The organism is Methanofollis sp. UBA420 (assembly GCF_002498315.1).
In the GTDB taxonomy this organism is placed as follows: domain Archaea; phylum Halobacteriota; class Methanomicrobia; order Methanomicrobiales; family Methanofollaceae; genus Methanofollis.
In genome coordinates, this window is the sequence record NZ_DAGX01000006.1 from 1 (window position 1) to 56,219 (window position 56,219).

Consider the following 56,219-nt stretch of genomic DNA (forward strand, 5'->3'; position numbering starts at 1 on the left):
GAATCCATCTCCGGGCTCTTGCTCCCACAACCCGTACCGATTACAGGCTTGTTGGGCCGTTACCCCAACAACAACCTAATCGGCCGCAGACCCATCCTGAGGCGGCGGACCTTTTACCTACAAAGCATTCCAGCATTCATAGGCTATGGGGTATTATCTCCAGTTTTCCGGAGTTATCCCCCTCCTCAGGGCAGGTTGTCCACGTGTTACTGAGCAATGCGCCGAGGGCCGAACCCTCTCGACTCGCATGGCTTAATCGAACCCCGATAGCAGTGACCTCTGGCAGGATCAACCAGAATTTGAAGTATAGGCACACTATCAATTTTTCTTAAAGGGATTAGCGGTTACTAAACAGATTTCCGCATTGCCAATGCCAACGTCAGAATCAACACCGACCAATCGGTGATTTTGATTCTCCATCAAAACACAGAATCGAGTTCTGTGCCCCTTTTTGGGAGCGACTTTGAGTGTCGTTCCCGAGTGACTTCGTGGGATTACAGTATTGGACATCAAGGGATATAAACCTTTGTGGCCAACCTTCTGAACCAGAGAAACTGATTCAGAGTCACTGTGCGAGGTAACAATCTACGACTTTAGAGTATATAAGGCTTTGTACCCCGTGAAGAGTTACAAAGATCTCACCTCAGAAGTCGGAACCCCAGTGGCTGATTCCGGTCTTGCCGGAGTCATCAGCACCAGTCATCGTGCTCTACTATGTTGCACCTTGTAGGATATAAACCTTTGTTGCTCCCCTTGGAAGGGGCGAAAGGCAGACATCCAGACACACCATAACCGAGCGTGAGATAACAATCTTGGAGTTCGGGAGATATAAACCTTCGCAGTCGCCCCGGAGGGCGTTAAAGGAAGATCTACATCTTCGCTACCTCAGTTCCATGAGGGTCGATTCCGATCTCGTCGGATTCATCGACCCCAGTCATCTTGCGAGGTAACAATATTGGGAGCCCCACAATATAAACCTTCGCAGTCGCCCCGGAGGGCGTTAAAGGAAGATCTACATCCCAGAGCACCAATCCCCACAGATTGCAGAGCAACCCGCGGGAGCCACCTTGTGTGATAACAAATTTAGTCTTTGACGTATATATACCCTTTCTTTCCCGGAAGACCCGAGAAATGGATACATCCACAGGGGCATTCGCCCCTGTGGGTCGTCTCAGACACGACCTCAATATGTTGTCGTCTCTTCCATATAAACCTAATCTGTATCCAGGCGCTCCTGACCGCCCGCGAGATCGGCGGTCTTGAAGTAGCGTGAGAATTCCGGCGTCGTCTGGAGGACATAACTCCTCCCCTCGCGCTGGCGCGCTACCAGATTCCGCCCCACCAATTCGTCCACATGGGCGTACGCGCCGCTCCCCCGGATCTCCACCAGATCACTCTGCAGAATCGGCTGCCTATAGGCGACCACAGAAAGGGTGCGCAGCACCGCACGCGAGATCTCCGGGCGGACCAGAGGATAGACCAGATCGCTGAACTCCTCTTTCAGGACCATAAACACACCCTCCCCCGAGTCCAGTACCTCAAGAGGAGATGCGCGCTCCAGAAGGCGCCCGGAAAGTTCCGCCGCAAGCGCAGGCACATCCTCGTGCCGCACACCAAGCATACGCTCCAGATCCCGATACTCCACCGGCGCGTCGGCCACAAAAAGAACCGCCTCAAGCATCGCCACTCTGTCCATTCTCTTTCCTCCTCACATACACGTCGCCAAAATACTCTTCCTGCCAGATCTCGACCGTCCCCTCGAGCATGAGAAAGAGGAGCGGGATATAGACATCTATCGTCCCGCGCCCGAGAGAGGAGCAGAGGGAGCGCATCGTCACCGCAGAACCCTCAGGGGCCAGTCTGCCATAGCACGCCATCACCGCCGCCGCCGCCGCCCCATAGTCTTCATCATGGGCCACCGAGACGACATCTGAAGCGCGGATCAGGTCATCTCCCGGGGGACGGGGACTCTGACGCTGGCGTTGACGGCGACGCTCCTCTTTCTCAGCCGCCTTCAGTTCCGTGATCAGTTCATAAAGGGTGACAGGCCTGTGCCGCACCTTCTTCCGACCAATCCTGCGCCGGATTTCCCGTTCGAGGTGCTCGATCGGTTCCCCGATCTCAGGCCCACCAAAGTCGTCATCCTCCTCCCCCGCATCAACATCACCCTCCATCTGTTCCTCATCGGGATCAGCAGAAAGGTATTCTGACTTCATCCGCAGGAGAGTCGCCGCGTAGAAGAGAGTCCTCCCTGAAATAGCGAGGTCGAGTTCCTGGCACCGTTCCAGTTCGGATAGAAAGCGATCGGTCACCTCGACAATATCAATATTCCAGGGATCGATCTCCCCGCGCTCCGCGAGGCGCACCAGGATCTCAACAGGTTCCTCATGCATGATTCTCGACACCGGTGACGAGTGTACTCTTGTCCGGGCGGATCGTCACGCCCATGATCCTGTCCGCGCACTCGATCATCGGTTTGCGGAGGGAGACCGTGATGAATTGTGCATTCCGAGAAAGTTCCCGGATCATGGCAGCAACCTGCTCCACATTCGAACCGTCGAGGAACATGTCCACCTCATCGAACGCATAGAACGGAGCAGGGAGATATTTCTGGATCGAGAAGAGGAAAGCGAGAGTTGTCAGGGACTTCTCTCCTCCGGAGAGAGCGGAGAGAAGTTGCACCTTCTTCCCGCGCGGTTGGACTGCAAAGGTGAGACCGCCGGCGAAGGGATCCTCCTCATCATCCAGCGCAAGGTGACCGCTCCCGGCGGTGAGCCGCGCAAAGATCTCCCTGAAGTTCGCGTCTATCGCCCTGAAGGCCGTCATGAAAGAGTCGTATTTCATCTTGTCGAAGTGCTCGATCCGCTCGATGATGGAAGTCCTCTCGGCCGAGAGGACACCCTTTTTCCGGGTCCGTTCCTCGATCCTCTCCGCGACTTTCCCGTACTCCTCGATGGCGAGCATGTTCACCGCCCCGAGCGCGCGCAGGGATCGATCGGCCTCCGTGATCCCCTCCTCGATCTCGGCCAGGGAGAGGTCGGTCTCCTCCCCCCCATCCACCTGCAGGGACTCAATCTCGATCATAAGCGCATCGGCCTTCTCGGTGAGAGTCAGGACCAGAAGACGGATGCGGTCGGCCTGCGCGTTCAGTCCGGCACACCGCTTCTCTGCGGCGGCGATCTTTGCGGCGATATCATCGCGTTTTGTGCGCAGAGAGGTAATCTCGGCGGAGAAGGACTGCTGCCGTTCCTCAAGTTCCGCGATCTCGGTACGCGCCGATGCGATCTCCTCTCCGGCCGAGGCGACCTCGCCATCGATCCCACGGTTCTTCCCGGCCAGACGGTCGCGCTCGGCAGAGAGTTCCTGCACCCTCTTCTCGAAGTACTGCCTTTCGCGCTGGGCATCGGTGATGTCGGCCTCCTTGTTCCGCAGCCTCCGCTCGACACCCTCATACTCCCGCCGCGCCCGTTCCAGTTCCTCGGTAAGGCGCGGGATCTCGGTGTCGTCCAGTTTCTTCTTCAGTTCGTCGATCTGTCCATTCAGTGCCGCAAGGGCGTCTCCAACCCCGTCAAGCTCAGTCTCGACAGCCGCAAGGGCGGTGGCGCTCTCTTCCACCTCGCCCTTCAGGGTGGCAAGGTCTCTGCCGACCCTCTCCTCCTCAGCCTTCTGAGACGCCAGACGCCGGCCGTACTCCTCGATGACAAGGCCATAGCGCGCGAGGCCCTGCTCGATCCCGGCGCGCTTCTGCCGACCCTCGTCCACCTCCGCGGTGAGGCGGGAGATGGACTGTTCGAACCCGGCCGCCTCCTCCTGCTTTCCGGCAAGAGCATGGGAGACCTTCGCGATCTCGTCTTCGACCGCCGCGCCGAAGCCTCCTCCCTGCTTCTTCTTCAGGAAACCGCCAGTCATCGCCCCGGACTTCTCCAGGAGTTCGCCTTCGAGAGTGACCATCCTGTACTTCCCGAGGAGGCGGCGCGCATTCTCCAGGGTGTCCACCACCACGGTCGAGCCGAAGACCTGCTGGAAGGCAAGGTCATACCGGCGATCGAAGGAAAGAAGGTTGACCGCATAGTCGATCACGCCGGGATCGCGCGCAGGTGGGTACTCCCGCGGCTTCATCTTATTGAGGGGGAGGAAGGTGAGCCTGCCAAGCCTCCCTTCCTTGAGGTACTGGATCGCACCCGCGGCAATTGTGTCGTCCCCGGCCACGACATAGCGGAGCTTACCCCCGGCCGCCACATCGAGGGCGGTGGCGTACTCGGGAGGGGCACGGCCGAGCTGGGCGACTGTACCATAGATGCCGTCCATCGCAAGCACCGCCTCAAGGGCGGGGCCGCCGGCCCCGTCCCTCGACTGCTGCTGCGCTTCCAGCCGCATCATATCTCGTTCGTCTGTCTGGATCTCCTTTCTGAGACGTTCGAGGGACGACCGCCTGGCAAAGAGGGTGCTCTCCGTCTCGGAGAGCCGGCGGTCGAGGGCCGCCTTCTCCGCCGCAGCCACCTCAGTTGCCTTTCTTGCCTCCCCTATCCCGGTCTCCAGGGTGCCGTACCCCGCACGCGCCTCGGCAAGGCGCGCCTCCAGCCGCTCGATTTCCGAGGTCCGCATCCTGCTCTTCTCGATCAGCAGGTCCTGTTCGTGCAGGAGTTCGGAGCGCCGGGTCTTCTTCGCGCCGGCCGCCTCCATCAGGGAGAAGAGTTGCTGCTTCAGGCCCTCGGCCTCTTTCCCGCCCTGCGAGATCTCCGCTTCGAGGTTCTCGGTCTTCGCCTTCGCGGCGGCGCACTCCATCGCAAGGTTCGCCCTGTCGATGGAGAGGGCCCTGACCTGCTCGGTGCAGGCTGTCACCCGTTCGGAAGCACGCTTCTCATCGAGGAAGGCCCGGTTGATACCCTCCAGGTTCTCGTCCTTCTCCTTTTTCAGGCGGGCGATCGCCCCTTCTGCAACCTTGATCCGTCCTTTCGCCTCTTCAAGAGCAGCGATCAGTTTGAGATATTCGGTGCCGCTCTTCTCGTTGATCTCGGCATCGGCATCGGCAAGGTCGCCCCTCAGGTACGCCAGGTCGTTCTCCTCGATCCCGAGGTCGGCAAGGGCGCGCTCAAGGGCAAGGTTCTGGTCCGCGATCTGGGTGGTGAGGGAAGCGTGCTCGGCACGCATCTCGCGCACGCGTGCTACAGCCCGGCAGCGCTGGAAATGCTCAAGCCGCTCCTTCCAGTGCTGGTACGCCAGCGCCTGTTCCCGCTCCTGCTTCAACGCGTCCAGGCGGTCGTTGAGCTCGAAGAGCACCACCTCCTCGCGCTCGATCCGTTCGCGCACCACTTCGAGTTCGTCGAGGGCCCGGGCCTTCTTCCCTTCGAACTCGGAGACGCCAGCGATCTCGTCGATGATCCTGCGCCGATCGCCGTCGCTCATCTCCATGATCCTGGTGATGTCGCCCTGCATCACCACATTGTAGCCCTCGGGCCTGATCCCGATCTTTGCGAGGACCTCGATGATATCGTTCTGTTTGACGAGCCTGCCATTGAGATAATTATAGGAATAATAGTTGGAGGCCGTCCTCTTGATCCGCCGCCTGATCTCGGTGCCGTCAGAAAAGGTGATCGCCACCTCGGCGGTGTTTTTGCCTGAGTTGAGATTGATGAGATCGGTCAGTTTCTCGGCCCTCAGACCGCGGGCGCTCGCAAGGGCGAGGGCGAAGAGCAGGCTGTCGATGATATTGCTCTTTCCCGACCCATTCGGGCCAGACACAACGGTGAAACCCTCTAAAAACGGAATGGAGGTCTTTTTTGCAAAAGACTTGAAATTGTCGATCTCAATTCCGGTGATGTACACCAGGCAGCCCCTTATTTCCTGATACTCGTGTCGTCCTCTTCCTCTGCAAAGATGATGGCGCCGGCCCGTCTCTCCGTATTCCTGCGAGAGCCGGACCGCCGCTCAGAGGTGAGACAGGCAGGGGCCTGGTTTGTGGGGGCAACGATGTAATCGGAATGTTTTCGCCGTTCCTTCTTGAGTGTCCCGTCGGTCTGCATGATGAGGTCCATGCCGCTCTCGTCCTCCTCGGGGGCAGGGGCAGGGATGACAACCTTCTGCGGGGCAGGGGCGGCCGCGGGCCTGCGGACGACGTCTTCCTTCATTTCGGGGACCTCTTCGATAAAGACCTTCGGCTTCATACGTTCCGCCCGTTCAACCTCTGCCTTCGCCTCAAAGGCGCGGTTGAGCCGCATCGTCACCGTCTTGAGGTCGAGCACCTCATCGGTCAGTCCCTTGACGAGGGCCTCCATCTCCTTCAACCGCTGTTCAAGCCGGTAGATCCGCTCGTCTTCCGGCGACGCAAAAGTCTTCTCCGAGTCCCGCATCGACACAATCTCCCTCTCCCTCTCTTCAAGTTGATGCTCAAGGAATTTCACTTTGGCATCTTTATTGAGCATATTGTCCCTCAAGATTAAGATGATGCTATTGACCTATAATGATTGTGCTCTTATTCTCCGCCGATCCGGAGACAGAATAATAAAGGGCAGAATACCAGACTGACGCCCGGACACCCCGACAGGGAGGGCGAGACAGGGGAGTCTGACCCCGCGGGGGAAAGAGGACGAAAGAAAAATAACCGGGATCCTGCCGACCGGGAGAACAATCCCCGGAACATGGCGGCATTCTGCACTGACAACGGCCGAAGACATAATACTGATCACGGCGATGTTTTTGTACATGTCTAGTCTTGCCAGTACTGATCCAGAACTCACGGAAATTATCGAAAAAGAGCGCCTCAGGCAGATAAACGGCCTTGAACTTATCGCATCGGAAAATGTCGTATCGAAGGCCGTCATCGAAGCCGCAGGCTCGATCCTGACCAACAAGTACGCCGAAGGCTACCCCGGAAAGAGGTACTACGGCGGCTGTGAATACTATGACATAATCGAGAACCTCGCACGGGACCGTCTTTGCCAGCTCTTCGGCGCGGAGCATGCGAACGTCCAGCCCCACTCGGGCTCTGGCGCCAACATGGCCGTCTACTTCGCCACCATCAAGTACGGCGACAAGATCATGTCCATGAAGCTCTCCGAGGGCGGCCACCTCTCCCACGGTTCGCCGGTGAGCTTCTCCGGCAAGATGTACAACGTCGTCCAGTACGGCGTGGACCATGAGACCGAGGTCATCGACTACGCGGCCCTCGCCGACATGGCACGGAAGGAGAAGCCGCAGATGATCGTCTGCGGCGCCTCGGCCTACCCGCGCGAGATCGACTTCAAGGCCTTCGGCGAGATCGCCGAGGACGTCGGGGCCTCCTGTATGGCCGACATCGCCCACATCGCAGGCCTTGTCGCCACCGGCCTCCACAACTCCCCGCTGGACGTCCTCCCCTTCACCACGACGACCACTCACAAGACCCTCCGCGGCCCCCGCGGCGGCGCGATCATGTGCCGCAAAGAAGACGCACAGGCCATCGACAAGGCGGTCTTCCCCGGCCTGCAGGGCGGCCCCCTGATGCACATCATCGCTGCCAAGGCAGTCTGCTTCAAGGAAGCGCTCACCCCGGCCTACAAGGACTACTGCAAACAGGTCGTCAAGAACGCCAAGACCCTCGCCGCTACCCTCGACTCCGAAGGGCTGCGCCTTGTCTCTGGCGGCACCGACAACCACCTCATGCTCCTCGATCTCTCTGACAAGGGCCTGACCGGCCTGCAGGCCGAGAACGCCCTGCACGACGCCGGGATCACCGTGAACAAGAACACGATCCCGCGCGAGACCCTCTCCCCCTTCGTGACCAGCGGTCTGCGGATCGGCACCCCGGCCGTCACCTCCCGCGGCATGAAAGAAGAAGAGATGAAGCAGATCGGGCACTTAATCGCCACCATCCTCAACGACATCGAGAACAAGGAGAAGAACGCAGGGGTGAAGAAGGAAGTCGAGGCACTTGCGAGCAAATTCCCCATCTACGCGGTAATCGAATGATTCTCGACGGCAAGGTCCTATCGGAGAAGAGGCTCGAACTCCTCAGGGAAAAGATCGAGGAGTCGGGGCTCTACCCCCACCTCGCCACGGTTCTGGTGGGCAGCGACCCGGCCTCGCAGATGTATGTCCGGATGAAGCACCGGGCATGCGAACGGGTCGGCATCGGATCGGTCCGCATCGAACTCCCTGAGACGGCAACGACGCAGGAAGTCCTCCAGGCGGTCGAACGCCTCAACAACGACCCCGAGATCTCAGGGATCCTGGTACAGCTCCCCCTGCCGCGGCAGGTGGACACGGAGAGGGTGATCAACGCCGTCTTCCCGGAGAAGGACGTCGACGGCTTTCACCCGGCGAATGCCGGGAAACTCTTCGCCGGTCAGCCGCAGTTCGTGCCCTGCACACCGGGGGGCATCATGACGATGCTCTCCGAGTACGGGATCCCGATCGCCGGCAGGAACGCCGTCGTTGTCGGGCGGAGCGTGGACGTCGGGAGGCCAATGGCCGCCCTGCTCCTCAACGCCGACGCAACGGTGACGATCTGCCACTCGAAGACGGTGGATCTCCCCGCAATCGTGCAAAGAGCCGACATCCTGGTTTCCGCAATCGGCAGGGCCAGGTTCGTGAAGGCCGAGATGGTGAAAGAGGGAGCGGTTGTCATTGACGTCGGCATCAACCATGATGAAAACGGGAAACTCTGCGGCGATGTCGACTTCGATTCTGTCGCGGAGAAGGCTTCGGCCATCACCCCGGTGCCGGGCGGCGTCGGGCCCATGACCATTGCAACCCTCATGGAAAACACCTTCAAGGCCGAACAGGCGAGGTCATGCAATCCTGTACTGTAAAGGGCATGACAGTCGGCGGCGGGGCACCCGTCCGCATCATGGGAATCATCAATTGCAGCCCCGAATCTTTTTTTTCCGGATCTTATGTCCCGGGATGCGCCGTTCGTGACCATGCCTTCGCGATGATCGACGAGGGCGCGGATATCGTCGACGTGGGTGCGCGGTCAACCGCACCGGGATCGGTACCGATCACGGTTGCTGAAGAGATCGAGAGGATTGAAACAGCCCTTGCCGAACTCGACGGGAGCGGCGTCGCGGTTTCGGTAGACACGATGTACCCCGAGGTGCTTGATGCCTGCCTGCGCCACGACATCCATTTGATCAACGACATCAGCGGCCTCTCGAACCCGGCGTACGCACGCCTCGCGGCAGATTCCGACCTGCCGGTCGTGGCCATGGCAACCGGTCGCCTCCCCGGCGACCCGAAGGGAACAGAGGCGACTCGCGTCGTCCTCGGTCAGGTGATAGAGCGTGCTCGCGCCGCCGGGATCGAGGGCCTGATCCTCGACCCGGCGGTCGGTCGGTGGACACCGGAACGGACCTATGCCGACGACTGGGAACTCTGCCGCAACTTCGGCAGGTTTAAAGCAGCAGGGCACCCGATCCTCCTTGCGATCTCGCGCAAGTCCTTCATCGGCGACCTGATCGGCCGGCCATCGGAAGAGCGCCTCGCGGCCACCCTCGCCCTGACGGCGAGACTCCTCACGGACGCGGATATGGTGCGGACCCACGACGTGGCGGCGACGCGCGATGCAGTCCGTGTCATCGAACATATGGAGCAATCACTATGAGCGGATGGTTCAGTGTCTATGCCCTGCATACCGGGCTTATCCATGACGGCGACGACCTGACCGGAAAGGTTCTCGCGGCGGCCGACGCCGCCCCCTGCCAGGGAGTGCAGGACGGGGACATTCTCCTCCTCGCCGAATCGGCGGTGGCAACGGCCGAGGGAAGGGTCGTCAGCCTGGATTCTGTCACCCCCTCCGCGGAGGCACTCACCCTTGCAGAGCGCTACCACCTTGAGCCGAGGATCGCGGAGGTCGTCCTGCGCGAGTCAGACTGCGTGGTCGGCGGGATACCGGGCTACCTTCTCACCCTCAAGAACGGCACCCTCCTTCCGAATGCGGGTGTGGACCACTCAAATGCACCGGACGGCGCCGTCGTGCCCCTCCCGGCCGACCCGGACAGAAGCGCCGCACAGATGAGAACTGCGATCGGGGAGAGACTGGGGGCAGACATCGGCGTGCTTGTCATCGACTCCCGCACCCACGCCATGCGCCTCGGGTGCAGCGGTGTCGCCATCGGATGTGCCGGCATCCGCGCGGTTGTCGACGAGGCCGGAAGGCTCGACCTTTATGGCAGGGAACTCGAAGTAACGAAAAGGGCGGTCGGCGATTGTCTCGCCTCGGCGGCCGAACTTCTCATGGGGGAGGCCGACGAGTGCGTCCCGGCCGTGCTCTTCAGGGGCAGCGGCATCGGGATCACGGACGATGTCGGGATCCCGACGATCGACGCCTCAGACTGTCTCTTTATGGGTGCGGCGCTCCACGCCGACCCTGCCCTTTTCAATAGAAAGGGCAAAACCGAGTGACTCGAGGTACCTGCGGGCCGCCCCGGCCCCGTGGATCAGAACCTCGACCAGATCCTCTTTTTCGTCCACGTCAGTATGGAGCCTGAATGAATCGACGACTTCGCAGGAGAGGCCGGCATCGGCCGCAATCGCCGCGTGTTTCAGGAAACTCGCTCCATAATAGTCGACATGATACCGGGACGGTTCCCGCACGAAGATCGCGTTCGTCCCCCCGCCGCGGCCGGGCATGATGGCAATGTCGGCTGACGTCGCGATCATCCGCGCGATCGCCGCACCGTCGGCAAGGGGGAGGTCGGCCATGATGATGAGCAGGGGGCCCTCTGCCGAGGCAAGGGCACGGTTCAGGGACTCGTTGAGCCCGGCCGGATCGACAGTCACCGGGGCGTCGGGGTGCTCGAAGGGCGCGGTGCAGAGGAGGAGAGGGGCGCACCCCCCCATGCACACGGCACTGATAACATCGGAGAGCATCGCCCGTGCAAACGCTTCCCTCTCCTCCTGGTCCATCACGCAGGAGAGGCGGGTCTTAGGATTCTTCGGCTTGAAGGGGATGACAGCATCAACTGGCATTTCAAAAGACTTTGGCCTGATACCCCGAAAAAACAATCGGATTTGCCACGGCCGCGCATGTCGGCCCATGCAGTCGATCTCGCGCCTCGCCTCTCCGGACAGGCCCCCGGCAGAGTGATAGAAATCCCCTGCCGCCACCGACGCGAAGGTTAGATGAAGGTGGAAGGGGAATGGTACCTGCATGCACCGCCGGGTGATCACCTTTTCACGGAACATCTTCCTCCCGCTCACTACAGTCTGCGCGAACGCCTGCAGTTACTGCTGTTTCAGGAGAGACGTCGCCGAAGGGTGCGTCATGCCGCCCGGAGAGGTGCACCGGACGATCGACGGGGGAGCGCGACTCGGCTGTACCGAGGCACTTTTCACCTTCGGCGAGAGGCCGGGCGAGGTACCGGGCTTCAACGATCACCTCGCCGCGATCGGTTATGCCGATATCCTTGACTACTGCTATGACCTCTGCGCGTATGCGATCGGGGCCGGGGTTCTGCCGCACACCAATGCCGGCATCCTGACCTACGACGAACTCACACGCCTCCGCGACGTGAATGCCAGCATGGGGCTGATGCTTGAGACGACAGCCGATGTCCCTGCACACCGGAACTCACCCGGGAAGGATCCCCTCGTCAGGATCGAGATGATCGAAAATGCAGGGAGACTCAGGATACCCTTCACGACCGGTATTCTCGTCGGGATCGGGGAGGCGGCCGCGGACAGGGAGGAATCCCTCGAAGTGATCGCCGGGCTGCACCGGCGCTACGGTCATATCCAGGAGGTCATTGTCCAGAACTTCTGCCCGAAGGAGGGGACAGGGATGGCAAACATCGCCCCGGCGACGACCGAAGTGATGGCAGAGACGATCAGGCTCGCCCGCGAGATCCTGCCTGAGGAGGTCGCCGTCCAGATCCCGCCAAACCTCGCCGATGCCGCCTCGCTCCTTACATGCGGGGTCGACGACCTCGGCGGGGTCTCCCCCCTGACCATCGACTATGTCAACCCCGAGCACCCCTGGCCGCAGATCCAGGAGCTCAAGAACCTCGTCGGGGACGCAACGTTGCAGGAGCGCCTCTGCATCTACCGCCGCTTCATCGAGAAGGGATGGTATGCGGAGAGGCTGGCGCCGTTGATCCACAAACTCCAGAAAAATATTGAGGAGAGGTCTTTGTGACTGAACAGGAACCTATCTACCGCGGAAAGGCAAAGTCCGTATTCCGCTCTGACAACCCTGACGAACTGATCGTGAAGTTCAGGGATGATATCACCGCCTTTGACGGTGCGAAGAAGGACGAACTCGCACAGAAGGGCGCATACAATGCCCGGGTCTCGGCGTATCTCTTCAGGTACCTGGAGGAGAACGGCGTTTCGACGCACTTCGTCCGGATGGAGGACGAAACGACGATGATCGTGCGGCCCCTGAAGATGATCCCGGTCGAAGTGATCGTCAGGAACATCGCTGCGGGCTCCATTGTCAGGAACTACCCCTTCGAGGAGGGCGCACCCCTGAACCCGCCGGTGATCGTCCTCGACTATAAGGACGACGCCCGCCACGACCCCATGATCAACGACGAGATCATCGTCGCCCTCGGTTTCATGACCACCGAGGAGATCGCAGAGGTCAAAATGGCCGCCCTGAAGATCAACGACCTTCTCAAGGAGAAGATCGACAAAATCGGCCTCGACCTTGTCGATTTCAAGCTGGAGTTCGGCCGCCACGGCGACAGGATCCTCCTCGGCGACGAGATCTCCATGGACTCGATGCGCCTGTGGGACAAGAAGAGCCATGCTTCGATGGACAAAGACGTCTACCGCTTCGACAAGGGGGACGTCATGGCCACCTATGCCGAGGTCGTACGGCGCCTCACCGGAGAGTGAAATAATGAAGTACACTGCCAAGATCACGATTGCCCTGAAAGACGGGATGCTCAACCCCGAGGCGCGTGCGATCCAGCACGCCCTCGCGAACCTCGGATTCACGACTGAGTCCCTCTCCACCGCGAGGGTCTTCTTCGTCACCCTCGATGCCGCAAGCGCCGACGCCGCACAGGCCGAGGCCGAGAAGATGTGCGAGCGCCTGCTCGCGAACCCGGTCATCCACCGCTACGAGGTCGAGGTCGCAGCATGAAGTTCGCGGTGGTCCAGTTTGGAGGGAGCAACTGCGACCGCGATGTCCAGTATGTCCTTGCCGATGTCTGCGGCGTGGACTGCGACCTCGTCTGGTACAAGGACGGGCTGAAGCAGGACTATGACGCGATCGTCATTCCGGGCGGCTTCAGTTACGGCGACTATCTGAGGGCCGGGGCGATTGCCGCACGGACGCCGGTTATGGACGCGATCCGCCGCCATGCAGATGCAGGCAGGCTTGTCCTCGGGATCTGCAACGGCGCCCAGATAGGGGCGGAGAGCGGGATGGTGCCCGGCACCTTCACGACCAATGCCACGCCGAAGTTCATCTGCAGACCGGTCTGCCTGCGGGTCGAGACCGCCGACTCGCCCTTCACCCGCCTGTATAAGAAGGGCGAGGTGGTCAGGATCCCGATCGCCCACAAGGAGGGGCGGTATGTCGCGGCCCCGGAGACTCTCGCGGCGCTCAACGCGGAGGACAGGGTGGCGTTCAGGTTCTGCGACGAGGCCGGGAATGTCACACCGGCGGTGAACCCGAACGGTGCCGCGGAGAATATCACCGGCATCATCGGTGGCAATGCGAGGAACGTCCTCTGCATGATGCCGCACCCGGAGCGCGCCTCAGAAGAGGTGCTCGGCTCTGCCGACGGGAAGAAGATCTTCCTTTCCATGATCAAGACGATCGAGGAAGGGAACTGATCCCTTTTTTTCACGCGGGGCCGCCCCGCGAAAGAATTTATCTCCTCCGGCCGATAGTCTCGCGATGACAGATATCGCACAGGAAGAACTCGAAGAGCAGATCCTGAAGTGGGCAAAAGACTACGCCCAAAAAAACGGCTGGACACTCAACCCGGATGACAAACAGTTGCAGACCGTCATCAGGGGGCTTGCACGAAACACGATCCGGTTCGGCGAGCAGTACTGCCCCTGCCGCCTCAGGAGCGGCGATGCCGGGGAGGACAAGAAGATCGTCTGCCCCTGCATCTACCATCGGGACGAGGTGGAGAACGAAGGGCAGTGCCACTGCCGTCTCTATTTCCAGAAGACGGACGCATAAAAGACCGGATCACGGAACAAAGAGGTAGTTTGGAGGGCCGCCTCTCTTTTTTTGGGTAATCCTGGTTTTCTGAGATTTCGACCCTGAAAAATTCCAGTTCTGGTGTGCCTACGCCGGGGGACTACGCCCCCGCCCTCGAAGACCTATGGTCTTCTCGAACTCGCTGACGCTCGTTCCCCGCTCAGGATTGGGGGTGGATGACAGTCTCGCGTTTCAGGATCTCTGCTCAATCTTCCCGGGACCAATCGCAAGGGGGGGTCCGGAGGAACGACCGAAGGGAGTCGAGAAGACGAAGTCTTCGCTGTGCGAGCGTCAGCGAGCTTGAGAAAGCCAGAGGCTTTCGAAAAGCCCCCGGCTTATATTGTGGGGAAGGCGGTGGATCAGTCTCCTCCATCGCAGGGGACTCCGGTATCCCACCCAAAGTGGAGAACGGGGAACGCCACTTATCCCCGTCCGCCCGACCCCCTTCTCCCTGCCAGCGCTTTCCAGGGGTACGGGACAGCGAAGACGAGGAGGAGGGCCGCGACGACCGGGAGGGGGAGGGTGGCAAGGGCGGTCCCGAGGGAGGAGGCGTCGGCTATCGCACCGGAGACGGCGACGCCAATCCCGCCCGCACCAACGGCAAGGCCGAGCATCAGTCCTGAGGCGAGCCCGACATTGCCGGGCATCACCTCCTGCGCCATCGCCACCGTGACCGAGAAGGTGGACCAGAGGAAGAAGCCGAAGATGAGGAGTGCGACGTACGAGAAGGCGCCCGACGAAGTGAGGAAGAGGACGAAAAAAGGGACAGAGGCGGCAAAGCCGAAGACAGTCCACTCCTTCCTTCCGTAGGTGTCGGAGAGGACGCCGCCGACATACTGCCCGACAACGCCGGCGACGAGCATCAGGGAGACGAGGGTGTTGGCAGTGAGGAGGCCGACGCCGAGGTGGACGTGGAAGTACGTCGGCAGGTAGGCGATGGCCGAGAAGATCACCCAGGAGCGCAGCGCCCCCACGGCGACGATGAGAGCGATGGGTCGATATGAGGAGGGGGCCTCATGCACCATCGGCCTGACCGCATGTTCGGTTTCGGCACCCTCGCGGGGGAAGATCAGCGGCGAAAAGAGGGCGGTGACGATACCGATGACGGCGAGGACGAGGATGCCGGGGAGGCCGAGGGCGCTCACCGCAAGCCCGGCGAGGACCGGACCGAGGGCGAAGCCGAGGTTGCCGCCGATGACGAAGATGGAGGTGAGCCTCCCCCGGTTCTCGTTCCGGCTCGCCCTGTTCACTGCCGAGAGGGCAAGGGGGTGGAAGGTCGCGGCGCCGAAGGCAGCGAGAGCGGCGCAGATGAGGAGAAGGGAGTAGTCGCCGACAAGTCCGAAGGCCCCGATGCAGAGGGAGGCGATGAGGAAGGGGACGGCAAAAGGAACGGAAAAGCCCCGCCTATCCGAGAGGTAGCCGACAGCAGGCTGGAGGAGAGAGGAGGTGATGTTGAACGCGGCGACGAGGAGACCGGCAAGGAAGTACGACCAGCCGTGCGTCGCGATGAGGAGGGGGAGGACGGCCGGGATGACCGGCGAGTAGATGTCGATGACGAGGTGGCCAAAGGAGAGGGAGAGAACCGACTTCAGTTCCTTGAGCACCTCAACACCTCTCGATCCGCAGGATTTCGACCGGGATATCGAGGCGGTCGCGCCGGTGGAAGGCGAAGGTGCGTGGGATGGTGAAGGAGCCCCCGACGGCGGCGGTGATCCGGCCGCGGCCGGAGATATAGGTCTCGATAAAGGGGCGTGACCCGGCGTTGAAGATGCCGTAGACGACGTCGGCCGAGGCGAGGGCGCAGTCGACGAAGGGGCGGTCAGCGTGCTTTTTCTGGGCGCCGAAAGGGGGGTTCATGACGACGGTGTCGAAGGTCCGCGGCCGGATCGGGAAGGTCGGGCCGATCTCCCCGCAGACGAGGTCGACCTCCGCCCCAACAAGGGCGGCATTTGCCTGCGCGGTCCGCAAGGCCGCCCTGTCGACGTCGACCCCGACGACCTCTCCGGCCCCGATGAGGGAGGCGCCGCAGGCGAGCATCCCTGTACCGCAGCCGAGGTCGAGGACGCGTTTCCCCTCGATCGCACCCTCCCCCGAGGCATGGTGGAGGAGGCGAGCGGCGACAGTCGCCGGCGTGGCGTACTGTTCGAGCGCCGGCTTTGGCGCAGGAAATCCGGAGAGTTTCTGGAGTGTCATCTCAAGATGCCGCAGGCGCATATCTGTATAATACTTGGAAAAGGAGGGGGATGAACGTGCCGGAGGGGGTCAGCCCTGGGAGGGTGCCAGACGGTAATAGGTCCCATTGTACTCGATAACCGCAGAGACCACAGTGCCGTTCACCGAGCGCGCCTGCATATAGTCCCACGAGAGAGCCAGGTCCTCATCTCTGTTGAGGACGATTGCACTCCAGTCGTTTTCGGGCGGCGGGAGGAAGAAGAGAGGGGTGGGACGCCGCACCTTCTTCCCCTCGACGATAAGGTCGTACAGGGCGGGGTGGGCGGCGAAGTCCTCTTCGGTGAGATGGATGACGACGGAGGAACTCACGGACGGAGGGGAGCAGGGAGCGGCGATCACATGCTCCGGCGTCCCTGCGACCATTGGGAGGAAGAAGAGGGTAGAGAAGAGAGCGAAGGCAACGAGAAAGAGGAGGGCGTACCTGAGGGCCGTGCGCATGGCAGACCCTCTCCCCGGGAAAAGAAATATCTGCCGGTCCGAGTCGGGAAAATTCCGGTTTGGGTGCCTGTTCCAGGGGGTTTCACTCGAAAATCAGAGATTTTCTCAAGGTCGCTATCGCTCGTTGCCCCCTAACCCCCCATCTTAGGATAGGGGGTGGAGGGCAATCTCTCTCCTCAGGAATCCTGTTCGCTCTTCCCGGGGCCAATCCTAAATCGGGGGTCCGGGGGAACGACCGAAGGGAGTCAAGAAAACCGAAGGTTTTCGAGGTGCGAGCGTCAGCGAGCTTGAGAAGACCGTCAGGTCTTCGATGAGCCCCCGGCAAACAGTGAGGGGAAGGCAGTGGATCCGCGTTCTTCTCCGGGGGACTACGCCGAAAATCAAAGATTTTCTCGACTCCCTTCGGTCGTCCCCGACTCAGGAGTGAACCCGGAAGGAAAGATGATATCATCAAAGAGGAGATTACCAGTATTTTCTATCCTAAAAATGGGGGAGCGGGAGGCTTATTCCCCGGCATAGAAACGTGGGAACAGGAATACTTCAGAGTCCAAAAAATAGGAAATATTCCCCTCTTCAGATCTCGTCGATGACGTAGTCCTCCCACGCACGCACCCCGACCAGGATCTCAAACTCCTGGGGGGTGAGGAGGGGGACAGGGAAGCGGACCTGATCATCATACGCGAGGCGGGGGCAGGCGGTGTTCACATAGGCGCCGCACCCGAAATTGGTCATCTCCGCGGCCGAGACCTCGCGCATCGTGATCACGACCGCCTTCTCCGAGAGGGCGGCGAGGCGGGCGGCGAGCGCGGGCCGCGCCTGCCCGCTCTTTGTCGAGAGAAGGATGCCGATATTCTCCGCAGACCGCGCCTTCTCGATGAGGGCGAAGCGCCGCCGGAGAAGACGGTCGGCCGAGACCTCCTGTAACTCCCCGGTATAGGGATCGAGGGCGACGACCCTCTTCCCTGTCGCCATCTGGACGCCGATCGCATGGAAGACCCCTGTCCCCACAAAGAGGATCTCAGGGGCCGCAAGGGCGCGGGCATTCGCATAACTGCAGCCGAGCACCTGGCCGGGCAGGGGGGTGCGCCCGCCGCCGGGTGCAACCTCGGCCGCAATGCCGTGCGCGGCGAGGGCGGCGGCGATGCCCGGCAGGAGGTGGACGTGCTGGACCGTCGTGACGAGCCCCACCTCCTGTCCGGAGAGGAGGGGAGTCGCTGCGGCGACGACCTCTGGGTCGAAGTCGAAGGGGAGATATTCGTAGACGACGCCCGGCCGCTCCTCCACAGGGGCGTGGCCGATATGGACGAGGAGGTCGGCGCCTGTCAGGGCGACGGCGTCAAGGGCAAGGTCGCACGCGCCATAGCAGGGGTCGCCAGCTACCGCCGTCACCTCTATACCTTCGGCCGCGAGGGCCCGAGCGAGGGGAGCCGCATGGCGTTTCAGCCCGTCAGGGAGCTGGAGGACGACACGCCGCGCGTCCTCGGCCTTCACCCGCGCCGCAATATCAGCGGCACGAATCGGTGACATGAACCCCGTGTTCGTCGACGTCGATGGTGACGAGCGTGGTGAATGGGCGGTCGAGAGAGGGGTTCCCGCGGCGGATCACGACACAGATATCCTCGATCTCCGCACCGGCACTCTCCAGGGCGGCAATGACCGCCTTGAGCGTGCCGCCCGTGGAGATCACGTCGTCGATGATGACGACGCGGTCGCCCTTCTCGATCCCGTTCAGGTAGAGTTGCCCGCTCGAGTAGCCGGTCGACTGGTGGACGGCAACCTCGCCGGGGAGGCTGTACTGCCGCTTCCGGATGATATTCAGGGGTATATCGGTCACCAGGGAGAGAGCGGTACCGATGTGAATGCCCATCGCCTCGGCGGTGACGATCTTGTCGACGCCGCGGAGGTCCATGACGCTGACCATCGCGCACGCCACCTCGCGGAGGAGGCAGGGGTCGAGGAGGGGCACGCCGTCTGTGATCGGGTGGATGAAGTAGTTGTATTCTCCCCGCCGCACGATGGGGCAGGACTCAAGCGATGATTTCAGCCTTTCAAGCATCCATTTCACCTACATCTCTGAGAAATTCTTCGATCACGTCCCTGTGGACATGGGGCATCATGACCGTACGCATGTGCCCGCGCCGGGTCCAGGAGACCCGCCAGCCGGGCGGCACGGCGCCGGCCTCGAAGGTCGCCACATTCAGGTCGGGAGTGACCGCCCGGCGGTACCCGAGGGTCTCCATCCCCTCGATGAGCCGCGCGGTGTTCTTCATGCACCCCTCGACAACCGCCCTCATACCGCTCATGCCAAGGTGTTCGAGAACGGCGAAGGCCCCGACGACTGCACCGCCCGAACGCGTCCCGGCAAGGGTGCACTCCTGCTTCACGGTAAGATAGGGCGTCTCCACGTTGAGGAGGTTGAACCATGCAGGGTCCCTGACGACAAGGCAGCCGCACGGGATCGTGCTCATCCCCATCTTGTGAGGGTCGACGGCGATGCTCGCTACGCCTGGAAGGGCAAAGTCGAAGGGCATGGGTTTCTTCAGGAAGGGGATGACAAGGCCGCCAAAGGCCGCGTCCACATGAAGGGGAACGCCCTTATCATGGGCGATGCCCGCGATCTCCTGGATCGGATCGACGACGCCGTATTCGGTCGTCCCGGCGATCCCGACGATGCAGCAGGTGTTCCCGTCGATACGTTCCTGCATGGCCCCGGTGTCCATCCTGAAGGTCTCGTCGCAGGGCACGGTCCGCATCTCGAGGTGGAGGATGTCGCAGGCCTTCTCAAAGGAGAAATGCGCCGACTCAGGGACGATCACATTCGGGCGGCGCGACTCCTTCATCTTTGCATAGATCCTGAGAGCCTGGAGGTTCGACTCGGTCCCCCCCGAGGTCGCATAGCCTCCGGCACCGGCGTGGTGGAAGAGAGCGCCGATACGTTCCACCAGGAGTTCCTCGATGGAAGCCGTCCCCCGGAAAAGACCGGGGTCGCCGAGGTTTGCCTCGATGAACATCTGGTGCGCACGCACCGCTACCGGATGGGGGACCGTGCACATCGAGCTGAGTACATGGTGATAATTGGAATCCTCTCTCTTCTTTAAAGAGAGGAAGGAAAAGAGTTCTTCCTCTGATATACCTGTTTCATGCATTCTTGAGTCTCACAGAGTCGAGGATCATCCGCTTCTCGGTCCGCGCTGCAGTCTCGCGGATCTTCGGGACAGCGTCGATATTTGCCGAAACGCTCGTGATACCGTTCTCGATGAGCCACTGGACCATTGCGGGTTCAGAACCGGCCTGACCACAGATGGAGCACTCGACACCATACTGCCGGCAGACGGCGATGGCGTCCTTGATCAATTTGAGGACGGCCGGGTGCCGGGGGTTGTACATCGGGGCAACGAGTTCGTTGTTCCGGTCGATGGCGATGGTGTACTGGATCAGGTCGTTCGTGCCGAAGGAGGCGAAGGAAACGCCGGCCTTGCAGAAGTCCTCGATGAGGATCGCGCAGGCCGGGATCTCGATCATGATGCCGAGGGCGATCTCGTCCACCTTCACACCCCAGGAAGCGATGAGCTCCTTTGCCCTGACAAACTGGTCCGGGTGGGAGACGAGGGGGAACATCAGGCCAAGGTTATCGTAGCCCGCGTCCCAGAGCCGCTTGAAGGCCTCGATCTGCATCCTGAACTGTGCCGGGCTCTGGAGGTCGCGGCGGAGACCGCGCCAGCCGAGCATCGGGTTGTGCTCGTCAGGTTCTTCCTCGCCGCCGAGCATGTTGCGGAACTCGTCGGTCGGGGCGTCGAGGGTCCTGACCCAGACCGGCTTGCCCGGGAAGGCGTCGAGGACGACCTTGATACCTTTGTAGAGCTCGGTAATGAACTCCTCTTCCTTACCCTGGGAAATGAACCAGCCCGGGGTCTTGTTCAGGCCGAGGATGAGGTGCTCGATCCTGAGGAGCCCGACGCCGTCGGCGCCGGTAGCAGCGGCCCGCACTGCGGCTTCGGGGAGGGAGACGTTCACCTTGATGCTCGTCGCGGTGATGACCGGAGTCTGCGCAAAGACAGCGCCGGCCACAGGGGCTGCGGAGACTGTCGGGGTTGCCGGGGCGGCTGCGATAGCGCCTTCAAAGACAAGGCCCTTCTCACCGTCGAGGGTGATCATCTGCCCATCCTTCAGGGTCTTTGTAGCCTTCTTCGTCCCGACGACCGCAGGGGTGCCGAGTTCTCTGGAGACGATCGCTGCGTGGCAGGTCATCCCGCCCTCGTCGGTGACGATGCCGCCGACCTTGCGCATCGCCGGGACCATGTCGGGGTTTGTCATCTTGGCAACAAGGATATCGCCTTCCCTGACCTTGCCGAGATCCTTGACATCGTGGACGATGATCACACGGCCGCTCGCGACACCCGGCGAGGCGCCGTTCCCCTCAAGGAGAATCTTGCCGAGGTCACCAGCGGTGGCCGGCGCCTTCTTTTCGCCTGCCTTGATGGTGGTGATCGGACGGGACTGGAGGATATAGATGGTGTCCCCGACGATCCCCCACTCGAGATCCTCCGGGACGCCGTAGTGCTCCTCGGAGATCCGGGCATATTCGGCAAGCGCTTCTACCTCGGCACCGGAGAGGACGGGCATGTCCTGGCGGTCCTTCGGGATGGTCACCAGTTCGGTCCCGTGGTCCCCGGTCGGGACGATCATATATTCCTTGTTCGAGATGAGTCGGTCCACGATCCGCTTCAGACGCCTGTCATAGACATATTTGTCCGGAGAGACACTCCCTGAGACCACGGCCTCGCCAAGACCCCATGAGCCTTCGATGATGGTGAGGGGTTCGCCGGTGACAGGGTGCGACGAGAACATGACACCCGATTTCTCCGACCTGACAAGTTGCTGGACGACGACGGCGATGTTGACGGTCTTGTCGTCGAAGCCCTGCTTTGCGCGGTAGTAGATGGCGCGGGCACCGTACAGGGAGGCCCAGCACTGCTGGACCGCCTCGATGACCGCGACCTCGCCCTTGATGTTCAGGTATGTCTCCTGTTGACCGGCGAAACTCGCATCAGGCAGGTCCTCTGCGGTAGCACTGGACCTGACGGCGACAACCATCTCGCCGTTACCCATCTTATCATAGGCTACAAGGATCTCCTCCCTGATATCTTCGGGCATCTTCGCACCGATGACCATCGCCTTGACATTCTGCGAGATTTCCTCGAGTTCGTCGCTGTTTTCAACATCGAGGTCAACAAGCAGGTCAAAAAGGGAGTCTTCAAGCCCGGTGTCAATGAGAAACTTTCTGAATGCCTGGGCCGTTACCACAAATGCATCGGGGACGGGCAGCCCGACAGAGGTCATTTCACCGAGGGATGCACCCTTTCCCCCGACGAACGGGATATCATCCTTTGATATCTCTGAGAGCCACAAAATGTTGGGCATTTCGGTCATTATCGCACCACATATATGGTGGGTCTGACGAATCATATAGATTCTCCCTCCCCTCACTTTTCACCACCTGCGCGGGGCAGGAGATGTGAAAAAGTGAGCCCCGACCTCTTTCCGACGATCGCCCGCGGGCATCCCCATCCCTGAGAGAAAAAGACATGAATACCATCAGGGCATCATACATAATGGGGTTTACATTGAAATTCAGAGTCCTTGTCAGCGACCCGCTGGCTGAAGAAGGCATTGAAATATTAAAGGAGACGTGCGACGTCGATGTCCGCACGAACCTGACCGAAGAGCAGTTGATCGAGGCGATCAAAGACTACGATGCAATTCTCGTGCGGAGCGGAACCGAGGTCACGGCAGCAGTGATCGAGGCCGGGACAAACCTGAAGTACATCGGGCGCGCAGGGGCCGGCGTCGACAATATCGATACCGAAGCAGCGACGCGCCGCGGCATCCCGGTTGCAAACGCTCCGATGGGCAACACCCTCGCGGCGACCGAGCACACGATTGCGATGATGCTCTCCCTTGCACGCAACATCCCGCAGGCAACCGCATCCCTGAAAAAGAAGGAGTGGAAGCGCTCGAAGTTCATGGGAGTCGAGGTGAACGAAAAGACCCTCGGCATCGTCGGTCTCGGTCGGATCGGCCGTGAGATCGCAAAGCGCGTCATCGCGATGGATATGAAGGTCGTCGGCTACGACCCCTTCATCACGAAGGAGAACGCAGCGCAGATGGGCGTCGAGTTGATGGGTATCGACGACCTGGTGAAGGTCGCGGACTTCATCACGGTGCACACGCCCCTGACGCCCGAGACGAAGCACCTGATCAATGCCGAGCGCATCGCAACGATGAAGGACGGCGTCAGGCTGATCAACTGCGCCCGCGGCGGCATCATCGACGAGAAGGCGATGTACGATGGGCTCGTATCCGGGAAGATCGCCGGCGCTGCCCTCGATGTCTTCGAGAGCGAACCTCCCTTCGAGTCGCCTCTCCTCACCCTCGACAGCGTGATCGTCACCCCGCACCTCGGGGCAAGCACGGTCGAGGCGCAGAAGAATGTGGCGATCTCTGTCGCGAAGCAGTGCCTTGCCGTCTTTGCCGGCGAGCCTGCAAAGTACGCGGTGAATGTGCCGATGGTTCCGCCAGACCAGCAGGACCTGATGGAGCCCTTCGCCTACCTCGGGGAGAGGATGGGCAAGCTCGCCACCCAGCTCGTTGAGGGCAGGATCGGGGAGATCGACATCACGTACGGTGGCGACCTCGCCGGGAACCGCTTCACCAGGTACATCACCCGCGCCGTCCTCAAGGGGATCCTGGACCCGGTCCTCCGCGAGCCTGTGAACTTCGTCAACGCCGAATACGTGACGAAGGAGCGGGGCATCAAGGTGGCGGAGACGAAGACCGAGGCGTCTTCGGGATTCAAGAACCTGATCACCCTGACGGTGAAGACAGACGTGGGCGAAGAGACGGTCTCCGGCTCTGTCTTCTCGAAGGACAGGATCAGGATCACCTCCATCGGCGGCTACACGATGGATATGGTTCCCGAGGGCTCGGTCATCATCTCCCGCCACCTCGACAAGCCGGGCGTGATCGGCAGGGCCTCGACGATTCTCGGGGCGGCAGAGATCAACATCGCCGGCATGCAGGTGGGCAGGAAGAAGCCGGGCGAAGAGGCGATCATGGTCCTCAACGTCGATTCCGATGTCCCTGCGGCGGTCATGGACGAGATGCGCGCCAAGGTCGGGATCTTCTCCGCAAAGTTTGCAAAGCTCTGAAATTGGCCGGGAGGTGCATGCGCGGGGGCGGTTCGTCCCCGCCCTTCACCTTTCCAGAATATACCGGCTTCAACAAAGTTTATATCAAACGACATTCAATCTATAGAGAGTCGGATTATCCGGCGCACAAGGGCTCGTGGTCTAGCTGGCTATGACGTCGCCTTGACATGGCGGAGGTCCTGAGTTCGAATCTCAGCGGGCCCATACACTTTTTGTATCATTCTCACTTCTTTCGACGATTCAGTCCCTGATCAGATCTTTATTTTACCGACGTACATCGACAGGTCTATACTATCGACATCAAAGGTAAACTGATGCCGTATACATTCATCCAGAAAATATCAGGAGTCCTTTTCAGGCCGGCGAAGACCTTCCGGGACCTGGAGGACGAAAATGTGGGAACCACGCTGGTCCACTATCTCAAACTGTCTCTCCTTTTTTCCCTGCTCATGGCTGCCATGGCCTATTCCATCTTCGGAAGCCTGACAACGAAAAAATGGTCGATGGCCTCCCAGCTTTTCCAGCCGCTGGACTTCTTCGTGGCCCTGGCCGTGACGGTCATCGCCGTCCCCCTGCTCGTCGGGATATGGCTGCATATCTGGGTCTATCTCTTCGGGGGGAGGAGAGGCATCGGGCAGACACTCAAGACGGTGATGTACTCGTACACCTTTTTCTTCATCATCAGCTGGGTCCCCGTCATCGGCCTGCTTGGAGGGGCTCTCTCGACCCTGTACCCGCAGGCGATCGGCATCAGGGAGCTCCATCACATGCCGGGACGCAGGGCGACAGGAGCGGTCTGCGTCGCGGCATTTCTGCCGGTCATCGCCCTCCTCGGGATCATCGTCATGGCAATTCTTGCACCGACCTCGGTACTCCCCCTCCTGTCAAGCGGGACTGGGTCTCCGGCGATCCCCGATTGCCCGTATCTCCTGAACCATTCGGACCTTCCCGAGCAGATAACCTATTTCCACGCAGGCGAAATCGACAGCAAACTGATCAAACCGGACGCACAGGAGTTCGGGTGCCTGAAGGAGTATACGGAGACCTATGCCGAAGAAAAACCGTCTTCGGCCAGTTCCAGACGGATCATGCATTTTGTTATGATCTTTCCCCCGGGCAACGCCTCGATGATGGTGCAGCGCGACGAAGCATTCTACCGGGGGCTGGTGCCGCCGCGCAATGCCGATGCGTTGCCTGCCCCCGAGATCGGGGACCTCTGCATTAGTTATAGAATTCCAGGACTGGGTTCGGGTGGGCGTGAGGCGTACGACAGTTATTGTATCATATTTGCAAAAGGGGACGTCTATGAAAAATTCATCACCATCGGGCCTTCCCCTGATTATGATCTCCTGAGGGATCTTGCACAGAGGGCGGCAGGGAAGATCCCATAATTTCTGGCTCTGGAAAATTCCGATTTCATGACATGGAGGGGAGTGTGCAAACCTCTTCACCCCTCCTGATCGGGTCCTCAAGAACAACTACGCCCCGTTCACCGCCACCGTGACGATCGAGAAGGACCAGACGACCACCCTCACCGCGACCCTGAGCAACGACGACCTGGAAGAGGATGGCCTGCTCGACGACGAAGAGACAAACGGCTTCATCGACGGCTTTGGCAACCGCCACACCACCGATCCCTACCTCCTCGACACCGACGGCGACGGCCTTACCGACGGCTACGAGGCCGGAGAACCAGTCACCGAGAACGGCAAGACTTTCTTCAAGCAGCGCAGCGACCCGACGAAGGCGGACACCGATGGAGACGGGCTGGACGACTATCTGGAGGATGCAATCGAGAGCGATCCGCTCTGTGCGGATTCCGACGGCGATGGCCTTTCCGATTCGTTGGAGTGGGAGATCGGTACCGATCTCTGGTCGGCCGACTCCGACGACGACGGCCATTCCGACTACGAAGAGCACTTCGATCCCGACTACGACCCCCTCGTCTACGAAGAGCGCTACGGTTCCCTGGAGATGGGCCGCGGGTTCCTCCTCGGCGCCGTCCTCGGGGAGTGGGGCGCCGACGACCACGACAACATCTTCTACCTGGGCGGCTGGATCGCAAGCGGTGTCATCGTCCTCGGCGACGTCAGGGACATTGCGGCGACGATCTCGCGGGGCGACCTCACCGGCACGGGCCTCAACCTCGCCGCCCTGATCCCGGGTTACGGCGACGCGGCGAAGGTTGCGGTCGTCGTCGGGAAGTTCGTGGTGAAGCATCCGGAGCTCTTGAAGCCTGCGATGGTGCTGATGGTCGGGGTCGCACCGCATGCGGACAAGGCGGCGGAGACGATCAACGCTCTGCGAAAGGCCCACGGCGACGAGGTGATCGATCGGCTGCTGAGAGACGGGATAACCGAGGACGAACTGAAGGTGGTCGTGAGAAGTAACGGAGACCTAGTGAAGACGCTGGCGGTCGTCAAACGGGGAGACGGAAAGGTCGTCTGGCTAGAGGAAGGAAGGCTTAAATCCGCTGCAGGCAAGGTTTTGGGCTCGGAAAAGGACGTTGGAGGAACTGGATGGATCCACATCCAGAATAACCACGTATACCTTGAAGGTCGCAACCAATTCGCTGAAGCATTCGGTAGTGCTTATAACGATGAAAATCTGATTAAAGAGTTTATACTGGACTGTGCAAAGACGGGAACGATGGATCCGAAAACTCCTATTCGATATTGGAAGAAAATCGATGAGGATCACTATTTATTAGTTGTAGTCGGTGACAACGGGTATCTCCGTACAGCGTATCCACGGTCCCTCGGTAAGGTTCCACCACACATCCGGAGCCTGTTCAGCTGATGGGGTGATATAGATGTTTCGAGCACGAGTGAGAGGAAAGGTTCTAAAAAATATTCTCGGTATGCTGGACGACCATGGGGAAGTGTGCGAGCAGACTGTCATTGTTGAACTGCAGGACGGGACGATATTTTACCTAGAGGATAACAACGGGAACAGCAGGGACGAGACGGTGGGCACGATCAAGACCATGGGCATTCTGGCAGATCTTGCTCATGTCGAAAAAATACCCTCATCGAAAAGAGGTGTCGAATCAACGTATTGTCTGCCGGAAGATCCCGCAGAACAGGAACACATTTATGCCAAGGATCACCCTAATTTTTTTGGCGAAATCGTCGATATCGACCAGAATCATCATAATATCTACATTGACATAGGTACGGGTACCATTGGCGTTGCTCTTTGTCGGCAAGAACGCGATTCCTTTCCCGATTACAGGATCAGGGATTACATCCGAGTAGATGGTCTCTGGGCGGGTTTGGTTGGCATATGGGATCTAGACAACACGGGAGGAAATGGGTGGGTTCACATAGAATCCAACCATGTCAACACTCCATCTGGCAACCAGTTTTATTCCGCATTCGGCCTGAACTACGTGAAGCGGGAAGAGGTTAAAGACCTCATCATGACCGGAGCACGGGATGGCGTTGAGATCGGAAAGAACATGTATCGGTACGTCGAACCGACCTCAGGGAAGGCGTTGCGTCTCTTTATCGCTGACAACGGATATATCGTGACGGCACATCCAGAGACAACTGATATTCCAGACGGCATGCTAAAAGAAAACCTCAAGATCCCCGTTCGCATCGTGAGTGTGAGGCCAGATGCCGAATATCAGGACACAGTGTATACGCAGGTCGTACACGTCGAATTTGCAGATGGCACTCGGGCAGCAGTGTATGACGACGATCTGCTCTGCACCCCCGAGATGGTCGGTCGCAAGGGGAAAATTGTGCTGCGCATGCTGGTAGACGATCTGGAGAAAAACAAGACCTCCGATCGACAGATCTACGCAGAGCCCGCGATGCCCCTTCTGGAAGTGAACGGACGCATCGATGAGATCATCGTCCCGGACGATCCCGAAGATGCGGTACGGTGGCACGATGCCGTTGTCGATTTTGGTGTCGGGAAGATCCTGATCGAGATCGATAAAAGATACTTCCGTCTTCAACTGAAGGAAGGGGATCACGTCCGCGTCGACGGCCGTGTCGATCTGCAGGAGATCGAATAGGAATTTCATCGCCCACTCTTTTTTGGCATTCCAGAGAATGCCTATCCTGTTTAAATGAGCCTGAACCTCACCGAACTGATCCCGGATTCCACTGGCAATATCAAAGGCAAGTTACGGCGACGACGTTCTCGATGTGCTCAGGGCGAAAGGAGCGACAGATTCAACACTCGTTCAACTCTACAAGAGAGATGTCAACCTTTTCCGTGTCGGGAAGATGCTCGAAAACACCTGTGAAGGCGGGTGGGCACCAACCAAAAAACTCACGGCTTCGGGAAACCTGGATAAACATTACACCGATCACGTACTCGATCAATTCGAATGGGGTGAGACCTTTACAAAATCGGTGTATCTCGAAAAGGCAACAACCCTTGTTAACCGGAGGGACGGCAACGTCGAGTTGTACTACCAGGAAGGGTACGACACGCTGGTCGTCTATGATCGCAGTGCCAACGAGTTCGTGAGCGTCACGAAGAACGGGCTGTTCACGACGTTCTTCAGACCAGATGATAGACCTCTTACTCATTATGTGGATGTAAGAATCGCCCACAGATTGATTCGATTAAATTAGATGCAGACAGGAGACAGACAATGGATGAAAGACTCCTCAGCAGAATAACAAAGGGCCTGCTCACCTATGAAAAAAGTATTGAGGAGACGGATGAGCACTACGATGAATTGAAAAGACTTGGGAGATACCCTGCCGATGCACCCTATGGGTTGAAACACCTTCTCCCCTTCTGGATACAAATGCTTGAAGAGGGAGGAGTCGACAGTGCAGGTTTTTGCGTCGAGTATGAAAGAATAACCAGAAAATTGGAAGCACTGGAGCGGAAAAGAGGGCGGGACTATCGCGAAAAATTATTCTCTCTGCTGAAAGACGAGGTTTTCTATTATCCTGCGACAATACGATATTTTGTCGATCAAGAGCCATTCGAACTTGAAATTCCAAATGATTTCGCTACTCGCAGTTCTCTGGAGATCTTACTGATGGAGTTGGAGCGGGATCATGATCTCACGGAGATAAAAAAAGAAGTCGCTCATCTCGATGAGGAATTCAAATCCAAATACCTGCAACATATCGACGAGATCCTCGAATGTTGTGCCGATGCTGTTGATCCCTATACTCCCGAAAGTTTCTGGTGGGAGCATCCCCTGAAACTCTTGAAAGAAAAACAGGCGATGCAGAACAACTCCTGAATTCTTTTTTCTCGACGGCTTCGGCAACCGCCACACCACCGATCCGGACCTCCTCGACACGGAGTCCCGACACAAACCTCCAATGCCCCGCCTGAAAAAAATCCCGCAGGGAAAAGCCATGCACAACTGCTGGGACCTGTCCGAATGCGCGCGGAAAGCGGTTGCATTCAGAGACGAGAGAGGATTCAAGACGTTCAATGACCCGAAGAATCTGGCCGCCGCGATCTCCATCGAGGCGGCCGAGCTGGAGGAGATGTTCCTGTGGAAAGGGAGAGAGGAGTTCGGGGAGATCGACCGGAAAAGGATGTCTGAGATCGCAGACGAACTTGCCGACATCGTGATCTATGCCCTGATCTTCGCCCATGATGCGGAGATCGACCTCAGGGCGGCAGTCAATGCCAGGATCAAAAAACCGGGATAAATATCCTCTTCCGGAAAAATAAATTTCCACACTCCATCTTTCAGCCGGACAGACCATTCAGGCGTCTCCAGCCGTCCGGGGATCCGGCCACTATCGAGCATCACCCTATCCCTCATATCAGATATAAACCCTGCAGCGCCGAACAATTAGATTTATACATCAGTACATATCACCTGAAATTATGTCCAGATCTGGGACAAAAATGATCAGAAACCAGATGAATGACAGAGACATGGGCAGAGATCGGAAGCAGTCGTATGACGAGTTCGATGAGGAGTTCGACCCCGAAGACTTCGGGGGCAAGAAAAGAAAGAGACGGTGAAGAGTATATCCCCGCACAACGGGCCTGAACCCCTGGCCCGACCCGGCCCCCGGGCCGGATCCCTCATATCTTTTTTCGCCGCGGTGCGCAGCGCCTTTGTTAGATTCTCATTCTCCCCCACACCCCGAACGCACATATTATATACCCAAATGCACAACATTATACAATGATGTATCATATGGCGCATTTTCCTGCCCCCGCGGGGTGCAGACCCGCCACCCCGGCATCACCCTGGCGCTGGTGACCGCCGCACTCTTTTCATCTCCCGAGCACAGCCAGCCGAATATCACACAACCTCGATATCATGAAGTCACGCGACATTGCCATTGCAGGTATCCTGCTTGCCACCGGCGCGATCATGCGCTATATTTCCCTGGTGATCCCGGGCCCGATCGTCTCGAACCTGGTCATCGCCTTCTACTGCCTTGCGATCATCCTCATCGTCCCGGCCTTCGGGGAGGCCGTCGGTATCGGCGTCGTCGCCGGGATCGTCTGCGCTCTCGTCAGCCACTCGGTCTTCCCACCCGCAAACCTCGTCTCAGAACCCATCGGTGCGGCCGTCTGTCTCATCGCCTATACAGCGCTGAAAGGGCGGGTCGGCACGGCACCCGGCATCGCCACCCTCGTTGCGACCCTTGCCTCGGGAGCGACCTTCGTCGCCGTTGCCGCCCTTGCCATCGCCCCGACGATCCTGACGAAGTTCCCCTCGATCGGGGCCTTCGTCCTGGTGACCGCACCGATCGTCGTCCTGACCGCGGTCGTGAACGCCGGGATCGCCCAGGCGCTCTTCATCCCCGCGTCCCGTGCCCTCACACGGGGGAGAGGCCTGTGATCCGGCTAGACGGCCTCACCTACACCTATCCGGGCGCAGAAGCCCCGGCCCTGAAGGGCGTCGACCTCACGGTCGGGGCAGGCGAACTCGTCCTCCTCACCGGCCCGACGGGGGCCGGGAAGACCACGCTCTGCCGCGCCGCAGGCGGCGTCCTCGCCCACGGATACGGCGGCACCACGGAGGGAACGGTCAGGATCGCAGGGAAGGACGCGGCTGACTACCAGGGCATGGAGGATGTCGCCTCTGTCGCAGGCATGACCTTCGACGATGCCGACGCCCAGCTCATACTCTCCACCGTCGAGGAGGAGATCGGATCGGCCTGCGGCGAGGGGACAGACACCGCGGAGATCCTTCTGATGATGGGCCTCCTCCACCTCAGGGAAAGGGCGCCGCACACCCTCTCCGGCGGGGAAAAACAGCGGAATGTCCTCGGGGCGGCGATCGCGGGCATGAGGCCCGTGCTGATCCTTGACGAGCCCGCGGCCGAACTCGACCCGGCCCATGCGGCACGAGTGGCAGGGATCCTTTCCACCCTGAAGGAGAAGGGCACCGCGATCCTCCTTGCTGAGAACATGCCCGGCCCCTTCGCCGCGATCGCCGACCGCGTCGTCAGGCTCGAAGGGGGGCGGGTCGCCGCCAGGGCAGGCCAGTCAGCAGTTCCGGCCGGGAGGCCGGCAGAGGCCGCACCGGCCGGAGAGCCCGCGATCAGGATCGCCGGCCTCGCCCACTCTTATGGCAGCGGTTTTTCCCTCGGCCCCATCGACCTTGTCGTCAGGGCAGGGGAGTGCGTGGCGATCACCGGCGAGAACGGTTCAGGAAAGACCACCCTGATCAGGCACCTGAACGGCCTCCTCCTCCCTGAGAAGGGAATGGTCGAGGTCTGCGGCATGGACACGAAACAGCACCCTGTCGCCGCCCTCGCCCGGAAGGTCGGCCTCGTCTTCCAGAACCCGGACACCATGCTCTTCGAGGAGACGGCAGAGCGCGAGGTCCTCTTCGGGGCGCGGAACACCGGCGTCCCCGACCCGGCAGGGGCGGCACGGGCGGCCCTCTCGGCAGTCGGCCTCCTCGCGCGGAAGGACGCCTACCCCCGCCACCTCAGCCGCGGGGAAAGGCAGCGCCTCGCCGTCGCCTGCGTCCTTGCGATGGACCCGGCGGTGATCGTCCTCGACGAACCGACCACCGGGCTTGCGCCCGAGGAGGCGGGCATCGTCATGGACCACCTGCAGCGCCTCTGCAGGGAGGGGAAGGCCGTCGTCATGGTCACCCACGACCACGGACTTGCGGCGCGGTATGCCGGCCGGACCATCAGGATGGAAAAAGGACAGGTCGTCGAAGACACCACACACGGAGCGGAGACATGCAGGAGATCTTCCAGTACAGGAACGGCACAGGCGTCCTCCACCGCATGAACCCGGTCGCGAAGATCGGCGGCGGCGCGGCGGTCGTCATCCTCGCCGTCCTCACGAGCGACCCGCTCGTCCTCGGCGGCATGGTCCTTGGCCTCGCGGCTCTCGGAGTTGCTGCAGGCACAGGAAAAGACCTGGCGCAGCAGGTTCCCCTCCTCATCTTCCTCGGCGGGTTCCTTGTCGCCGTCACCGTCCTCACCGTCCCGGAGATCGGCCTCTCCTTCGGCCTTGCCCTTGCCCTCCGCTTCTGCGCCATGGTCTTCGCCTTCCAGATCCTGGTGGCCACGACCATGCCGACCGCCCTTGTCAGGGCCCTGCGGAGGATCGGCTTTCCCGCGGACTACGCCCTGATGGCACTCGTCGCCCTGCGGTTCGTCCCCCACCTCCAGATCGAGGGGACGAAGATCAGTGAGGCGCAGGCGGCACGGGGTTTCTCGCCCGGGACAGGCGTCAGGGGCATGGTCAGGAAGGCCCTGCCGGTGCTCGTGCCCCTCATCGCCAACGCCCTCGGGAAGGCCGAGGTGATCGGACTGACCATCGACCTGCGGAGGCTGCGGGAACACCTCTGATCCCGGACAGGTTGATATCAGGTGCGCCTCAGGGACTTCCCGGGATCGAGAGAATCGAGAAAAATATCGCCCAATTTTAATCTCTGATCGATTTAAAGGGATTATTTCCCATAGGGCCGAACAGACAGATATAAAAATGACTGTGGGCGATACCCTCAACATGAAAGGGGAAACAGCCCTGGGCATCATCACAGTTCTGACATTTCTCTTCATCCTCGTCTTCCTCCTCGTCACCAGCGGGGCAGGCGGAGAAACAGCCGTCCCCACCACAGACCCCGGCGCGGCGGTGGTGACCCCTGCATCGGCACAGACACCGGCCCCCCTGCCCACATATACCCCGGCAGGGGAAACTGCCGATCCGGTCACCGGCAGATGGGTCTCCGACCCGCCATCTCACGAGGAACTCGACCTCCGCCCTGACGGCACCGGCACCCTCACGGCCGTCCCCGAGAACCTCACAGGGGAGGCACGCACGCATGCGGTGGTCTGGGAGGAGGACACGGCCACCAGGGTCGAAGGAATGCGCACGTACCGCCTCACCGTCCTCGGCAATACCGAATCCATCCTCTACCTCAGGAACAGGACCGACACCCTCTCCAGAAACGGCCTCGGGATCGCCCTGACGTACACGCGGTCTCCATAACACAGGTTTTTCTCCGCAGGGGAGGATATCTGCAGGCATGATCCCGCAGCCATCTTTCCTGCCCATGACCCGCGAGGAGGCCGACGCACTCGGCATCGGGGAGTTCGACGTCATCCTCATTACAGGCGACGCCTATGTCGACCACCCCTCCTTCGGGACCGCGATCATCGGGAGAGTGCTCTGGGACGCGGGCTACAAAGTCGGCGTCATCGCGCAGCCGGACTGGAAAAAGCCTGATGACTTCCTCCGTCTTGGCAGGCCCAGGCTCTTTTTCAGCATCTCTTCGGGGAACGTGGACTCGATGGTCAATGCCTTCACGCCGCGGAAGAAGCGGCGGAGCACAGACGCCTACTCCCCGGGCGGGCGGCCCCGCCGCCCGGACAGGGCAACGATTGTCTACGCAAACATGGTCAGATCCCTCTTCCCGGGCACCCCGATCATCCTCGGGGGCATCGAGGCAAGCCTGCGCCGCTTCGCCCACTATGACCACTGGTCTGACTCGGTCCGCCAGGCGGTCCTTGCCGACGCCCCCGCAGACGCCCTCGTCTACGGGATGGGGGAGAGGCAGGTCGTCGAGATCGCCGGGCGCCTTGCCGCAGGAAAAGACCTGCAAGGGATCCGGGGGACCGCGGTGACGATCTCTGTCGCGGAGTGGCGGGAGACAGATCCCGCGGGGATGGTCGTCATCCCCGGCTACCCTGAGGTGCGCGAGAGCCCGGAGGCCTATGCCCGGGCCTTCGCCCTCCATGCACGGGAGCAGGACCCGGTCCGCGGCAGGACAGTCGTCCAGCCTCACCCGAAGACCGTCATCGTCCAGTACCCGCCGGCCCTCCCCCTGGACACCGCCGCGCTCGACCATGTCTACGCACTCCCGTACACCCGGGCCGCGCACCCGTCGTACAGGGAACCTATCCCTGCCCTCGAACCGGTGCAGTTCTCCATCACCACACACCGCGGCTGCTTCGGCTCCTGCTCCTTCTGCGCCCTCACTCATCATCAGGGCCGGATCATCCAGAGCCGGAGCCCCACCTCGATCCTCGCAGAGGCGCGGCGCCTCGCAGCAATGCCCGGGTTCAAAGGCGTGATCCAGGACGTCGGCGGACCGACCGCGGACATGTACGGTCTCTCCTGCCCGCAGTGGGAGAAGCATGGTGCCTGCCCGGACAGGCGGTGCAGCCCGGACTGCCCGAACCTTGCGACCTCGCATGCCGCCCAGATAGACCTCCTGCGCCAGTTGCGGACACTTTCAGGGGTGCGGCAGGTGCACATCCAGTCAGGGATCAGGTACGACCTCGCCCTTGCCGACCCCGCGTACATCGACGAGATCGCCGCTCACCATGTCTCCGGCCACCTCAAGGTCGCCCCCGAGCACATTGCAAAACAGGTGACCACCCTCATGAACAAACCGGGCAGGGAGGTCTTCGACCGCTTCAAGGAGCGTTTTGCGGCGGCGAGCAGAAAGGCCGGGAAAGAGCAGTACCTCCTCCCGTACCTCATGTCAGGCCACCCCGGCTGCACCATCCAGGACAGTATCGAACTCGCCGAGTACATCAGGGACAACCGCCTGTACACCGAGCAGGTGCAGGACTTTACCCCGACGCCAATGACCCGCTCGACCTGCATGTACGCCACCGGAATCGACCCCATGACAATGGAGCAGATCCATGTCCCGGCAGGGCGGGAGAAGGAGGTCCAGCGGGCGCTCCTCCAGTACAGGGACCCGAAGAACCGCGGCCTTGTCGCGGAAGGACTGCATCAGGCCAGGCGGGAAGACCTCATCGGCAGCGGCTGGGCCTGCCTCGTTCCGGCACGGCATGACAGGCCAGAGAGGGAGAGGGCGGAGACACAGAGGCGGAGCGGGCGCAGACGATGACGCCAGTGGATTTTTGTCAGGGAAGGTCCACACATTCAGGTATGGATACCGGGGAAACGCTCGCCATGATCGTCCACGGCCCCGACCCCTTCGACTGCGGGGACGTCGGGAGACTCCTTGCATCCCTCGGCGATGTGCGCATCATCGTCGCCGGAGTGATGGGCCGGACCGCCGCGGAGGAGTCGGGCCTCCCCTGTGAATACTGTGGCGTCCCCCCGAGCCAGGTGCTTGCCCACATCGACGGCCCGGCCTTCCTCCTCAACCGCGGGAAGACCCCCGAATCAGGCCGGGTCTTCGGCGGGATCGTCGCCGGGAGACTCGGGCGCGGCCTTGTCCACGTTGAGTGCACGCCCGGGACGGTCTTCTGCTGGAACGAGGGGGACACCGTCCTTGCAGCATGCCTCGCCTCAGTCCTCGGCTACACGGTCGAGGAGGTCAGGGCCGTCCCCCCGGACAGCGGTTCTGTGCGGGAGGTCAGGGGGTGCGTCCCGGGAGAACCGGTCTTTGTCAACGGGATCGTCATCGGGAGAGCGACGACCGGGACCGTCGTGCTGCGCGAGAGGTACGGCGCAGTCGAGGCTGTCTCCGGGCTTCTGGTCAAGCCCCACGGCCTTGAGAAACTCGCCCGCTCAGGGCCGGTCTCCCTTGCCCATGCCTGGTGCAAGAGCGGCCAGATCAGGCAACACGCCCCGGCACAGGGCGGAAAGGTGCAGGAGGAGGGGCGGGTGATCGTCCTCGACCACTGCGGCCACCGCTTCTATGAACGGCTCGCCCCTGAAACCTGCGGCGTGCTCGCCATCGGCGACGACACCACAGCCGTGGCCGGGCACATCGCCGCTCACCTCGGCATCCCCGTGCTCGGCATCACCGACGGCGACAGAGATGGGGTGGTCGGCGGCACCTTCCCGAAAGGTTCGGTCGTGCTCGCCGTGACCACAGGGCGAGACGACGAGGTCGGCCTCGATATCGCCGGGACAATTCCTGATGGAAAAACAGACTGGGACAAATGGATTGCCGGAGCCCTCAAGATGGTGGAGGACAGGGCTGAGATCGTCCTCGACCAGAGGCGACAATCATGATGCGATGTGCCGAATGCAAGGGAAAACTTCTTTGCGGGCTCCCGAAGTGCCCGATCATGAGCAGGTTCCATGCCCAGGTGCGAACCGCTGCCAGGGGCACGAGTTATATGGGATCGGCCCCGTCGGTCTTTGTCGGTTCGGCCGGGTATCCGGCAGTCTCGGCAGGGCCATTGATGGTCAACGACCCCGACCTCCCGCCCCTCTGGATGGCGCAGGGCCTCTCCATCGACGACATCGTCGGCATCAGGGCGCGGACGATCCGGGGCACCGCACGGCCGGACGCGGTTTCCGACCAGATTCAGGAGATCGCACTCTCCTCCCGGCCCCTCGATATCGAGGCGGCCTTCGAGCGCCCGATCAGCTTCGACCTCCGCTTCGACGGCACGGTCACGCCGGTCGGACTCTCGGGGAGCATCAGGAAACTTGACGTGCTGGACAATGCACGTGTCGACCGGGTCGTCGACCGCGTCACCTCAGACAGTGACCTCACGGCGACCGAGGCCTGTGTGACCCTCGGTTCGGAGGGGGTCGACGTCTACCAGATCGCACAGATGATGAGTGCAGGGCTCCTTGGCAGGCAACGTCGCATCGTCCCGACCAGGTGGTCGATCACCGCCGTCGACGACACCGTCGGCACCGGGTTGAAGAGGCGGATCGCCCGATTTCAGCCTGCAAGCGAGATCGAATTCTTCGCCGCCACGGCCTATGGGAACACGATGGCCGTCATCCTCGTCCCGGGCGACTGGAAGTTCGAGATGATCGAGATCTGGGGGAAGCACTCTCTCTGGTCGGGAGAGGAGGAGACAATCGTCCAGGACATCGAGGGGAAGAAGAGGGGCGGCTACTCCCCCATCGGCGGGGCCTATTACGCGGCCCGCCTCGCCGTCGCCGAGCACCTCGCACGCGCAGGGAGATCGGCGCGGGTTGTCGTGGTGCGGTACGCGGGCAGCGACTACTGGGCGCCCCTCGGATCCTGGGTGATCAGGGAGGCGACCAGACAGGCGATGAAACAGGCACCTGTCAGGTGCGGGGATCTGAAGGAGGCAATGACGCGGGTGGACGACGTGATCGGGTCGCCACAGTGGCGGCAGAAGAGCAGACTCATCCCGGAGATGCTATCGCAGAGGTCGTTATTTGAATTTTTTGGATAATGTCACTGCAATCTAAACATAAAACTATTTATTTTTCCAACTCGAAAAAAAGGAATATGTATCGGTACGGGATCGCACCCCTCCTTCTTGCCACCCTGGTATCCGCGGTCTCTGCGCTGAACACGCCAGCGGCCACGGTCACACCGACTTTCTCCAGCGAGGATCTCTACACCCTCTTCATTGGCGGGATCATCTACCTGAACCTCTTTGCCGTCTTCCTTGCCCATATCCTCAAGAAGGGAGGATACGTCACCAACCGCCCACCGATCGTGCGAGGCGTTGCCATCCTCCTTGGCATCGCTGCCGTCGGCATCGGAAGCGTCTTCATCGTCTTCACCGCGATGGTGCTCCTCGCCGAACTCGGCATCGTCCCCCTATTCTCATGGACAGAGGATTTTTTCGCCTATTTCCTCTCTGACATCATCCCCGTATATACGGGGGCCCCTGAATTCTCGATGACTGCAGGTCTCCTCGTCGCCGCGGCCGCAGGCTTTGTATCGTTCCTCCTCGGTTCCGTTCTTCTCGTGCGAAACACAGGCGATGTGAGTTTTGCCAAGGTCGCCATGCCGACAGCGAGCGGATCGGTCGTTCAGAACAAAGCAGACAGGTCCGACGAACCCCTCAACCCGACACTCTCTTTCAGGGTGGAAAACCGCCGGACGCAGGAACCGGCGCCCGACGTAAAGTTGATGCTCAGGCAGCGGGAGGGTATGCGCTTCCACACAAAGTTCACCGACTTCAATGGCGAGGTCACCTTCACCAATGTTGAAGGTTATGGCTCGGAGTACTACGCCTATGTGGAAGGGGATGAAAACAGGACGGTGTACAGGGTCATAAGAATTTGAGCTGCCTTTCGTACCTGGCGGCAAGACCCTCCACCGTCTCCACCTCGGCCACGCCCTTGTCCTCCCGCAACCGCACAAACCTGGGGAAGCGGAGGGCATAGCCGCTCGTATAGGTCGGGCTCTTCTGGACCTCGGCGTACCCGACCTCAAAGACGACCTCTGGCTCGAAGACGACTTCTTTCCCTTTTTCGGCGATGACAAGATCCTTGAACACCGCATAGAACGCTGCGAGTTGGTCGTCGGAAAATCCTGTCGCCACCTTGCCGACCGGCAGGAGTACGCCCTCGTCCTGGCAGGCAAGGAGGAAGGAGCCAAAGATATGGGCGCGACGCCCCTCGCCCCACTCGGCGCCGACGACCGCAAGGTCGATGGTATCCACCGCAGGCTTGACCTTGATCCAGTTTCTGCCCCGCACCCCCGGCGTATAGGCGGCGCTCCTCACCTTCACCATCACGCCCTCATGTCCGGCGTCCAGGGCCTCTTGATAGACCTTCTCCAGGGTGGGGACGTCGTCGCCCACCCACTGCGGGGCGACGTAGCCGGAGAGGACCGTCTCCAGGATGGCGCGGCGCTCGATAAAGGGCCGGTCGATGAGGGTCTCGCCGTCGAGGTACATGATGTCGAAGACATTCGGGACGAGTTCCACCCGTCCGATCGCCTCCTCCACCTCGTGCTTCCTGCGGAAACGGTGCAGGACAAACTGGAAGGGACGGGGCTTCCCGTCTTTCACGGCGATCACCTCGCCGTCCAGGATCACGTCGTGGCCGGTGGCCGCGCAGAGCATCTCGATGACGTCGGGGACCGCTCCTGTCACCTCCTCCAGTTTCCGGGAGTACATACGGCAGTCGTCGCCAACCTTGTGGAACTGGAAGCGTGTGCCATCATATTTGTACTCGACGGCGACGGCGCCGTGGTCCCCGACCATCTCGGTGATGGTGCCCTGCTGAGCGAGCATCATCTTCACCGGGTGGAAGGGCTCGATGCGGACATCCCTGAGGGCCGCCTCTCCCTGACGGGCAAGGAGGGCGACTCTGCCAAGGTCGTTGATCGCCTGGTAGGCATGGGCGACGAGGGACTGGTCGACGGAAAAAGCCTTTGCAACGGCGTCCCGCACATTCCCCTCGCCGACCCCGATCCGCAGTTCTTCGAGGAGGAGGCGGGCGAGGTAGCGGCCGTCAAGGGGGCCGGCAGTGCCGAGGAGACCGCGCACGATCTTCATCTTCTCGCGCTGTGACCGGCTGCCGTCGGTCGTTGCGATCCTGGTGAAGTCGGCAAAAACGCCGGTGAGGGTGAGAGACTCGGCAAAGAAGGACATTTGAGTCTTTGTCGCAAGGAGGCGCTCGACCGCGAGGCCGACGTCCCCGGTTTCGTTCACCGCGGCGACGACCTCCTCCTTCTTCTTCCCCGCGACATAGCCGACGGCCTCGTACAGGAGGTTCGGGCCGATGCCGAGTTTGAGGGGGCTCCAGTCAGGGAAGACCCGTCCCATCACGAACCTGACAAAGACCGGCAGTTCGTCGTCCGAGAGACCGGGGAGGACGGAGGCGATGACGTCTATCATCTCCAGGCGCCCGCTGATCCCCTCGATCTGTTCACAAATGCGGGAAAAGTCCGTGAAGTCCATCATAGGATCACCGGCCTCGATATCTCGTGCTGCCCGCTCACGACAAGGTCGGTGTCGTCGAGGTACAGGCCAAGACCGCCTTCTGCGGCGGCGACCGCCTTTTCAGGAGTGTTGTTCACCTCGGAGAGGTGAGCGAGGAAAACTGCGGAGAGATTTCCTCCGATGTCACCAAGGCAGGTAGCTGCAGCGGCGTTCGAGAGGTGGCCCCGCTTTGAGCGGATGCGCTCCTTGAGATAATAGGGATACGGCCCCTCTTCGAGCATCTGCGGGCAATGGTTGCTCTCCAGGACGACGGCGTCGCAGGTGCCGAGGGCGCGCTCGATGCCCGGCGTGACGATGCCGGTGTCGAGGCAACAGCCAAAGCCGACACCATCCTCCCGCACGCAGAAACCACATGGTTCTGAGGCGTCATGGACAGTCGCAAAGGGCGTGACCGAAAAATTTCCGAACGCGAGGGTTTCGCCGTACGTCGCCCGCACGGCCTCCACCGGTTTTGCGGAGGTGCGCTTGTCCAGGAACGCACCGAGGGTCCCGCCTGTCCCGACGACCGGGACACCGAAGCGGCGCGCGAGGACGTCCACACCCCTGAGATGATCGATGTGCTCGTGGGTGACGAGGATCGCGCGGACCGCTTCCTCGTCGCCACCTGCCGCGGCAAGACGGGTGCGGATCTCCTTTGCCGAGAGCCCCGCGTCGATGAGGAGGGCACCGTCCTCCCCCTCGACATAGATAGAATTGCCCTTGCTCCCGCTGGCAAGGATGGTGATCTTCATTGCAGTGTGATACGCTCTGCTCGGTTATAGTGCTTAACGAATAGGTGCGCCGCCATCGGCAGGGATTTCTTTCTCGATACCCGATAGATCCGTGATGAGCGGCAGAGGATGGATGGGTGCGACACCGGCAGTCCTTGCGGCGTGCAGAGATATGGTGGACGCACCGAAGGTGCGGGAGGGCGTGAACGCCTACTTTGTCCGCTCACCCGAGGGGGCGTGCCTCCAGTTCTCCGTCCCCCTCCTCCTCCCCTTCAGACCCGACATCGACCCACGCGGCGCCGATGGGGCGGTCTGGGCGGCGCTCGAGGCGGTGAAACGCGCTTCTCCCGCGGACGTACGGCTGCACCCCCTCGGCGGCCTCGACACAGACAGGCCCGCGGCATATGCGGGGGGGACCGAGCCAATCACCCTTGTCAGGTCGGCATCACGGGCAGGCACCGGCCTCTGGAAACCGGACGGGGAGAACTATCTCGACACCGCCGGCCTCCACTGCACCGTCCACGGGGCCATTCCGTACCCCGGGCCGCCCGGGGATGCAACGGCCCGCGAGGTCGCCGGGGCCGTTGCGGACCTTGCCGACGCGATCAGGGAAATAGTGCACCGGGTGCCGGCACCTGATATTGCGGCCGCGGCGACACTCTCTCTCGACCAGAAACTTCTCAGGAAAGAACTCCCGGCAATGGATCTTGTCTGCTTCATCGGTGACAGTACCTGCCCGGCACGGGCCTTCACCCGCTTCAGGCAGCACCACCGCGTGGCCGGCCCGAAGGAAGGGGTGCATATCCCCTTCGTCTGCCCTGAGGAACTCGGGCCTGTCGAGGTCGACCTCCCGGCGAGCGGGAGGACGGTCGCCGGCCTTGGCATCCGTGAGAAGGAGGCCTTCGCCGTTGCGGGATCGAATGCCCAGGGAAAAACGACTCTCCTCCAGGCAATCCTCGCGGGGGAGGACGACCACGCTCCCGGCGACGGTCGGGAACTCGTCGTCTCCGTGCGGGGTGCGCGGACCGCGGAAGCGGGAGGGCCCGACCTCCACGGCGCCGACGTGAGTCTTTTTTTCCAGAGTCTCCCTCCCGGCATGACAGGGACGCCGAAGGCCGCCTTCGGGAGGGGGAGCGGGTCGATGACGATGGCGGTGCAGGTGCAGGAGGCGGTGCGGACAGGCGCACCCCTCCTCCTCATCGACGAAGACAGGGCGGCGGCAAACCTCCTTGTCGCAAGTTGCCTGCAGGAGGCTGACGTGACCCCCCTCGCCACCCTCCTTGCGACGCGGCGGGACGCACTCGGGGAGTGCGCCTTCGTCTTCGCCGCCTCGTCCCTCGACTCCCTCATCGCCCGGGCAGACAGGATCCTCCTCCTCTCCGGCCACACGGCCGGGGCGGTCAGCCCCGCGGCCTTCAGGGCGCGGTACCTTCGATACCTGAAGGGGCAGATGAAACAGGTTGGAGAAGGGGAAACGGAGGAAAAAAGACGGGATCAGCCCGACCGCACGTCCCTGTAACCCTCGCTGTCAGGTTCCACGTACAGGACGGCACGCCCCCCTTCCAGAGCCGGCTTCGGGAACTCCTGGAAGGTGACGGTCCCGTCGGCGATCACAGTTCCTGCAGTGCTCCTTACCTCATCGACGCCTGCCGCAAGGACAGCACTGACAGTGCACCTGCCCGAGAGATCGCGCAGCGTCCCTTTCTGGACATATCTGCCGTCATTTCCCGATGCCGCAAGCCCCACCGCGGCAACGGCGCCGATGAGCCCGCGCATGGTGCCGAATCCCTCGACGAGCATGCCGGCGCGCCGTGCGACAGTGCGCGCCTCGTTCAGGGAGAGCACGCAGGTTTTTGCGTCCTCTGCAAAGGCGGCAACCTCGGAGATGATCTGGCCATCGGACGCAACACAGATGCCAGGATTGCTCCCCGGGGCCGCACTCCGGGATACGAAGTCCTTTGCATAGGCAAAGACCTGCCCGCCCGCGACATTCCCGGACCCATCGAGGTGCACGCAGAGTGCGGCATTGTGGGTCGTCGCAGGAATGTCGTCGTGGCGATACAGCTGGTGCCGGGTTACGCCAAGGACAGGGAAATCCCTGGCAAGGGCGGCGGCAGCGGCACGGGCGATCTTGCCGGTGCCAGGGGTGCCATCCGCATTGGTGTCGTCAATGCCGAGATAGATCGTCATAGGAATGCCTCAAAACGTGGGATCTCTATGGCACCAGTATATATGAAGATATCTATAAAAAAGAGGGATCATGCCCGGATGATTGTGCCGACACGCTCACCTCTCACGGCCTTTGTGATGGCGCCCGGCACATGACCATTGACCACCCTGATCTCCTTCACATGCCTCGTGTGGAGGAGAAGTTCGACCGCCTTCTTTTCAAGGACCATGTCCTCCATGTCCCTGCCGAGGAGTTCGTCTGCCGTGATCTCAGGGATCAGGGCGGCCTCGGGGTCGATGCGGGGGTCCCCGACATAGAGGCCGTCGACATTCTTCGCAAGGATACAGTTCTTCGCACCCATCACCTCGGCGATGAGCACCGCACCGGTATCTGTCCGGTTTGGCGGGATCGATCCGACCTCAGGCGGCTGCTCATAGAGGCCGTACGGCGGGGTGCCGTGGGTCACAGGCAGGAGACCGAGGGCGGTGAGGATGGGGAGTTGGAGGAGGTCGCCGGTGTGGATCCTGACGCCGTTGTACTTCGAGAGGAGGACGGCCATCATGATCGCGTTCTGCTCGCTGATCTTGCCCGCAAGTTCGGCAAGGACACCGGTCGGCATCCCCAGGTTGATCCCGATATCCATGATATGGCGGACGCGCCCGCCCCCGCCGGTGACAAGGAGGATCTTCTCGCCGGCATCCTTCAGCGCGCCGATCTCCTCCACGAGCGGGAAGACGACATCGCGGCCGTAGTCGATGGTCCCGTGGCCGCCGATCTTGATCACGTTGAGGTCGGGCATGATCCTGATCTGTGGGATCTCAGCGATCTTCTTCATCAGGCCCTTCCGCACCAGGGTCTCGCCCCGGAGACCGGACTCGAGTTCAAAGCGTTTTTTTGTCATGGCGCACCGGCAAGTGATATATACGATAATTTATATTTCACTTCTGTCATGGGCGGCGATATGCCCGGTAGGGAGGACCGAAGATGAAAATCTATGTCAGAGAACGGCAGAAGGTCGGGAGCGGCGTCAAAGAGCCCAAGTTCAGGGTGGTCGCTGTCACCGGCAGCAAAGGAGAGGCGTCGCACATGAAGATCGAGGCAACGCACTTTCGGAAGACCGAGATCGAGGGGATAGCAAAGGACGTCGGGGCCGAGATCATCTATCTCTCACCGATGCCCGAAGAAAAGCGCGGCGAGATGAAGAGCGTCGCCCGCTGAAAAAGATGACGTGAGAGAGGTCAGGCCCGGATCAGGGTTCCGACCTTCTCGCCACGGACGGCCTTCGTGATATTCCCGCGCACATGGCCGTTGACCACCCTGATCTCCTTCACGTGTTTGGTGTGGAGGAGGAGTTCGACCGCCTTCTTCTCAAGGACCATGTCCTCCATGTCCCTGCCAAGGAGTTCGTCTGCCGTGATCTCAGGGATCAGCTCGGCCGCCGGATCGATGCGGGGATCCTCGGTGTAGAGGCCGTCGACGTTCTTTGCAAGGATGCAGTTCTTCGCACCCATCACCTCGGCGATGAGCACGGCACCTGTATCTGTCCGGTTCGGCGGGATCGACCCGATCTCTGCCGGTTGCTCGAAGAGGCCGTACGGAGGAGTGCCGTGGGTCACAGGCAGCATCCCGAGGGAGGCGAGGGTCGGGAGTTCGAGGAGGTCGCCCGATTTCACCTGGGTCCCACCGTACTTCGAGAGGAGGAGGGACATCATCAGGGCGTTCTGCTCGCTGATCTTGGAGGCGAGTTCTGCGAGGACTCCAGTCGGCATCCCCAGGTTGATCCCGATGTCCATGATATGGCGGACGCGCACGCCGCCGCCTGTGACGACAAGGACCTTCTCGCCGGCCTCCTTCAGGGCGCCGATCTCCTCCACGATCGGGAAGACGACATCGCGGCCGAAGTCCATCGTGCCGTGGCCGCCGATCTTGATCACATTGAGGTCGGGCATGATCCTGATCTGCGGGATCTCGTCTATCCGCTTCATGAGGCCCTTCCGTACCATGGTCTCGCCGCGGAGGCCGGAGTTGAGTTCAAAGCGTTGTGCCGTTATGATATCACCGTATGATGATCATGTTTATAGGCGGAGAGATATAACAGGGATGATACCAGTTGGTATATCAGCTGGTATATGGTGAAACAGATGAAGATCTATGTCCGCGAAAGAAAGAAGATCGGCAGCGGCGTCCAGCAGCCGAAGTTCCGCATCGTCGCTGTAACCGGTGAGAACAACTCAAAGAGGCTCTGGGTAGAGGCAAAACACTTCCGAAAGAACGAGATCGAACTCGTCGCCGCCGACCTGGGTGCCGAGATCGTCTGGCTCGAAGCGATGCCAGAGGAAGAGCGGCATAAAAAGAAAGACGAGTAACACACATATCTGGGCTATGCCCGCACTGACCTCAAGCGAGATACTCGCTGCTGTTGCACGGATTCTCATTCTTGAGGACCGTGCCATTACTTTCCTCTGCACAGAGGGGGAGATCAGCATCAGGTTCCCGAAGACCAGACGTCTGGCCGAATACCTCTCTGTCCCGCACTATTATGTCATCCCCATCATCGCCGCCATGGAGGAGGAAGGACTGGTCACCCGCACCGAGAGGGTCGGTGTCTCGACCACCGCGCAGGGAACGGCAGTCCTCTTTTCAAGGATCCTTGCAGAGTATCCCCGGGAGGTCGAGCAGATCCTGGGGCCAGACCTTCTTGGGGCGATCAGGGCGAGGGCCCTCGACTGAGGTCTCCCTGCCCGGACAGTTCCGCAGGCGTGCATTTCTCGGGCGTGCGGCATCCTGTTTGCCGGTCCACCCATCCGGAACGGACATTTTCCCTGTGGTCAAACGGGTAGATGTATGGCTTGATGTCGAGGAGGGGGGTGTTGTCCAGAATGTCCACGCCGGAGATCTCAAGGACGTTCCCGCGCACAGCCTTCAGTCCCACGATGGACAGGCCGATTGGATTCGGGCGGTTGAAGTGGCGGATCGCGAAGATCCCCCTCTCACGTGAACCGTCCAGAAACGGCTTTCGCCTGAGCTCGACATCGCCGGCACGGTTAAAATGGTAGAGGAGGATGATGTGGGAGAAGGCGTCGAGATCCAGCAGACCTTCCGCATACTCGGTATAGATCTCCACACGACCATCTGACCTGGAAAAAACAGGTTGGATCGGAGTATCTGCCTGCTCGGTAAAACCAGACCTGATGACTCCGATAGGCCTGTACAGGATCGCGAGGTCATGGGGGTCTGTGCTCTTGACATTAATATCGGCCATATATCTATCATCTATCCCGGCGGCCCCTGTACCCTGGCCGCACATGAGAGGAAGATTATTGGAGAACTGATAAAAGGGTTCAGATATCAGCAATGATCAGGAGGGGGGTGTGGTGACAGGGCCGGGAGAGGAAGTACGAAAAGGATCTGGCCTACGATTCAATCTCAGTGAGGCCGCAGGATCTGTCGGAGACTTCGGCACCATCCTCCCCATCGTGCTCGGCGTCGCCCTTGTCTGCAACGTGAACCTCTCGTACATCTTTCTCTTCTTCGCCCTCTGGTACGTGATCTCCGGCCTCTACTATCGCCTGCCCATCCCGGTCGAACCCCTGAAGGCCGTCGGGGCGATCGCGATCGCGGAGGGCCTCACCGCGGGGGAGATCGCAGCTTCAGGACTGATCATGGGCGTCCTCTTCCTTGCCCTCGGCCTCGTCGGGGGCATGCGCTATCTCAGCGACCGTATCCCGACCTCTGTCGTCCGCGGTGTGCAGGCAGGCCTCGCTCTCCTCCTCCTGAAGACTTCTTTCGGATTCGTCGCCGCCGACCCCCTCTTCGCCGGGATCTCGGTGGGCGTCGTCATCCTGTTCTTCCTCGCCGCGCTCCGCTGGAAGGTTAAAGACCTCTCGGCCCTCCTCGTCCTCGGGATCGGTGTCGGTGCGGGCGTGCTCAGCGCGGGCCTCCCGTCTCTCTCTGCGATATCCCTGCCCGCGTTCGTCCTCCCGAACCCTGCCGACTTCTTCTTCGCCGCATGGTACCTCGTCCCCCCGCAGATCCCCCTGACCCTCACCAATGCCATCCTTGCCACGGCCCTCCTGACGCGGGACCTCTTCAGGACAGAGGTCGACCCCGACCGCCTTTCCCGGACGATCGGCGTCATGAACCTCGTCTCCGTTCCCTTCGGAGGATTTCCCATGTGCCACGGGGCCGGCGGCCTTGCCGCCCATTACAGGTTCGGCGCACGGACAGGGGGCTCGAATATCATCGCCGGGGTCATCTTCCTGGGCTTCGCCCTCTTCTTCGCCTCGCCTGAGAGCCTCGCCCTGATCCCGATAGGGGTCTTCGGCGGCCTCCTCATCTTTGCGGCGGTCGAACTCGGCAAACACAGCATGAAGACCGATTCCATCTTTGTGACCGTGGTCATCGCCGCCCTCTCCGTCCTCATGAACATCACGGTGGGATTTGTCATCGGGCTGATGCTTGCCTGGGCCCTGGAAAGGTACGGGAGGGCCAAGGCAGCAAAAAGAGGCAGCTAATCCTCGACGACGTGGACGGCACTGGCCTTGAAGGAGATCTTCACCGCCATCCCCTCCCTGATGCCGAGTTCTTCGGCAGACTTCCAGGTGACAAGAACAGTGAAAGGGATGCCGCAGTCGACCGTGAGGTGGTTGAGGGGGCCGTAGGCCCGTACCCCGGTCACCCTCCCGGAGAGGACGTTTCGCGCCGAGATGCCGGTCCCGTCGGCAAGGTGGATGGTGATGTCCTCGGGTTTGATGCAGGCGCAGACCTTCGTCCCCGGCCCGAGAGGGGTGACCGCTGCGATCGTCACCCCACCGGCGGCAATGGCGGCGACGCCGTCGCTGTTCTCCCGCACCTCTCCCCCGATGATGTTCTCGATCCCGACAAACCGCGCCACATACCTGTTCTCCGGCATCGCAAAGACCTCACGCGGCGTACCGATCTGGGCGAAGACACCGTCCATCAGCACCCCGATCCTGTGGGCAAGCCTCTGGCCCTGAAGCATGTCGTGCGTCGAGAGGACCACCGTCTGGTTCATTTCCCTGTTGATCCGCACGACCAGGTCCTCGATCGCCTCGGTCGCCACCGGGTCGAGGTTTGCGGTCGGTTCGTCGAGGAGGAGGACGGCCGGGTCGGTGACGACCGCACGGGCGATGGCGACCCTCTGCATCTCCCCTCCCGAGAGGGTCTTTGCCTTCCGCGTCTCATAGCCGGAAAGCCCGATCACCTCCAGGGCGGCCATGATCTTCTCCCTGATCCCGGCCTCGGGGACATGCCTGATCCGCAGGCCGATCGCGATGTTGTCATAGACAGTCTCATTGAAGGCCGCCGGTTTCTGGAAGACCATCGCCATCCGCCGCCTGAACCCGAGGGCGCTCCCCCGGTCCGCGTGGATGGCGGCGCCGTCGAGGAGGATCTCCCCGCCCGAGGGGGTGTCGAGGAGGTTGATCAGGCGGAGGAGGGTGGACTTGCCCGATCCCGAGGGGCCGATGATCGCGAAGATCTCGCCGTCCTGGATCGCCGCGTTCACGTCTTTCAGGACGACCTTTTCCCCGAAATTCTTTGCAACATGCCTGAGTTCGATCATGGTTCACCGCTGCTGGTAGATGGTCACCACCGTGTTCACGATGAGGGCGATGCCGAGGAGGATGATGCCGAGGGCGATCGAGGTGCCGATATTCCACTGCGAGGTGTTGAGGGTGATCGCCGTCGTCAGGACGCGGGTCCGCCCGTAGATGTTCCCGCCGATGAGGATCGCCGCCCCCACCTCGGAGATCGCCCGGCCGAAGCCGAGGGCGACCGCCCCGAGGATCGCAAACCGGGCCTCTCTGACAACGTGCTTGAGGAACTGGAGGCGCGTCGCCCCGAGGGAGAGGATCGTGTCCCTGATCGTCGCGTCCACGCCCGAGAGGGCGGTGATCGTGAGCCCGGTCATGATGGGGAGGACCAGGATAGTCTGGGCAAGGATCATCGCCTGCGGCGTGAAGAGAATGCCGAGAAACCCGAGAGGGCCATGGCGGGTGAGGAGGAGGAAGAGGAGCAGGCCGACGATGACGGTCGGCAGGGAGTACAGAGTCTGGATAAGTTGAATCAGGACTTTTTTGCCGGGGAACTCGTTGAACGTGACCGAGGCCCCGAAGGGGACGGCGATGAGCGTCGCCGCAACGGTTGCAGTCAGAGAGACGACGAGGGATAGGGCGGTGATCTCCATGACGTCGGGGTCAAGGGTGACGATGAGGTGAACCGCCTCAATAATGCCATCGATGATAAAGCCCATCACTCACTCCTCCTGAATAGACATCAATAAAAGGGAAAGAAGGGGGAAAAACCCTGCGGCTTTATGCCACCGGGTCTTCCACTTCAGACTGGTTCACGCCGATCTTCTCCCAGTTGCCTGCGGCCGGGTAGAAGAGGGGTTCACCGTACTTGTCAACGCCGAAGGTCTCGATCGTCTTCTGCGTCTCGGGCGTGATCAGGTAGTTGATCCAGTCCTTTGCAATGGTGGAGTTCACGCCGGGGTGCTTCTCCGGGTTGATCTGCATCGCCGAGTAAACGTTGAGGAGGACATCGCCCTCTGAGACAAGGGGCACGAGGGCGATCTTGTCCTTGCTCGCAAGGTAGGTGCCGATGTCGGAGAGCGTGTAGGCCTGCTTCTCGTCGGCCATCACCAGGGTCGCACCCATGCCGGTGCCGGCCTCGATGTACCACTCGCCGGACTTCTGGATGTCGGTCGAGTAGTTGAAGCCTGCGGCCTTCCAGATCGCCTTCTCCTTGGAGTGCGTGCCGGAGTCGTCACCGCGGGAGACGAACTTCACCGTCGCCGGGTCGGCAAGGCCCTTCTCCTTGATCGTGGTGAAGGCCTGCTCAGGGGTCATGTTCTTCACGCCTGCCGGATCCGAAGCAGGGCCGACGATAACGAAGTAGTTGTAGGCGAAGACGCGGCGGTCGATGCCGTGGCCTGCCGCAAGGAACGCGTCCTCGCGAGCGCGGTCATGGACCATCATGACGTCCACGTCGCCGTTCTCCCCGTAGCCGAGGGCCTTGCCGGTGCCGGCCGAGATGATGTCGACCTTCGCATTGTACTTCTTCTCGAAGTCTGCCTTCAGGGCGTCGAGGAGGCCGGTGTCATAGAGACTTGTCGTCGTGGCGATGAGGAGAGTCTGCGTCTCTGCAGGAGCCGCGGTCGTCTCCGCCGCGGTCGGCGTTGCTGTCGGCGTTGGGGTCACGTCCCCGGTGCCGGTACAGCCGCATGCAAATGCAGCAACGATCATGACTGCTGCAAAAAGCATAAAGATGCTCTTTTTCATGGTAATTTTACTATCAGGACCCCCCGCATTATATACATTGCCATATTCGAGGGCGGGAACTGAGATCTGTTTAACTGCTCCCGAAGAGGGGCGATTCCGGGAAATACGAAGGTTTTATCATATAAGGGGCTCTACTGAGAGCATCCTGATCCCACAGAGGAGAAACATGGAAAAGATCAGCAAAAATGCAGAAAAGGTCCTGTATGCCCTTGCCGGGAGCAAAATGCGCCAGTATTCCGGCAAAGAGATCTCCCAGATGACCGGCCTTGCACCGGCCGAGGTGAGCATGGCGGTGCGGGAACTCCAGAGAGAAGGCGTGATCGATGTCCATCTCCGCGCATCGTCAGATCCCTATACTTTCACCTCGATCGCCATCACCCCGAAGGGAAGGGTGGCTGTCCAGGAGAGGAATCCAAAGACCCCGGGATGCGACACCTGAAAAAACCCCTCTTTTTAGTCCCTCACCATGACGACCGCACCATAGACATACGCCTCCCCGACATGCAGGTTCTTCTGTTCGGACTCGCGGGGCAGTTCTGCCTGCACCCGGACCGGGGCGTCATAGACGGAGAAGAAAACGGTCTTGTACGGGATACCCGCCTTTCGCACCTCATCTGCCGACGAAGGGACAAAGCCGGGTTTTTCCGCGGCGTTATAGGCGAAGAATGTGACAAGGACGTCGACGCCGTCCTGTGCAATCGCCGCACCCGCCGGGTCTGTGGCGAGTTTGAGAGTGACGCCAGAACTGTCGCTCCGTTCCACGGCAGAAAGATCAATCGTCATTTCAGAGAGGCGGGGGTCGACGACGAGCACCGGGCTTTCCACCACGGGGAGGGTCGGCGTCGCCGTCACGACCGTCGTCGACGCCGTGACCTGCCTGTCGACCGGAGTGGTGGCGCACCCGGCCGCGAGGGAGACGGCAAGAAAGCAGAGGGCAAGGAGGATGGATAACTTCGTGTCCATGGACGAGAATCGGCCGGGGGCAATATAAGCGTTCTCCCGTGGGCCATGACCCGAACGGTAATATAGCGAGGTGATGACTATACTTGTGTTGTTTGCTATGGCCGACGAAGCATACCGGAAAGCAAAGGTCGGGGATCAGGAGGTGCCCTACGACCCCGAGCAGTTGCGGAAGATCCAGGAGCACCCCTGCTACTCGGACACCGCCTGCCACACCTTCGGGCGCTGCCACCTGCCGGTCGCACCGCGGTGCAATATCCAGTGCAACTACTGCGTGCGTGACTTCGACTGCGTGAACGAGAGCAGGCCCGGCGTGACCTCCCGCGTGGTGAAGCCCGGGGAGGCAGTGGACCTGGTCACAAAGGTGATGGAGGAGTTCCCTTACGTGAAGGTGATCGGGATCGCGGGGCCGGGCGAACCCCTCGCGAACGAGGAGACCTTCGAGACTCTCCGCCTTATCCACGAGGCCTTCCCCCACCTGATCATGTGCATCTCCACAAACGGCCTCCTCCTCCCCGAGAAGATCGACGAACTTGCAAAGTATGATGTCGGCAACGTGACCGTCACCCTCAATGCCGTCGACCCCGCGATCGGCGAGAAGATCTACTCCTTCGTCGACTACCATGGCACGCGCTACACCGGCCGCGAGGCGGCCGAGGTCCTCCTGAAAAACCAGCTCGAAGGGATCAGGATGGCCGTCGAGAGAAAGATGTTCGTGAAGGTGAACACAGTCTATATCCCGGGCGTCAACGACGAGCACATCGTCGAGATCGCAAAGAAGGTCGGGGAGATGGGCGCGTTCTCCTTCAACCTGATCCCCCTGATCCCGCAGTACAAGTTCGCCGGGATCACCCCACCGACGCCGGCGGAGAAGAAGGCGATGCAGGACTCCTGCGCCCCCTATATCAAACAGATGCGCCACTGCGCCCGCTGCCGCTCCGACGCGATCGGGAGGCTCGGCAAGGACGTGCAGTCCCGGATCTACTCGGGCTGTTCATGCGAACAGAATGAATAAACCTCTTTTTTTCGGATGACGGATATCTGCAGGATCACTCTCGGCAGGGACGAGCCCTTTGACCTCGACGCCACCCTGGGCTGCGGTCAGGCTTTCAGGTGGGAAAAGACCGGGGACGGGTGGTGGCACGGCATCGCGGGCGGCCGGGCGGTCCGGATCAGGCAGGACGGATCTCTGCTCTCATTCACCGGGGCCGACGAGAGTTTTGTCAGGCGGCACCTTGCCCTCGACCTCGACCTCCCGGGCATTCTCGCCTCGGTCGACCGCGACCCCGTGGTCCACGCGGCCATCGACCGCTGCCTGGGCCTGCGCCTCCTCCGGCAGGAGCCCTTCGAGACCCTGATCTCGTACATCTGCGCCACGAACGCGAACATCCCGGTGATCAGGAAAAGGGTGCGGCTGCTTGCCGAGGGCTACGGTCGGCCCCTCCCCGGCGGCGGCCATGCCTTCCCGACGGCCGAGGAACTGGCGTCATCGACCGAGTGCTCGTTGCGGGAGGGGTGCGTGATGGGCTACCGGGCGCCGTACGTCTGCCGGACCGCGGCGATCTGCGTTGATGATCCGGGTTGGGCGGAGAGGACCGCAGAACTCCCATACGAGGAGGCGAGGGAGGAACTCCTGCGTTTCCCGGGTGTCGGCCCGAAGGCCGCGGACTGCATCCTCCTCTTCGCCTTCCAGAAGTACGAGGCCTTCCCTGTGGACGTGTGGATACGCCGGATCATGCGCCGCTCGTACCTCCCGCACCTCAGGGAGGAGGGGGCGATGACCGCAAAGGAGTACAGGGAGATCAGGGACTTTGCATGGGGGCACTTCGGCAGGTACGCCGGGTGGGCGCAGGAGTATCTCTACTGCGTGCGGGACGGGGCCTGACCCCGGACCACCGTGATCTCGGGCGGGCAGTTGAGGCGGATGTCCATGCCGAGAAGGGGCGTGGTGCCGATGCCTCGGCTGACATAGACGGTCCTTTTTCCCTCCTCGATCAGGCCGGCAGAGGGGTCGTAGCCGAACCATGCCGCAGGTTTTCCGAGGACGGGGAGGTCGACCTGGCCACCATGGGTGTGGCCGCAGAGGACGAGGTCGACGTCCCAGGCGGCCCGGCATTCGGGTTCGTGGATGAGGACGATGCGGTAGTCGGCGTCGGGCAGTTCATCGGGGAACCGGGCCCTTCCCGCCAGGCCATCGTCGAGGCCGACGACGAGCACGGTGCTGTTCTCAATCTCCTCTGTCGCGTATTCGTTCCTGAGCACCACAACGCCGGCCTCCTCAAGACGGGCACAAACCGCGTCGGCAAGGGCGGTGTCGGCCGTGCCGTCGGCAAGAGGGGAGAGGTCGTAGCCTTCGACGCTGAGGTTCGCCTCTTTCAACATCTCTCCCCGACCGCGGCTGGAGATACCGTAGTCGTGGTTGCCGGGCACGGCGTACACCGGCGCTCTGATCCCGGCGAGGGGGGAGAGGTCAGGCACCCCGTCCCTCCCGTACCCCGCAACAAAGTCTCCGGCGATGAGCACGAGGGAGGGGTGCAGAGCGTTCGTCTCCCGGACAGTCCTCTCGATCAGGTCGCGGTTGCCCTCAGAGACATGGAGGTCTGAGAGGAGGACAATCGTGCCGGGCACCCCTGTCACCGTGAGGGGAGTGACAGTCAGGTCCCCGGCCCCGGCGGCACCGCAGGCAAGGCCTCCGGCAAGGAGAAGGAGAAGAGCGAAGAGGACTGCTGCGAGAGGGCGGGCATATGACGCCATGCCTCACGCGGTCGCCGGGAAGGGGGATAACGGTTTCTCTGGGGGATCAGTTGTACGGGATCTTTTTGCTCCACCCGGCCTCGTCGAGCAATCTCTTCAGGACGGCCATCCTCTGCGTCTGCTCCTGAATCCTGCTCTGGTAATAGGTGAGCGTCGCCTGTGCATCGTCGGGCGCAGCGATGAGAAACATCCTGTCCGAACTGGTCACACCGAAGAAGACCCCCTGCTGCTCCAGCGGTTGAAGCACCTCTTTCTTCCACTCCTCATGGCTGATCTCATAGCCTTCGGCAAGGAGGTGGGCGAGGATCTCGGCCGTCGGCACCGCGTGCTCCAGGCCGACCGCGTGGTCGAGGAGGTACCTGACGGTCTCGACCATCAGAGTGCAATACCTGCTGGAGCAGAGGACACCCTGATCGAACATGAAGTTCCTGGCCCGCGTGACAAAAGGCATGGGCGGGTCTTCGGCGGCAGGGGTTATAGGCGTTGTGGAGGGCGGAAGAGGGCAGGGGGGATACCCCCGGATCCTCTCCCTGTGGTGCCTGCATATCAGAGCGCGAGGGCGTGGGCCCCCGGGAGATGACCAGGGTCAAATACGCCCGGATCTGCCCCCAAACAGGGGATCCTACCTCCCGTTCAGGGCCATACCAGGGAGATCCGGCGATCCGGGCATACCGGGGTCTGTGGGCAGAACAGGATGAAATCCGGCAGGACTCAACCCCCTCAGGCCGCCGATATGATTGCAGGTAATGCCTTCCTCTCCCGGCCCCCTCCCGGTGCCGGGGAGGGGGAGGGAAAGGGGTTGGAAATCGTCCCGATCCGGGATCGGGAGATACCCTCAGTATGAGGATGTACCCTGAAAACCACCGGGGTAACTTTCAAAGAACCGCCTGAAACGTCGTTTCATGAGCGGTGCACCAGAGCCAAAAAAAGAGTTATTATGTCCCGATATTCCAGGCGGACATGTAGTGTTTCTGCTCGTCGGTGAGGACATCGATCGCGATCCCCAGGGAGGCGAGCTTCCTCTCCGCGACCTCCTCGTCGATGACGTTCGGGACGTCGTAGACGCCCGGAGAGAGGTCCTTCCCGTGCTCGGCCATGTACCGGGCAGAGAGGGCCTGAAGGGCGAAGGAGAGGTCCATGACCTCGATCGGGTGGCCCATGCCCTTCGGCGTCGCCAGGTTCACCAGGCGGCCCTCGGCAAGGACATGGATCTTCTTCTCGCCGAAGACATAGGTGTCGATGCCGTCGCGGCGCTCGATCCTGTCCGCGTGCTCTTCGAGCCACTTCACATCGATCTCGACATTGAAGTGGCCGGCATTGGAGAGAATCACGCCGTCACGCATCGAGCCAAAGTGGCGCTCGGTGAGGATCGAGGTGTTCCCCGTCGTCGTAATGAAGATCTCGCCGATCTTCGCCGCCTCGTCCATCGGCATCACGGTGAAGCCGTCCATGTGCGCCTCAAGGGCGCGGCGCGGGTCCACCTCGGTGACGATGACGCGTGCGCCGAGGCCGCGGGCCTTCCGCGCCACGCCGCCGCCGCAGAAACCATAGCCTGCGACGACCAGGAACTTGCCGGCAAGGAGGCAGTTTGTGGTCGCCATGATCGCGGAGAGCGAACTCTCGCCGGTGCCGTGGACATTGTCGAAGTGGCGTTTCATCGGGGTGTCGTTCACCGCGACCACCGGGAACTTCAGCGCGCCTTCGGCCGCCATCGAGCGGAGACGGTGGATGCCGGTCGTCGTCTCTTCGCAGCCGCCGATCACGTTCTTGAGAAGTTCCTGCCTGCGGGTGTGGAGCTCGAAGATCAGATCCATGCCGTCGTCGATGGTGATCACGGGGTGCGCGTCGAGGACCTTGTTGATCGCCGCGTAGTACTCTTCATTCGAGCACGCCCGCTTCGCATAGCAGTGCACGCCCGGCACCTCGCCGAGGGCCGCGGCCACGTCGTCCTGGGTGGAGAGGGGGTTGCAGCCGGTGATGTACACCTCGGCCCCGCCTGCCGCCAGGGTCTCGACAAGGACGGCGGTCTTTGCCTCCACATGGAGGGCCATCCCGATGGTCACGCCCGCGAGGGGCTTCGTCTCCTCGAATTCCTTTCTGATGCTGCCGAGCACCGGCATGTACTGCCGTGCCCAGTCCATCTTCTGCTGACCGGTCTTCATAGCCTCACCTGACGTCTTCCCATATAGGTGGACGCGCATCCACTTGAAAGGTGACGGTCAGGCCTGGCGGCCCCCTCCCAAATGCTGATTATCCCCGCGGTCAG

General features: G+C 61.2%; 57 protein-coding genes, 1 tRNA gene and 1 rRNA gene. 33 read left to right on the forward strand and 26 right to left on the reverse strand.

All coding sequences use genetic code 11. From position 1 onward, the window contains the following. The 5 genes from BP869_RS09640 to BP869_RS09660 all read right to left on the reverse strand — a co-directional run. Positions 1 to 299, reverse strand: a 16S ribosomal RNA gene (locus BP869_RS09640); the annotation flags it as partial. Between the two features lie 914 nt (positions 300 to 1,213). Next, positions 1,214 to 1,696, reverse strand: a complete 483-nt coding sequence (gene scpB / locus BP869_RS09645) for an SMC-Scp complex subunit ScpB (RefSeq protein ID WP_342679150.1) — start codon at positions 1,694 to 1,696, stop codon at positions 1,214 to 1,216. Next, entirely contained in the window at positions 1,674 to 2,393 is a 720-nt protein-coding gene (locus BP869_RS09650; RefSeq protein ID WP_342679152.1) for a ScpA family protein, read from the reverse strand. Before BP869_RS09650 ends, scpB begins: the two co-directional genes overlap by 23 nt. Continuing rightward, the gene (gene smc, locus BP869_RS09655) at positions 2,386 to 5,826 is read right to left on the reverse strand and encodes a chromosome segregation protein SMC (RefSeq protein WP_342679153.1); all 3,441 of its coding nucleotides are present in this window, start codon (positions 5,824 to 5,826) and stop codon (positions 2,386 to 2,388) included. The genes BP869_RS09650 and smc overlap by 8 nt, the downstream gene beginning before the upstream one ends. 11 nt (positions 5,827 to 5,837) lie before the next feature. Then, entirely contained in the window at positions 5,838 to 6,422 is a 585-nt protein-coding gene (locus BP869_RS09660) for a hypothetical protein (RefSeq protein WP_342679155.1), read from the reverse strand. Positions 6,423 to 6,702: 280 nt separating this feature from the next. On the opposite strand from BP869_RS09660, the gene glyA reads away from it, so the two are divergent. Genes glyA through cofE form a run of 4 tightly spaced genes read left to right on the forward strand, consistent with a single transcriptional unit; the run spans position 6,703 to position 10,380 of the window. Next, the gene (glyA, locus tag BP869_RS09665; RefSeq protein ID WP_342679157.1) at positions 6,703 to 7,947 is read left to right on the forward strand and encodes a serine hydroxymethyltransferase; all 1,245 of its coding nucleotides are present in this window, start codon (positions 6,703 to 6,705) and stop codon (positions 7,945 to 7,947) included. Further along, on the forward strand, positions 7,944 to 8,789 hold the full coding sequence (folD, locus tag BP869_RS09670) for a bifunctional methylenetetrahydrofolate dehydrogenase/methenyltetrahydrofolate cyclohydrolase FolD (RefSeq protein ID WP_342679158.1): 846 nt from the start codon (positions 7,944 to 7,946) through the stop codon (positions 8,787 to 8,789). Before glyA ends, folD begins: the two co-directional genes overlap by 4 nt. Next, the gene (gene folP, locus BP869_RS09675; protein WP_342679160.1) at positions 8,771 to 9,580 is read left to right on the forward strand and encodes a dihydropteroate synthase; all 810 of its coding nucleotides are present in this window, start codon (positions 8,771 to 8,773) and stop codon (positions 9,578 to 9,580) included. The genes folD and folP overlap by 19 nt, the downstream gene beginning before the upstream one ends. Next, positions 9,577 to 10,380, forward strand: a complete 804-nt coding sequence (gene cofE, locus BP869_RS09680; RefSeq protein WP_342679162.1) for a coenzyme F420-0:L-glutamate ligase — start codon at positions 9,577 to 9,579, stop codon at positions 10,378 to 10,380. The genes folP and cofE overlap by 4 nt, the downstream gene beginning before the upstream one ends. On the opposite strand, the gene cofC is transcribed toward cofE, so the two are convergent. Beyond that, entirely contained in the window at positions 10,306 to 10,947 is a 642-nt protein-coding gene (gene cofC / locus BP869_RS09685) for a 2-phospho-L-lactate guanylyltransferase (RefSeq protein ID WP_342679164.1), read from the reverse strand. The genes cofE and cofC overlap by 75 nt on opposite strands. A 181-nt stretch (positions 10,948 to 11,128) precedes the next feature. Here cofC and cofG point away from each other — a divergent pair, with 181 nt between their 5' ends. The 5 genes from cofG to BP869_RS09710 all read left to right on the forward strand — a co-directional run bounded on the left by cofG (position 11,129) and on the right by BP869_RS09710 (position 14,122). Continuing rightward, entirely contained in the window at positions 11,129 to 12,112 is a 984-nt protein-coding gene (gene cofG, locus BP869_RS09690; RefSeq protein WP_342679166.1) for a 7,8-didemethyl-8-hydroxy-5-deazariboflavin synthase subunit CofG, read from the forward strand. Then, entirely contained in the window at positions 12,109 to 12,816 is a 708-nt protein-coding gene (gene purC, locus BP869_RS09695) for a phosphoribosylaminoimidazolesuccinocarboxamide synthase (protein ID WP_342679168.1), read from the forward strand. Before cofG ends, purC begins: the two co-directional genes overlap by 4 nt. A 4-nt stretch (positions 12,817 to 12,820) precedes the next feature. Further along, entirely contained in the window at positions 12,821 to 13,066 is a 246-nt protein-coding gene (gene purS / locus BP869_RS09700; protein ID WP_067052649.1) for a phosphoribosylformylglycinamidine synthase subunit PurS, read from the forward strand. Then, positions 13,063 to 13,764 carry a phosphoribosylformylglycinamidine synthase I gene (gene purQ, locus BP869_RS09705; protein WP_342679171.1) on the forward strand — a complete coding sequence of 234 codons (702 nt, stop codon included), beginning with the start codon at positions 13,063 to 13,065 and terminating at the stop codon, positions 13,762 to 13,764. Before purS ends, purQ begins: the two co-directional genes overlap by 4 nt. 64 nt (positions 13,765 to 13,828) lie before the next feature. Next, positions 13,829 to 14,122 (forward strand): ferredoxin-thioredoxin reductase catalytic domain-containing protein, encoded by a 294-nt coding sequence (locus BP869_RS09710; protein ID WP_342679173.1) that lies wholly within the window; start codon positions 13,829 to 13,831, stop codon positions 14,120 to 14,122. A gap of 443 nt (positions 14,123 to 14,565) precedes the next feature. On the opposite strand, the gene BP869_RS09715 is transcribed toward BP869_RS09710, so the two are convergent. The 7 genes from BP869_RS09715 to ppsA all read right to left on the reverse strand — a co-directional run bounded on the left by BP869_RS09715 (position 14,566) and on the right by ppsA (position 22,243). Then, entirely contained in the window at positions 14,566 to 15,747 is a 1,182-nt protein-coding gene (locus BP869_RS09715; RefSeq protein ID WP_342679175.1) for an MFS transporter, read from the reverse strand. Between the two features lies 1 nt (position 15,748). Then, the gene (locus BP869_RS09720) at positions 15,749 to 16,357 is read right to left on the reverse strand and encodes an METTL5 family protein (protein ID WP_342679177.1); all 609 of its coding nucleotides are present in this window, start codon (positions 16,355 to 16,357) and stop codon (positions 15,749 to 15,751) included. Positions 16,358 to 16,405: 48 nt separating this feature from the next. Then, positions 16,406 to 16,813: a hypothetical protein gene (locus tag BP869_RS09725; RefSeq protein ID WP_342679179.1), complete on the reverse strand. Its 408-nt coding sequence runs from the start codon at positions 16,811 to 16,813 to the stop codon at positions 16,406 to 16,408. Between the two features lie 573 nt (positions 16,814 to 17,386). Beyond that, complete coding sequence (gene dph2, locus BP869_RS09730) at positions 17,387 to 18,340, reverse strand: diphthamide biosynthesis enzyme Dph2 (protein ID WP_342679181.1); 954 nt, start codon at positions 18,338 to 18,340, stop codon at positions 17,387 to 17,389. Then, positions 18,318 to 18,869, reverse strand: coding sequence for a hypoxanthine/guanine phosphoribosyltransferase (hpt, locus tag BP869_RS09735; protein ID WP_342679183.1), 552 nt, complete (start codon positions 18,867 to 18,869; stop codon positions 18,318 to 18,320). Before hpt ends, dph2 begins: the two co-directional genes overlap by 23 nt. Then, entirely contained in the window at positions 18,862 to 19,959 is a 1,098-nt protein-coding gene (mfnA, locus tag BP869_RS09740; protein ID WP_342679185.1) for a tyrosine decarboxylase MfnA, read from the reverse strand. The genes hpt and mfnA overlap by 8 nt, the downstream gene beginning before the upstream one ends. Continuing rightward, positions 19,952 to 22,243 carry a phosphoenolpyruvate synthase gene (ppsA, locus tag BP869_RS09745; protein ID WP_342679186.1) on the reverse strand — a complete coding sequence of 764 codons (2,292 nt, stop codon included), beginning with the start codon at positions 22,241 to 22,243 and terminating at the stop codon, positions 19,952 to 19,954. Before ppsA ends, mfnA begins: the two co-directional genes overlap by 8 nt. A 182-nt stretch (positions 22,244 to 22,425) precedes the next feature. Between ppsA and serA the strand changes: the two genes are divergently transcribed. The 16 genes from serA to BP869_RS09825 all read left to right on the forward strand — a co-directional run bounded on the left by serA (position 22,426) and on the right by BP869_RS09825 (position 38,389). Then, a complete protein-coding gene (gene serA / locus BP869_RS09750) occupies positions 22,426 to 24,021 on the forward strand; it encodes a phosphoglycerate dehydrogenase (protein WP_342679188.1) in 1,596 nt (531 codons plus the stop codon). A 130-nt stretch (positions 24,022 to 24,151) separates the two neighbouring features. Further along, positions 24,152 to 24,225: transfer RNA gene (locus BP869_RS09755), tRNA-Val, on the forward strand. A 110-nt stretch (positions 24,226 to 24,335) separates the two neighbouring features. Next, positions 24,336 to 25,412, forward strand: a complete 1,077-nt coding sequence (locus tag BP869_RS09760; protein ID WP_342679190.1) for a Yip1 family protein — start codon at positions 24,336 to 24,338, stop codon at positions 25,410 to 25,412. Between the two features lie 109 nt (positions 25,413 to 25,521). Then, entirely contained in the window at positions 25,522 to 26,820 is a 1,299-nt protein-coding gene (locus tag BP869_RS09765) for a hypothetical protein (RefSeq protein WP_342679192.1), read from the forward strand. A 61-nt stretch (positions 26,821 to 26,881) separates the two neighbouring features. Then, positions 26,882 to 28,048, forward strand: a complete 1,167-nt coding sequence (locus tag BP869_RS09770) for a hypothetical protein (RefSeq protein WP_342679194.1) — start codon at positions 26,882 to 26,884, stop codon at positions 28,046 to 28,048. A 133-nt stretch (positions 28,049 to 28,181) separates the two neighbouring features. Continuing rightward, positions 28,182 to 28,616: a hypothetical protein gene (locus BP869_RS09775; RefSeq protein WP_342679196.1), complete on the forward strand. Its 435-nt coding sequence runs from the start codon at positions 28,182 to 28,184 to the stop codon at positions 28,614 to 28,616. Between the two features lie 20 nt (positions 28,617 to 28,636). After that, positions 28,637 to 29,245 carry a hypothetical protein gene (locus BP869_RS09780; RefSeq protein ID WP_342679198.1) on the forward strand — a complete coding sequence of 203 codons (609 nt, stop codon included), beginning with the start codon at positions 28,637 to 28,639 and terminating at the stop codon, positions 29,243 to 29,245. 118 nt (positions 29,246 to 29,363) lie between these two features. After that, complete coding sequence (locus BP869_RS09785; protein ID WP_342679200.1) at positions 29,364 to 29,666, forward strand: MazG-like family protein; 303 nt, start codon at positions 29,364 to 29,366, stop codon at positions 29,664 to 29,666. A 626-nt stretch (positions 29,667 to 30,292) separates the two neighbouring features. Then, positions 30,293 to 30,820 (forward strand): hypothetical protein, encoded by a 528-nt coding sequence (locus BP869_RS09790; RefSeq protein WP_342679202.1) that lies wholly within the window; start codon positions 30,293 to 30,295, stop codon positions 30,818 to 30,820. Beyond that, positions 30,817 to 32,232, forward strand: coding sequence for an ABC transporter ATP-binding protein (locus BP869_RS09795; RefSeq protein ID WP_342679204.1), 1,416 nt, complete (start codon positions 30,817 to 30,819; stop codon positions 32,230 to 32,232). Before BP869_RS09790 ends, BP869_RS09795 begins: the two co-directional genes overlap by 4 nt. Next, positions 32,181 to 32,798, forward strand: coding sequence for an energy-coupling factor transporter transmembrane component T (locus tag BP869_RS09800; protein ID WP_342679205.1), 618 nt, complete (start codon positions 32,181 to 32,183; stop codon positions 32,796 to 32,798). Before BP869_RS09795 ends, BP869_RS09800 begins: the two co-directional genes overlap by 52 nt. A 136-nt stretch (positions 32,799 to 32,934) precedes the next feature. Next, a complete protein-coding gene (locus BP869_RS09805) occupies positions 32,935 to 33,441 on the forward strand; it encodes a hypothetical protein (RefSeq protein WP_342679207.1) in 507 nt (168 codons plus the stop codon). Positions 33,442 to 33,478: 37 nt separating this feature from the next. Beyond that, positions 33,479 to 35,314: a YgiQ family radical SAM protein gene (locus tag BP869_RS09810; RefSeq protein WP_342679209.1), complete on the forward strand. Its 1,836-nt coding sequence runs from the start codon at positions 33,479 to 33,481 to the stop codon at positions 35,312 to 35,314. A 41-nt stretch (positions 35,315 to 35,355) separates the two neighbouring features. Further along, entirely contained in the window at positions 35,356 to 36,393 is a 1,038-nt protein-coding gene (locus tag BP869_RS09815; RefSeq protein ID WP_342679211.1) for a DUF2117 domain-containing protein, read from the forward strand. After that, a complete protein-coding gene (locus BP869_RS09820; protein WP_342679212.1) occupies positions 36,390 to 37,544 on the forward strand; it encodes a hypothetical protein in 1,155 nt (384 codons plus the stop codon). The genes BP869_RS09815 and BP869_RS09820 overlap by 4 nt, the downstream gene beginning before the upstream one ends. Before the next feature lie 56 nt (positions 37,545 to 37,600). Beyond that, positions 37,601 to 38,389: a hypothetical protein gene (locus BP869_RS09825; RefSeq protein WP_342679214.1), complete on the forward strand. Its 789-nt coding sequence runs from the start codon at positions 37,601 to 37,603 to the stop codon at positions 38,387 to 38,389. Here the strand turns inward: BP869_RS09825 and BP869_RS09830 are convergent. Then, a complete protein-coding gene (locus tag BP869_RS09830; RefSeq protein WP_342679301.1) occupies positions 38,376 to 40,013 on the reverse strand; it encodes an ATP-dependent DNA ligase in 1,638 nt (545 codons plus the stop codon). The genes BP869_RS09825 and BP869_RS09830 overlap by 14 nt on opposite strands. Beyond that, positions 40,013 to 40,786 (reverse strand): MBL fold metallo-hydrolase, encoded by a 774-nt coding sequence (locus tag BP869_RS09835; protein ID WP_342679216.1) that lies wholly within the window; start codon positions 40,784 to 40,786, stop codon positions 40,013 to 40,015. Before BP869_RS09835 ends, BP869_RS09830 begins: the two co-directional genes overlap by 1 nt. Positions 40,787 to 40,880: 94 nt before the next feature. Between BP869_RS09835 and BP869_RS09840 the strand changes: the two genes are divergently transcribed. Next, entirely contained in the window at positions 40,881 to 42,284 is a 1,404-nt protein-coding gene (locus BP869_RS09840; RefSeq protein ID WP_342679218.1) for a P-loop domain-containing protein, read from the forward strand. On the opposite strand, the gene BP869_RS09845 is transcribed toward BP869_RS09840, so the two are convergent. Continuing rightward, a complete protein-coding gene (locus BP869_RS09845) occupies positions 42,260 to 42,955 on the reverse strand; it encodes an ABC transporter substrate-binding protein (protein WP_342679220.1) in 696 nt (231 codons plus the stop codon). The two genes, BP869_RS09840 and BP869_RS09845, sit on opposite strands and share 25 nt — an antisense overlap. Positions 42,956 to 43,023: 68 nt before the next feature. Next, positions 43,024 to 43,836, reverse strand: a complete 813-nt coding sequence (locus tag BP869_RS09850; protein ID WP_342679222.1) for a uridylate kinase — start codon at positions 43,834 to 43,836, stop codon at positions 43,024 to 43,026. A gap of 83 nt (positions 43,837 to 43,919) precedes the next feature. Here BP869_RS09850 and BP869_RS09855 point away from each other — a divergent pair, with 83 nt between their 5' ends. After that, complete coding sequence (locus BP869_RS09855; RefSeq protein ID WP_342679224.1) at positions 43,920 to 44,153, forward strand: hypothetical protein; 234 nt, start codon at positions 43,920 to 43,922, stop codon at positions 44,151 to 44,153. Positions 44,154 to 44,173: 20 nt separating this feature from the next. Here BP869_RS09855 and BP869_RS09860 read toward each other — a convergent pair whose 3' ends face one another. After that, positions 44,174 to 44,938, reverse strand: a complete 765-nt coding sequence (locus tag BP869_RS09860) for a uridylate kinase (protein WP_342679225.1) — start codon at positions 44,936 to 44,938, stop codon at positions 44,174 to 44,176. A 138-nt stretch (positions 44,939 to 45,076) separates the two neighbouring features. On the opposite strand from BP869_RS09860, the gene BP869_RS09865 reads away from it, so the two are divergent. Continuing rightward, entirely contained in the window at positions 45,077 to 45,301 is a 225-nt protein-coding gene (locus BP869_RS09865; protein ID WP_342679226.1) for a hypothetical protein, read from the forward strand. A 16-nt stretch (positions 45,302 to 45,317) separates the two neighbouring features. Further along, the gene (locus tag BP869_RS09870; RefSeq protein ID WP_300166768.1) at positions 45,318 to 45,665 is read left to right on the forward strand and encodes a hypothetical protein; all 348 of its coding nucleotides are present in this window, start codon (positions 45,318 to 45,320) and stop codon (positions 45,663 to 45,665) included. Here BP869_RS09870 and tsaA read toward each other — a convergent pair. After that, complete coding sequence (gene tsaA / locus BP869_RS09875; RefSeq protein ID WP_342679241.1) at positions 45,643 to 46,197, reverse strand: tRNA (N6-threonylcarbamoyladenosine(37)-N6)-methyltransferase TrmO; 555 nt, start codon at positions 46,195 to 46,197, stop codon at positions 45,643 to 45,645. The genes BP869_RS09870 and tsaA overlap by 23 nt on opposite strands. A 112-nt stretch (positions 46,198 to 46,309) precedes the next feature. Here tsaA and BP869_RS09880 point away from each other — a divergent pair, with 112 nt between their 5' ends. Further along, on the forward strand, positions 46,310 to 47,449 hold the full coding sequence (locus tag BP869_RS09880) for a putative sulfate/molybdate transporter (RefSeq protein WP_342679243.1): 1,140 nt from the start codon (positions 46,310 to 46,312) through the stop codon (positions 47,447 to 47,449). Here the strand turns inward: BP869_RS09880 and BP869_RS09885 are convergent. From BP869_RS09885 to BP869_RS09895, 3 genes are all read right to left on the reverse strand, one after another. Continuing rightward, entirely contained in the window at positions 47,446 to 48,519 is a 1,074-nt protein-coding gene (locus BP869_RS09885; protein ID WP_342679245.1) for an ABC transporter ATP-binding protein, read from the reverse strand. The genes BP869_RS09880 and BP869_RS09885 overlap by 4 nt on opposite strands. Positions 48,520 to 48,522: 3 nt before the next feature. Continuing rightward, complete coding sequence (locus BP869_RS09890) at positions 48,523 to 49,209, reverse strand: ABC transporter permease (protein WP_342679247.1); 687 nt, start codon at positions 49,207 to 49,209, stop codon at positions 48,523 to 48,525. Positions 49,210 to 49,270: 61 nt separating this feature from the next. Further along, positions 49,271 to 50,221 (reverse strand): substrate-binding domain-containing protein, encoded by a 951-nt coding sequence (locus BP869_RS09895; RefSeq protein ID WP_342679249.1) that lies wholly within the window; start codon positions 50,219 to 50,221, stop codon positions 49,271 to 49,273. 184 nt (positions 50,222 to 50,405) lie between these two features. Between BP869_RS09895 and BP869_RS09900 the strand changes: the two genes are divergently transcribed. After that, positions 50,406 to 50,678, forward strand: coding sequence for a hypothetical protein (locus tag BP869_RS09900; RefSeq protein ID WP_342679251.1), 273 nt, complete (start codon positions 50,406 to 50,408; stop codon positions 50,676 to 50,678). Between the two features lie 14 nt (positions 50,679 to 50,692). On the opposite strand, the gene BP869_RS09905 is transcribed toward BP869_RS09900, so the two are convergent. Beyond that, positions 50,693 to 51,202 (reverse strand): hypothetical protein, encoded by a 510-nt coding sequence (locus BP869_RS09905; RefSeq protein ID WP_342679253.1) that lies wholly within the window; start codon positions 51,200 to 51,202, stop codon positions 50,693 to 50,695. Between the two features lie 97 nt (positions 51,203 to 51,299). Here BP869_RS09905 and nifB point away from each other — a divergent pair, with 97 nt between their 5' ends. Together nifB and BP869_RS09915 are read left to right on the forward strand one after the other, a co-directional pair. Continuing rightward, the gene (nifB, locus tag BP869_RS09910) at positions 51,300 to 52,214 is read left to right on the forward strand and encodes a nitrogenase cofactor biosynthesis protein NifB (RefSeq protein ID WP_342679255.1); all 915 of its coding nucleotides are present in this window, start codon (positions 51,300 to 51,302) and stop codon (positions 52,212 to 52,214) included. 15 nt (positions 52,215 to 52,229) lie between these two features. Beyond that, positions 52,230 to 53,084, forward strand: coding sequence for a DNA-3-methyladenine glycosylase family protein (locus BP869_RS09915; protein ID WP_342679256.1), 855 nt, complete (start codon positions 52,230 to 52,232; stop codon positions 53,082 to 53,084). On the opposite strand, the gene BP869_RS09920 is transcribed toward BP869_RS09915, so the two are convergent. The 3 genes from BP869_RS09920 to BP869_RS09930 form a co-directional block, all read right to left on the reverse strand. Continuing rightward, positions 53,060 to 53,953, reverse strand: a complete 894-nt coding sequence (locus tag BP869_RS09920; RefSeq protein WP_342679257.1) for a metallophosphoesterase — start codon at positions 53,951 to 53,953, stop codon at positions 53,060 to 53,062. The genes BP869_RS09915 and BP869_RS09920 overlap by 25 nt on opposite strands. A 46-nt stretch (positions 53,954 to 53,999) precedes the next feature. Beyond that, entirely contained in the window at positions 54,000 to 54,404 is a 405-nt protein-coding gene (locus BP869_RS09925; RefSeq protein ID WP_342679259.1) for a hypothetical protein, read from the reverse strand. Positions 54,405 to 54,888: 484 nt separating this feature from the next. Continuing rightward, complete coding sequence (locus tag BP869_RS09930; protein WP_342679261.1) at positions 54,889 to 56,115, reverse strand: adenosylhomocysteinase; 1,227 nt, start codon at positions 56,113 to 56,115, stop codon at positions 54,889 to 54,891. Positions 56,116 to 56,219: the final 104 nt, after the last annotated feature.

Excerpts from the sequence above, each read along its gene's own strand:
- BP869_RS09725 (WP_342679179.1), bottom strand. The coding sequence starts at position 16,813 with ATGCGCACGGCCCTCAGGTACGCCCTCCTCTTTCTCGTTGCCTTCGCT.
- BP869_RS09915 (WP_342679256.1), top strand. The coding sequence starts at position 52,230 with ATGACGGATATCTGCAGGATCACTCTCGGCAGGGACGAGCCCTTTGAC.
- folP (WP_342679160.1), top strand. The coding sequence starts at position 8,771 with ATGCAATCCTGTACTGTAAAGGGCATGACAGTCGGCGGCGGGGCACCC.
- BP869_RS09760 (WP_342679190.1), top strand. The coding sequence starts at position 24,336 with ATGCCGTATACATTCATCCAGAAAATATCAGGAGTCCTTTTCAGGCCG.
- BP869_RS09650 (WP_342679152.1), bottom strand. The coding sequence starts at position 2,393 with ATGCATGAGGAACCTGTTGAGATCCTGGTGCGCCTCGCGGAGCGCGGG.
- BP869_RS09925 (WP_342679259.1), bottom strand. The coding sequence starts at position 54,404 with ATGCCTTTTGTCACGCGGGCCAGGAACTTCATGTTCGATCAGGGTGTC.
- BP869_RS09890 (WP_342679247.1), bottom strand. The coding sequence starts at position 49,209 with ATGGGCTTTATCATCGATGGCATTATTGAGGCGGTTCACCTCATCGTC.
- BP869_RS09825 (WP_342679214.1), top strand. The coding sequence starts at position 37,601 with ATGTATCGGTACGGGATCGCACCCCTCCTTCTTGCCACCCTGGTATCC.
- BP869_RS09790 (WP_342679202.1), top strand. The coding sequence starts at position 30,293 with ATGAAGTCACGCGACATTGCCATTGCAGGTATCCTGCTTGCCACCGGC.
- scpB (WP_342679150.1), bottom strand. The coding sequence starts at position 1,696 with ATGGACAGAGTGGCGATGCTTGAGGCGGTTCTTTTTGTGGCCGACGCG.
- BP869_RS09770 (WP_342679194.1), top strand. The coding sequence starts at position 26,882 with ATGCTGGACGACCATGGGGAAGTGTGCGAGCAGACTGTCATTGTTGAA.
- serA (WP_342679188.1), top strand. The coding sequence starts at position 22,426 with ATGGGGTTTACATTGAAATTCAGAGTCCTTGTCAGCGACCCGCTGGCT.
- cofC (WP_342679164.1), bottom strand. The coding sequence starts at position 10,947 with ATGCCAGTTGATGCTGTCATCCCCTTCAAGCCGAAGAATCCTAAGACC.
- purQ (WP_342679171.1), top strand. The coding sequence starts at position 13,063 with ATGAAGTTCGCGGTGGTCCAGTTTGGAGGGAGCAACTGCGACCGCGAT.
- BP869_RS09710 (WP_342679173.1), top strand. The coding sequence starts at position 13,829 with ATGACAGATATCGCACAGGAAGAACTCGAAGAGCAGATCCTGAAGTGG.
- BP869_RS09805 (WP_342679207.1), top strand. The coding sequence starts at position 32,935 with ATGACTGTGGGCGATACCCTCAACATGAAAGGGGAAACAGCCCTGGGC.
- BP869_RS09660 (WP_342679155.1), bottom strand. The coding sequence starts at position 6,422 with ATGCTCAATAAAGATGCCAAAGTGAAATTCCTTGAGCATCAACTTGAA.
- BP869_RS09720 (WP_342679177.1), bottom strand. The coding sequence starts at position 16,357 with ATGCGCCTGCGGCATCTTGAGATGACACTCCAGAAACTCTCCGGATTT.
- hpt (WP_342679183.1), bottom strand. The coding sequence starts at position 18,869 with ATGCTTGAAAGGCTGAAATCATCGCTTGAGTCCTGCCCCATCGTGCGG.
- BP869_RS09855 (WP_342679224.1), top strand. The coding sequence starts at position 43,920 with ATGAAAATCTATGTCAGAGAACGGCAGAAGGTCGGGAGCGGCGTCAAA.
- BP869_RS09885 (WP_342679245.1), bottom strand. The coding sequence starts at position 48,519 with ATGATCGAACTCAGGCATGTTGCAAAGAATTTCGGGGAAAAGGTCGTC.
- BP869_RS09830 (WP_342679301.1), bottom strand. The coding sequence starts at position 40,013 with ATGGACTTCACGGACTTTTCCCGCATTTGTGAACAGATCGAGGGGATC.
- BP869_RS09930 (WP_342679261.1), bottom strand. The coding sequence starts at position 56,115 with ATGAAGACCGGTCAGCAGAAGATGGACTGGGCACGGCAGTACATGCCG.
- BP869_RS09785 (WP_342679200.1), top strand. The coding sequence starts at position 29,364 with ATGCACAACTGCTGGGACCTGTCCGAATGCGCGCGGAAAGCGGTTGCA.
- tsaA (WP_342679241.1), bottom strand. The coding sequence starts at position 46,197 with ATGGCCGATATTAATGTCAAGAGCACAGACCCCCATGACCTCGCGATC.
- BP869_RS09865 (WP_342679226.1), top strand. The coding sequence starts at position 45,077 with ATGAAGATCTATGTCCGCGAAAGAAAGAAGATCGGCAGCGGCGTCCAG.
- mfnA (WP_342679185.1), bottom strand. The coding sequence starts at position 19,959 with ATGCATGAAACAGGTATATCAGAGGAAGAACTCTTTTCCTTCCTCTCT.
- BP869_RS09900 (WP_342679251.1), top strand. The coding sequence starts at position 50,406 with ATGGAAAAGATCAGCAAAAATGCAGAAAAGGTCCTGTATGCCCTTGCC.
- BP869_RS09800 (WP_342679205.1), top strand. The coding sequence starts at position 32,181 with ATGCAGGAGATCTTCCAGTACAGGAACGGCACAGGCGTCCTCCACCGC.
- ppsA (WP_342679186.1), bottom strand. The coding sequence starts at position 22,243 with ATGACCGAAATGCCCAACATTTTGTGGCTCTCAGAGATATCAAAGGAT.
- BP869_RS09920 (WP_342679257.1), bottom strand. The coding sequence starts at position 53,953 with ATGGCGTCATATGCCCGCCCTCTCGCAGCAGTCCTCTTCGCTCTTCTC.
- BP869_RS09820 (WP_342679212.1), top strand. The coding sequence starts at position 36,390 with ATGATGCGATGTGCCGAATGCAAGGGAAAACTTCTTTGCGGGCTCCCG.
- purS (WP_067052649.1), top strand. The coding sequence starts at position 12,821 with ATGAAGTACACTGCCAAGATCACGATTGCCCTGAAAGACGGGATGCTC.
- BP869_RS09840 (WP_342679218.1), top strand. The coding sequence starts at position 40,881 with ATGAGCGGCAGAGGATGGATGGGTGCGACACCGGCAGTCCTTGCGGCG.
- glyA (WP_342679157.1), top strand. The coding sequence starts at position 6,703 with ATGTCTAGTCTTGCCAGTACTGATCCAGAACTCACGGAAATTATCGAA.
- BP869_RS09895 (WP_342679249.1), bottom strand. The coding sequence starts at position 50,221 with ATGCTTTTTGCAGCAGTCATGATCGTTGCTGCATTTGCATGCGGCTGT.
- BP869_RS09815 (WP_342679211.1), top strand. The coding sequence starts at position 35,356 with ATGGATACCGGGGAAACGCTCGCCATGATCGTCCACGGCCCCGACCCC.
- BP869_RS09850 (WP_342679222.1), bottom strand. The coding sequence starts at position 43,836 with ATGACAAAAAAACGCTTTGAACTCGAGTCCGGTCTCCGGGGCGAGACC.
- cofG (WP_342679166.1), top strand. The coding sequence starts at position 11,129 with ATGCACCGCCGGGTGATCACCTTTTCACGGAACATCTTCCTCCCGCTC.
- cofE (WP_342679162.1), top strand. The coding sequence starts at position 9,577 with ATGAGCGGATGGTTCAGTGTCTATGCCCTGCATACCGGGCTTATCCAT.
- BP869_RS09845 (WP_342679220.1), bottom strand. The coding sequence starts at position 42,955 with ATGACGATCTATCTCGGCATTGACGACACCAATGCGGATGGCACCCCT.
- BP869_RS09870 (WP_300166768.1), top strand. The coding sequence starts at position 45,318 with ATGCCCGCACTGACCTCAAGCGAGATACTCGCTGCTGTTGCACGGATT.
- BP869_RS09810 (WP_342679209.1), top strand. The coding sequence starts at position 33,479 with ATGATCCCGCAGCCATCTTTCCTGCCCATGACCCGCGAGGAGGCCGAC.
- nifB (WP_342679255.1), top strand. The coding sequence starts at position 51,300 with ATGGCCGACGAAGCATACCGGAAAGCAAAGGTCGGGGATCAGGAGGTG.
- BP869_RS09835 (WP_342679216.1), bottom strand. The coding sequence starts at position 40,786 with ATGAAGATCACCATCCTTGCCAGCGGGAGCAAGGGCAATTCTATCTAT.
- BP869_RS09860 (WP_342679225.1), bottom strand. The coding sequence starts at position 44,938 with ATGGTACGGAAGGGCCTCATGAAGCGGATAGACGAGATCCCGCAGATC.
- BP869_RS09905 (WP_342679253.1), bottom strand. The coding sequence starts at position 51,202 with ATGGACACGAAGTTATCCATCCTCCTTGCCCTCTGCTTTCTTGCCGTC.
- folD (WP_342679158.1), top strand. The coding sequence starts at position 7,944 with ATGATTCTCGACGGCAAGGTCCTATCGGAGAAGAGGCTCGAACTCCTC.
- BP869_RS09780 (WP_342679198.1), top strand. The coding sequence starts at position 28,637 with ATGGATGAAAGACTCCTCAGCAGAATAACAAAGGGCCTGCTCACCTAT.
- dph2 (WP_342679181.1), bottom strand. The coding sequence starts at position 18,340 with ATGTCACCGATTCGTGCCGCTGATATTGCGGCGCGGGTGAAGGCCGAG.